The sequence below is a fragment of the Streptomyces sp. NPDC059897 genome (assembly GCF_042730865.1).
Classification (GTDB): Bacteria; Actinomycetota; Actinomycetes; order Streptomycetales; family Streptomycetaceae; genus Streptomyces.
On record NZ_JBHWKQ010000016.1, the window covers coordinates 55,154 to 111,268 of the forward strand.

The window sequence follows — 56,115 nt, forward strand, 5'->3', positions numbered from 1 at the left end:
GAGCTGGGCAAGGGCGGGCTCGCCGGCATCATGCCGGAGATGCGGGCCATCGTCGCGCTGTGCCGCCGCATGCGCACGGTCGCGGAGATCGCCGCGCTGCTCAAGATGCCGCTCGGCGTGGTGCGTGTGCTGCTCAGCGACCTCGCCGACCAGGGAAAGATCCGTGTATACGGAACAGGCCACGGCCCCGGACAGCCGGACCGGGCACTCCTCGAAAGGGTGTTGAGTGGACTCCGCCGCCTCTGAACTGCTCGGCGAACTGCCCATGGAAGACGAGCAGTTGCAGGCCTGGCAGACCGACAGAACCCGGGCCCCGGTCGCCACGAAGATCATCGTGGCGGGTGGTTTCGGTGTCGGCAAGACGACCCTGGTGTCCGCCGTGTCGGAGATCCAGCCCCTCGAGACCGAGGCGCTGATGACGCAGGCGAGCGAGGAGACCGACGACCTCACCGCGACGCCCGGCAAGTCGACGACCACGGTCGCCATGGACTTCGGCCGCATCACGCTCGACGACGACCTGGTCCTGTACCTGTTCGGCACGCCGGGTCAGCAGCGGTTCTGGTTCATGTGGGACGACCTGGTGCGCGGCGCGATCGGTGCGGTCGTGCTCGCCGACACCCGCCGCCTGAAGGACTGCTTCCCCGCGCTCGACTACTTCGAGAGCTGCGGACTTCCGTACGTCGTGGCCGTCAACCACTTCGACGACACGGAGGAGTTCGCGCCCGACGACGTACGGGAGGCGCTCACCGTGCCGCCGCACGTGCCGGTGCTGATCATGGACGCGCGGCGCCGCATCGCGGCGATCGAGACGCTCCTCGCGCTGGTCGGCCACGCCCTGGACGCGACCCCCGAGTAGTCGCGCAGGCCCCGTGCCCGCATAGTGGTCAAGTCCCGCCCCCCACACATTAGTTACGGCAGTTAAGGCAGTCTCATATGTCGCGGAAGATACTCGTCGTGGGAGCCGGTCAGTCCGGCCTCCAGCTCGCCCTCGGCCTGCAGACCCAGGGGTACGAGGTCACCCTGATGTCCAACCGCACCGCCGACGAGATCCGTTCCGGGCGGGTCATGTCGACGCAGTGCATGTTCCACACGGCGCTTCAGCACGAGCGTGACCTGCAGCTGAACTTCTGGGAGTCGCAGGCCCCGCGGATCGAGGGCCTCGGCGTCTCGGTCGCCGCGCCGGGCTCGCACGACCCGGGTCCGACGCAGCGCGCCATCGACTGGGTGGGCAGGCTCGACGGCTTCGCGCAGTCCGTCGACCAGCGCGTGAAGATGGCCGGCTGGATGGAGACGTTCGCGCAGCGCGGCGGGCAGCTCGTCATCCACGGTGCGGCGGTCTCCGACCTCGACTACTTCTCGCGTACGTACGACCTGGTGCTGGTCTCCGCCGGCAAGGGCGAGCTGGTCTCGATGTTCGGCCGGGACGCCGAGAAGTCCCCCTACACCGAGCCGCAGCGGGCGCTGGCTGTCGCCTACGTCCACGGCATGGGCGTGCGCCCCGAGCACCCGGACTTCGACGCGGTGCGCTGCAACCTGGTGCCGGGTGTCGGCGAGCTCTTCGTGATGCCCACGCTCACCACGTCCGGCCGCGCCGACATCCTCTTCTGGGAGGGCATCCCCGGCGGTCCGCTGGACGCGTTCAAGGGCATCAAGGACCCCTCCGAGCACCTGGCGCTCACGCTGGAGCTGATGGAGAAGTTCACGCCGTGGGAGTACGCGCGCGCCACGAAGGTCGAACTCACGGACGCGAACGGTACGTTGGCGGGCCGCTATGCCCCGACCGTGCGCAACCCCATCGGCCGGCTGCCCTCGGGCGGCGCGGTGCTCGGCGTCGCGGACGTCGTCGTCGCGAACGACCCGATCACCGGGCAGGGCTCCAACTCGGCGTCCAAGTGCGCGGCGTCGTACCTCGACTCGATCGTCTCGCACGGTGACAAGCCGTTCGACGAGGAGTGGATGCAGTCGGCGTTCGACCGGTACTGGGAGACGGCGCAGCACGTCACGAAGTGGACGAACACGATGCTGCAGGCTCCGCCGGAGCACGTCCTCAACCTGATCGGCGCGGGCGGCCAGCTCCAGCCGGTGGCCGACCGCTTCGCCAACGGCTTCAACGACCCGTCCGACTTCGAGAACTTCTTCTACGAGCCGGCCAAGACCCAGGCGTACCTGGACTCCTTGACGTCGTAGCTCCGCCGCGGGCCGCCGACTCGGCGGCTCGCCCCGGTCACCCGCGGCGCGCGCGGCGCTAGCGGCACGCCCTGCTTGCCCGTCCGCCGGGCCGCCCGCTTGTGGCGTGCCGGTTTCCCGGGGCGTCGGCCCGGCCGTTCGCTCCGGCCGCCCGTGGCGCGCTTTTCCCCGGTCGTCTCCCACCACCCGCCCCCTCCGGGGGCTTCGGCCCGGCGTGGTGGGGGTGCTGCGCGGCGCGGTCTGGTTGAGGCCCCTGACCTGCTGCGCCCACGCCCGCACCGAGGCGCCACGCCCGCACCGAGGTGCACCGCCCTCAGCGATACGCCCCTGCGTCGAGGTGCGCCGCCCCTAGCGGTAAGTCCTAGCGCCGAGGTGCGCCGCGCCGAGCGGTACGCCTCTGTGCCGAGGCGCGCCGGCCCCAGCGGTACGCCCTGCTCGCCCGTCCGCCCGCGTGCGGCGTGACGGTTACGCCGGGCGTCGGCCCCGCCGTTCGCTCCGGTTGCCCGCGTCGCGCGTTCCCCCGGTCGTCTCCCACCCCCCGCCCCCTCCGGGGGCTTCGGTCCGGCGTGGGCCGGCCGGCCGCGCCCTGCCCCGGCCGGCCGGTTGGTGACTGGTCGCGGTGTCAGGCGGGCGTGCCGAAGCCGTGCAGCAAGGTGTCGACGACGCGCGTGGCGAGGGCGTCGAGGGCCGCGTCCGTGTCCGGGGTCTGGCCGGCCGCCTCGTGGATGAGGGCGTAGTAGACGCGCCGGGTCCAGTCCAGGTCGGTGTCCGGTCGGAGGACCCCGGCGTCGCGGAGCCGTACGAACAGCCGCGCGCACTGGTCCAGCACATCGGCGTGGACCCGGGCGACCTCGGGCGCGTCCGTGGGCAGCGCCCCCATGGCGAAGCCCCAACCGATCTTCACGCGCAGCACGTTCGCGGTGACCTGGTAGAGCGCGACCGCGGGCGGCGAGGTTTGCGGCCGCGCCGCCTCCACCGCCTCGTGGAACTGCTGCGTCGCCCACGCGGCCAACGCCGCGATCAACGCCTCCCGGGACGCGAACCGCCGATGCACGGTGGTGCGCGCGACCCCGGCGGCCTCCGCGATCTGCTCCATCGTGGCCGCCGGGTTGGCGGAAAGCACCCGCTCGGCGGCTTCCAGGATGGCGCGCACCGTCCGTTCGGTGTCCGCGCGCAGCGGTTTCGGTGAGGCGGGCAGCGCCATGGCCGGTTCCTTACGACTGATCGACTGGTCGACGATCGATCCAGGGTACGGCAGTGCGGCAACTCGCCAACTAGTTGCGACATCTGTGTTGCATGTCGTACGTTCTGTGCGTCAAGAGTGATGCGTCCAGACGTGGAGGGGCACCATGGACCTGCAGTTGAACGGCAAGACCGCCCTGGTCACCGGGGCCAGCCGGGGAATCGGGCTGGCCGTCGTCCAGGCCCTGGCCGCGGAGGGCGTGCGCGTCGTCGCCGCCGCCCGCAATCCCACCCCGGAACTGGCCGCGGCCGGGGCGAAGTCGGTGGCCGTCGACCTGTCCGACCCCGCCTCGGCAGAGCGCCTGGTCACGGAGGCCGTAGCCGAGCTGGGTGGCCTCGACATCCTGGTCAACAACGTCGGAGGGGGCGACGGCGGCCTCGACGGCGGGTTCCTGGACCTGACCGACGCGCAGTGGGCGCAGGTGCTGGACCTGAACTTCCTCGCCACCGTCCGCGTCACGCGCGCCGCGCTGCCCGCGCTGACGGCGGCCCGGGGTTCGGTGGTCAACGTGTCCTCGATGGGTGCCCGTGTCCCGCACAGCGGCCCCGTCGCGTACACCACCGCCAAGGCGGCCCTGACCGCCCTCGGCAAGGCCCTGGCCGAGGAGTTCGGCCCACGAGGGGTTCGGGTGAACACGGTCTCGCCGGGGCCGGTCCGCACCGACATGTGGGAGAGCCCGAGCGGTTACGGTGCCGGGCTCGCCGCCGCCCTGGGGGTGCCCCGCGCGGATCTTCTCGCCGGGTTGCCCGGGGCGACCGGCATGCTCATCGAGCGGCTCGTCGAGCCCGACGAGGTCGCGACGCTCGTCGCCTACCTCGCATCACCGCGTGCCGCGGCGACCACCGGTACCGATCACCTCATCGACGGCGGCGCGGTCAAGACGGCCTAGCCATCGGCCCCGTGACCACTCCCGCTACCGCCCCGGCGCCCCCGCCGCCCCATACCCCGCATCGTCCCCCGCCCCCGCCCCCTCCGGCAGCACCGGAGCCCGGTACCCGGACATCGCCGGGGCGTCCCGGTCCGGGCGGACCGCGCCGAGGAGGGGGTTGGCGGCGATGGGGGAGACCTTGACCTTGGTGCCGGGGCGGGGGGCCTGGACCACCATGCCGTCGCCGAGGTACATCGCCACGTGCGTGGCCTTGGGGAAGTAGACGACCAGGTCGCCGGGGCGCAGCTCCGACATGGGGACGCGTGGCAGCGAGGCCCACTGTTCCTGGGAGGTCCGGGGGACGGCCCGCCCCGCATGCGCCCACGCCTGCGACGTGAGGCCCGAGCAGTCGAAGGAGTCCGGCCCTTCCGCCCCCCACACGTACGGTTTCCCGATCTGCCGGACGGCGTAGGAGAGCGCCTCGTCGCCCGCCGCCGACGGCGCCCGGCCCGTCGAGCTCAGCGCACCGGACGCCATGAACGCCTCCTGCGCCCGCGTCGTCCCTTGCGCCTCCAGGCGTGCCACGTCCGCGAGTTGGTCGGCGGTGAGGGAGGCGAGCAGCTGCTCGACCTCCTTCAACCGGTCCTGTACGGCGTCCCGTTCCTTCTTCTGCCGCTCCGCGAGCCGCAACTGCTTGTCCAGCGCGCCCCGCGCCTTCGTCGCCAGGGCGTCGGCCTTCTTCTCCCGGCCCGTGAGCCGCTCGACCGTGGCCTGCCGCTCACGCGCGGCCCGCCGCAGCACGTGGCCCTCTTCGAGCGCCCGCTGCGGATCGCGTGCGAGGAGCAGCCGCAGGTACGGGGAGAACGCGCTGCGTCCCTGGTACTGCTCGCGCGCGAGCCGCCCGGCGTCGGTCCGGCTGCCGTGCAGCGACGACCGCGCGGCAACCAGTTTCTTCGCGAGCCCGTCCGCGTCCTTGCGGCGCTTCTTCAGCTCCTCCTCCGTCGCGTTGTACGTCTCCGTGGCCGCCTCGGCGTCCTGGTACAGGCGTTGGAGGTCCGAGAGGAGGTCGGCGACGGAGCGCGTCCCGCCGGGGTCCGGCCGCGGCTCGGGGCGCGGTACCGCGCCCGCGGGCAGCGGCGCGAGCAGCGCGCCCGTGACGGCCGCGGTGCACACCCACCGCACCAGCCTGCCTGACACCTGATCACCTCCGGTGCGGGGACAACCTCTGTGCCCCGCACCGTGAACATCAACAGAAGCGCGGCCCGCCCACCCGCCGGGCTGCTCGCTTCGGCGCAACCCCACCACCCGTCCGGTGCCCGCCCGGCGAGCCGCCTTTACGCCTCCGGCGACCGGTTCCTCGACCACGGCCACCTGACCGTCCGCCCGGTGTTCCCGTCCGGCGCGAACACGTACCGCCACTTCGCCACGAGCCGTACCCGCTTCCCGCTGGGCGCGGCCTCCCGTACGTACACGAGCACGGCGTCCGGCACCGGAACCTTGTACACCTTGGGCGGATTCCCGGTGGCGGTCACGTACACGGGCAGCGTCCGCCCGTCGAGGGGCCCGCCGACAAAGGGGATCTCTTCGCTCTTCACGCCACCAGTGTCACGCAGAGCGCCGCACAGCCATCACCCACAGCGGCCATGCGGTGCACCGCTCACAACAGCCGCCCCGCCTCGGCCACCACCGGCAGCACCCGTCGTGCCAGTTCCCCCACCGGTCCCTCCGGCGATTCGAGCGCGAGGGCGTACCGCACCACGTCCGCGGTCTGCGGGTCCCGGCCCGCCGTCGCCGTCAGGACCGCCATGAACTGGTCGACGAGCCCGTCGCGCAGCTCGTCCAGCGGCGGCTGCTTGTCCTCGTCGAGCCAGATCAGGGAGGCCGCCTCCACCGCCGTGATCCACATGCGGACGGTCATCCGCAGCCGCGGCCCCGGCGCGTCCTGGCCGAGGTGGCTGAGGATGTGCTCGGCGGCGCCCCTGCGCACCCCGTCGACGATCGCCGTCGTACGGGAGGTCTCCACCACGCTGCCGCCCTGGAGCAGCGCCGCGAACCCCATGTCGTGCTGGTCGACGAAGGCGAGGTAGCGGTCGAGCGCGTGTGTGAGGCGGGTCGTGAGCGGGCCCTCGGCCGGCTCCGCGAAGCACTGGTCGAGCTCCTCGGCGGCGGAGCGCAGCGCGGCCTCGTACAGCTGCTGCTTGTTGCCGGGGAAGTAGCGGTAGACGAGCGGCCGGGAGACCCCGGCGACCTCCGCCACGTCGTCGAGCGACACGTCCTCCGGGGCCCGGTGCGCGAACAGCGACAGCGCCGATTCGAGCAGCTGCGCCCGCCGCGCCTCGACGCTGAGCCGCTTGTAGGCGGGCGTGCCGGTTGCCGAGGTCATGTTCCGAGCGTAACCGGCACGTCGAGAGCGCCCGCTAGGCCAGAAGTCCCGAGGAGCGCCACATCCGTCGGCCGACGCCGCGCAGCACCCCGATGTCGTCGAGGAAGTCGGTCAGCCGCTTCGCCCCGGACTGCATGACCTCGCGGCGGTGGCCGCTGGCCTTGACCTGGGCCATGGCCTCCCTCTTGTCGAGGCCCACGTTCTCGTACACCTGCGGGTTGATGAACGCCACGGAGAAGACCCGCGCGAACTCGCCGGACGTCAGCCGTGTGAACTCCTGCGACCAGCGCGGCGCCGTCACCATCTGGCGGCGCAACTCCTCGCGCGCGTACCGGACATGGCGTGCCTCCTCGACGACGTGGATGCGCGTCACGCCGCGGATCAGCGTCTGGACGCGCTCGTCGGGGAACGTGAGGCGCTGCATCCAGTCGAGGACCTCCTCGCCGAGCAGTGTCGCCGTGAACGAACCGGGTGTCGTGGAGATGGTCTTGAAGAGGCGGCCGAGGTTGTGGTGGACGGGCGCCACCGGGTACCAGGGCGTCTCGCCACGGGAGATCAGCCGGGCGAACATCTTCGAGTGCCGGCACTCGTCCTCGATCTCCGTGAGGGCGTACCGGACGTGCGCGCTCGTCGCCGCCTTGTCGTAGACGTGCCGCACGAGCAGCTGCATCAGGATCAGCTCGAACCAGATGCCGAGGGAGGCGAGGGCCGCCGCCTCGTGCTGCGACAGCTTGATCCGCTGTTCCTCGCTCATCCGCTTCCACAGCGGGGTGCCGTACAGGGACACCAGCTCGGGCGGCCAGAACCACTTGCCCTCCTCGAAGGGAGCGTCCCAGTCCAGCTCCTTGTCCGGGTCGAAGGAGTGCTTGGCGGAAGAGTCGAGCAGCCGCTCGGCCACCTGCTCGCGGTCCTTGAGCAGACCGAGCGCGTCGCGCAGCCCTGCCAGCGCGTCGGCTTCCGTCATGGTCGTCATGGCTGTCCCCACCTCGTCGTACGGGTGTGCATCGGGCGGTCGCCGGTTACCGGCGGTCACGCCGCCTCAGCTCTTATGAGACTGCGCGTCAGCAAGCCCGTCAATCCCTTGCGCACGACTCCTGCCGACTTGTTGACCCCGCGTCTACCACCGTGTGAGCCTGCCAGCATGGCGACGCATGAGCTGTACACCAAGGCCCCCAATGGGCCCAACTGGCAAGTACCGTCCGCCAGTTCGGCTCGCCTCAGCTGGGAATACGACGACGGGCGCGACCGCCTCCTCTCCCTCTACCAAAAGGGCAAGGACAAGCAGTGGGACGGCGCCAAGCGCATCGACTGGGACCTGGAGGTCGACCCGCACGACCCCCTCGGCACCCCCGACGACGCGCTGGCCCTCTACAACACGCCCTACTGGGCGAAGATGACCGACAAGGACAAGGCCGAGCTGCGCAAGCACTCCGCCTCCTGGCAGTTCAGCCAGTTCCTGCACGGCGAGCAGGGCGCGATGGTGTGCGCCGCGCGGATCGTGGAGTCGGTGCCCGACCTCGACGCCAAGTTCTACTCGGCGACCCAGACCATGGACGAGGCGCGGCACGCGGAGATCTACGGGCGCTTCCTGCACGAGAAGCTCGGGATGCTGTACCCGATCAACGACAACCTCCAGTCCCTGCTGGGCGACACGCTCCGCGACTCCCGGTGGGACATGCCCTACCTCGGCATGCAGGTGCTCATCGAAGGGCTCGCCCTCGCCGCCTTCGGGCTGCTGCGCGACACCACCGACAAGCCGCTGCCGAAGCAGATCCTCGCCTACGTGATGCAGGACGAGGCCCGGCACGTGGCCTTCGGGCGGATGGCGCTGCGCGACTACTACAAGCAGCTCACCGACGCCGAGCTCCGTGAGCGCGAGGAGTTCGTCATCGAGGGCTGCTACCTGATGCGCGACCGGCTGCGCGGCATCGAGGTCCTGGAGAACTTCGGCATCCCCAAGGCCGACGCCGAGAAGTACACGGAACAGTCCGAATTCCTGGCCATGTTCCGGCAGTTGCTGTTCTCGCGGATCGTCCCGTGCGTCAAGGACATCGGCCTGTGGGGCAAGCGCCTCCAGCAGGCCTACGTCGACATGGGCGTCTTTGACATGGGCAACTCCAACCTCGACCTGCTCATGGCCCAGGACGAGGAGATCGCCGAACAACTCGACGCGCAGCGCTTTGCAGTGGAGGAGCAGGCGCGGGTGGCGGAGGTGGAGGAGGCCGTGAAGGCGGGAGCGGGCGACTGAGCGTGCCCCGTATGCAGTAGCGTCTGCGACGTGTCCACGCCACCGTCACATCCTCCACAGCAGCCGGGCCCGTACGGGCAGCAGCCGGGTCCGTACGGGCCGCCGCCCTCCGGCCCCTACGGGCAGCAGCCACAGCAGCCGCCCCAGCCCCCGCAGTTCGGGCAGCCGCAGCCGCCGTACCCCGGCTTCCCGCAGCAGCAGGGGCAGCAGCCGTACCCCGCGCCCTGGGGTGCGCCGCCGCCTCCGCCGAAGAAGCGGACCGGGCTGATCATCGGGATCGTCGCGGGCGTCGTGGTCCTGGGCCTGGGCGGGCTCGGAGTGCTCGGCTACATCGGCAGGAGCGCGGGTGTCGGCTTCCCCGAGGCCGAGTACAAGCTGACGCTTCCGAAGACCGTGCTCGACGCGAAGTACGAGCTGGCCGAGGACATGTCCGCCTCGAAGGGCTCCCAGATCGAGGGCGAGGCGGAGGGGGCCTGGGACGCCAAGGACATCAAGGCGGTCGTCGGGCAGTACACGCTCGGCGGCGACCAGACCAAGGGCGTCCTCATCGTGTCCGGGATGTACGGCCGCCTCAAGAACACGGACGAGGCCCGCGACAACATGATGAAGGGCGCGGGTGAGTCCGCGAACGCCACCGTCGCGGTGCAGCCGGAGGACTTCCAGCCCGCGGGCAGCGACGTCACCATCACCTGTGAGGTCCTCACGCAGTCCAGTGCGGGTGCGGGCGGCAAGCTCACCATGCCGATGTGCGCCTGGGCCGACGACAACACCGGCGCCTCGGTGGGGGAGATCACCACGGCCACCGCCACGCAGGACCCGCAGGACGTCGACCTGGAGGCGGTCGCCGAGCGGGCCGCCAAGCTCCGTGAGGAACTGCGGCAGCCGATCGGCTAGCTCCTGTCGAGGGCCCTGGTCCTGTGGGCCCTAGTCGAGGACCGCCTCCATCACCGACCTGGCGATGGGGGCCGCACTCCCGCCGCCACTGATGTCGTCACGGTTCGCGGACGCGTCCTCGACGACCACCGCGACCGCGACCTTCGGCGTGGCGGCGTCCTTCTCCTTGGCGTAGGAGATGAACCAGGCGTACGGCGTGCCCTCGTTGTTCTCGCCGTGCTGCGCCGTCCCCGTCTTGCCTCCGACGGTGGCGCCGGGGATCCGCGCCCCGGTGCCCGTGCCCTTGGAGACGACGTCCTCCATCATCTCCTGCAACTGCGTCGCCGTGTACGGGGACATGGCCTGCTTGTAGGTGTCGTTGCCGGTCTCCGAGACCGTGTCGCCGTCGCTGTCCGTCGTCCTGTCGACGAGGTGCGGCCGCATCAGGACGCCGCCGTTGGCGACCGCCGAGGACACCATCGCCATCTGGAGCGGCGTCGCGGCGGTGTCGTACTGGCCGATCGAGGAGAGCGCCAGCTGCGCGTCGTTCATGTCGGTGTCGAAGTTCGACTTGGCGGCCGCCATCGGGACCTTGATCCCGCTGTCGTTGAAGCCGAAGTTCTCGGACATCTTCACCATGTCCGAGAGCCCGGTCTTCACTCCCAGGTTCGCGAACACGGTGTTGCAGGAGACCCGCAGCGCGTATTCGAGCGTCGCGTCCTCGCAGGCCGCCGACGAGGACTCGTTCGTCAGCTGCGTCGTCGTGCCCGGCAGGGTGTACGGGGACGGGGTGTCGGTCGACGTGTTGATGCCGCCCACCACGCTGTTCTCCAGGATCGCGGCGGCCGTGACGACCTTGAACGTGGAGCCGGGCGGATACGTCTGGCGCAGCGCCCGGTTGAGCATCGGCTGCTCCTCGGACTTGTTCAGCGCGCTCCAGGCGTCGGTCGTGGCGGTGTCGGTGCCGGCGATCCGCCCGGGGTCGTAACTGGGCGTGGAGACCAGCGCCAGGATCTTCCCGGTGGACGGGTCGATGGCCGCGACCGCGCCCTTCTTGCCGCCGAGCCCGGAGTACGCGGCCTGCTGCGCGCGGGCGTTGATGGTGGTGCGCACATTGCCGCCGGGCTCCTGGGTGCGCGAGATCTCGTTCCAGAACGGGACGGGGGACAGCATCGGGTCGGTGCCGGACAGGACGTCGTCCTCGGCGCTCTCCACGAACGTCGTGCCGTACGTCTGCGAGGCGTAGCCGGTCACGGGGGCGTAGAGCGGCCCGTTCTTGTACGTCCGTTCGTAGCGCAGGGACTCCCCGGTGTCCTTGGAGCCGGTGACCGACTTCCCCTGGACGAGGATGTCGCCGCGCGGCTGCCCGTAACGCTCGATCGTGGAACGGCGGTTGGCGGAGTTGTCGTCGAGCTCGTCGGCCTGGAAGAACTGGATGCGGGCCGCGTTGAGCAGCAGCGCGATCAGCAGGATCAGGCAGAAGACCGAGGCCCGGCGGATGTACTTGGTCACTTGACGCCCTCCACGGGCTCCGGGGCGTTCCCGGGGGACTCCGGCAGCAGTTGGCTCCGGGCCCGGTCGCTGACCCGGATGATGATCGCGACGATGATCCAGTTGGTGACGAGGGACGAACCGCCCTGCGCGAGGAACGGCATCGCCATGCCGGTGAGCGGGATCAGCCCCATCACGCCGCCCGCGATGACGAAGACCTGAAGCGCGACGATCGAGGCGAGCCCGATGGAGAGCAGCCGGCCGAACGGATCGCGCAGCGCGAGCCCCGCCCGGTAGCCGCGCTCCACGAGCAGCGCGTACAGCAGGAAGATCGCGGTGAGCCCGGCGAGCCCGAGCTCCTCGCCGGCCGTCGCCAGGATGAAGTCCGACTTGGCGGCGAAGCCGATCAGGTTCGAGTGCCCGAGGCCGAGGCCGGTGCCGAGCATGCCGCCCGCCGCGAACGCGAACAGCGACTGCGCGAGCTGGCTGGCGCCCTGACCGGCGTCGATGGAGGCGAAGGGGTGCAGCCAGTCCTGGACGCGGCTGTGCACGTGCGGCTCGAAGGAGGCGACGATGACCGCGCCCACGGCCGCGAGCACGAGCCCGATGGCGATCCAGCTGCCGCGCCCCGACGCCACGTACAGCATGATCACGAAGAGGCCGAAGAAGAGCAGCGAGGTCCCGAGGTCGGTCTCCAGGACCAGCACGCCGACCGTCATCAGCCAGATCACCAGGATCGGCGCGAACACCCGCATCGTCGGCAGCTGGAACCGCCAGATCCGTTTGCCGGTGTACGCCAGGGCGTGCCGGTTGGCCGCGAGATAGCTGGCGAAGAAGATCGCGAGCAGGATCTTGGCGAACTCGCCCGGCTGGATGGAGAAGCTGCCGATCTGGATCCAGATCCGGGCGCCGTTGATCGGCGGGAAGAAGATCGGCAGGATCATCAGGACCAGGGCCGTGACGACGCAGATGTACGCGTATCTCTGCAGCACCCGGTGGTCGCGCAGGAACAGCACGGTGAGGATGAACAGGGCCACGCCGAGCGTCGACCAGATCAGCTGGGTGGGCGCCGCCTCGTTGCCCGGGGTCTCCAGGTCGAGCCGCCAGATCAGCACCAGGCCGAGGCCGTTGAGCAGCACCGCGATCGGCAGCACCAGCGGATCGGCGTACGGGGCGCGGAACCGGACCACGAGGTGCGCGACGAGCGCGAGCGCGCCGAGCCCGGCGCCGTAGCTCAGGGCGCCGCCCGGCACCCTGCTGTCCTTGGCGAGCCCGACGTCGATGTACCCGTAGACGCTGAGCAGCACGGCCACGACGAGCAGGGCCAGTTCGGTCCCCCGGCGCCGGGGGACGCGCACAGCGGGCACCGCGGAGGAGGTGCTGGTTCCCGACGTACCCGATGATCCGGTCATACCGGGAACGTAGCAAGCAAGTACCCGATATCAGGTCATGTCAGCACCAGCGCGGCACGGCGCCGATGTTCGCGATGTACTTCGCGGAACCCCACGCCCAGGTGCCGTCGGTGAGCAGGTACCAGTACGAGTTCCCGCCGACGCTGTCGCCCGAGGTCTTGCAGAAGATCGGGACGATCGCGCCGTACGGCTCGGAGCGGACGACCTTGGCGCCGCGGGTCGGGGCGTCGCGCAGCAGCAGTCCTGACTTCGCGGTGACGCGGCCCTTGTAGACCGGCGGGTTGCCCTCGTCGGGCGCGCTGCTCTGGGCGGCGGCGGGGACGGCCGCGGTGGCGACGAGGACAGCGGCGGCGACGCCTGTGCCGAGGCGGATGGCGATCGACATACGAGTACTCCTGTGGTGGGGGAGAGGAGCGGGAGGGCGCCTTGAATGCCCGGTTTCACACTAAAAGCGGCACGCAGGGCGCGCAAAAGGTCACTCTCCGCTACGGGCTCCCGGGCCCGGTCCCCTCGTGCGGCAGCGTCAGCGTCGCCACCGCGCCGCCGTCCGCCGCGTTCCCGAACTCCAGGTGTGCGCCCAGAACTTCGGCCTGCCCGAGCGCGATGGTCAGGCCGAGCCCGTGCCCGCGGGCGCCGCCGTCGGTGCGGAAGCGCTGCGGCCCGTGCTCCACGAGATAGCCGGGATAGCCCGCGCCGTGGTCGCGCACCGTGATCACAGGGCCGTCCACGGTCAGGGTGACCGGCACCGCGCCGTGCCGGTGCGCGTTCGCCACGAGATTGCCGAGGACCCGCTCCAGCCGGCGACGGTCCGTCAGCACAAGGACGTCCCGCACGAGATCGACTTCCGTGGCCGTCCCGGACGCCCGCACCACCCGCTCGGCCACCGGGCCCAGCCGGTGCTCGTCCAGGTCGAGGCGCTCGCTGCGCGCGTCGAGCCGCGAGATCTCCAGCAGGTCCTCGGTGAGCGTGCGCAGCGCGGCTACCCGGTCCCGCACCAGCTCCGTGGGCCGCCCCGGCGGCAGCAGCTCGGCGGCGGCGTGCAGCCCGGTCAGCGGCGTGCGCAGCTCGTGCGCGACATCGGCGGTGAACCGCTGCTCGGTCAGGATCCGGGCCTGCAACGAACCGGCCATGCTGTCGAGCGCGCCCGCCACGTCGGCCACCTCGTCGTGGCGCCGCCCCGGGTCCTTCGTCCGGCGGTCGTCGACCCGCGCGTCCATGTCGCCCGCGCTGATCCTGCGCGCCACCCGCGCCGTCGCGTGCAGGCGCCGCGTCACACGGGTCACCGCGAACGCGCCGACCAGCAGCGTCGCCCCGATCGCGAGCACGGACGAGGTCAGGATCGCCCCGTCGAGCCCGTCGATGGTGCGCCGGCCCTGCGCGAAGTCCACCCGCACCGCGAGCGCCCGGCCGCCGCCCCGCCCGGTGGCCGCGGGGCCCGCCGCCCACATCGTCGGCCGCCCCCCGGACGTCGAGAGCATCGTGCCGCGCTCCCCGCGCGCGGCGAGGGCGCGCAGCTCGGCGGGCAGGCCCCGCGGATCGAGGCCCGCGCCCGGCGCGAGCCTGCCCCCGGCCTCGTACCGCTTGGTGGTGGACTTCAGGAGGGTGAGCGCGCGCTCGCGGGCCTGGCCCGTCGTCTGATCGGTGACCGAGACGTGCACCAGCACGCCGAGCAGCGCGGCGAGCGCACAGCACATCACGGTGATGAACACGGTCGCCTTCCACGTCAGCGACGCGGTCCAGGCGGGCAGCCGCGGCGCGCGCGGACTCATGAGCGGCTCGGTGACGGTGCGTCAGGGGTGCGTGTGGAGCCGGTGCGCAGGATCTCGTCGCGCGTCGGCAGCATCGCCTTCTGGTGGTCGTCGTACGACCAGGACGTGCGGTACTCGTACCCGGACAGGTCGGCGGCGGCGCGCACCACGATGTTCCGGCCCGCCAGATGCACGTTGATGACGGCGTCCTTGTCGTCCATGATCTGGGTCAGCTTCCCGCCCCGGTACGTGTACGCCTGCAGATACGCCTGCCGGTGCGGGGCGCGGACGGCGACGAGCAGATCGTCCGCGCCGTCGCCGGTCAGATCCCGGTAGTACCCGCCGAGCACGGGACAGTCCTCGGAGTCCGGGCAGCCGGCGACCACTTCGGCGATGTCCTCGTAGTCCTCGGGCGCGGCGGTGACACGGGCCCGCACGATCGTCACCGGGTCGACCTCGCGCAGCTTCCCGCCGGGCACCTCCACGCCCTTGACCACGGCCGTCTCCCCGGCGCCGTAGTCGTCGGCGGCGCGGGTCGCGGGCGGCAGCGTGGGCCACAGCCGCTCCGGGCCGACGGCCGTCGGGGTCGGACCCGCGCTCTGAAGGCCGCCCCGGTCCCCGCAGCCGGCGCACGCGCAGAGCAGCGCGGCGGCGGGCACGACGAGAGCCGGTCGGCGCAGCCGCCGGGGCCCTTTCTTCACTGCACTCCTGCCTGCCGGGTGGAACGGGTCGCGATGGTCATCATGCCGGGCCTGCGGGCTTCTTGCCCTGCGGCACGGCTTGCTGCTCCCATGGTCGTGGGGTGATGGGGCATGAGCGGACTGCGCGTCATACCGACCTGGCGGCACGGCCGGGAATGGCTCTACGTGTGCGGGGACGACGGCACGAACGTCGCCTGGTACGACCGGGACGCGGGCCGGGTGAACCTGCTCAGCGAGACCCGCAGGGCGGACGTCCTCGCCGTCCTCCGCCCGTTCATCGTCGGCCAGGTCGCCATCGGACCGCCCCCGGTGCCGACCCCCGCCGAACTGGCCGGGCTCACCCTCCACCCCGACGACGACCTCGCGCCGAACCGGCCGGGCGAGGCCCTCGTCGTCTCCCTGGACCGCGACCCGGCCCCGCAGCGCCGGCTGCGCACCGACCCGCGCCACAAGGCGCTCGCCGCGCAGGCCCGGGTGGGCGAGATCCTCGACGAGCTCGAGGCGATGGGCTGGCGGGTGCTGCACTCGGTGCCGCTGCCCGGCGGGTCCCGCATCCACCATCTGCTGATCGGCCCCGGCGGCCTGTTCGCCCTGCACACCCTGCCCGTGCGCAGGCAGCGGGTGCGGGTCGACGACCCCTGGGTGACGGCGGGCCGCGGCGAACCGCAGCCCCTGCTGCGCCGGGTCCGCGCCGACGCCTCACGCTGCTCCTTCGCCCTCACCGCGGAGGTCCGGGCGGCCCTGGTCCTGGTGGAACCGTCGGCGGTGCACTCCCCGACCCCGCCCCGCGACGTCCGCCTCTTCACCGACCAGAACCTCCCGACCCTCACCCGAACGGGCGGCCTCCTCAAACCGGCGGACGTGGAGGCGCTGCACATGATGGCGCGGGACAGGGGGACGTGGAGGAGGGTGTGACCCGGCAAATCCAGCCCCGCCGGCGTTTGAGGCGCGGGGCCCGGGGCAGAGCCCCGCGACCGCAACGCCATCCGCGTCACGGCAACTCCCCGGCCCGCTCGGCGTCGAACAACCCCGCGAGCAGATCCCCGTCCCGCTCAAGCCGCGCAACAACGTCGTCCGCAACAAAACTCAGGTCCCCCGCAGCACCGCACCCTTCGACCTCCGCCCACGTCACGGGCGCCGAAACCGTCGGAGACACCCGCGCGCGCACCGTATAGGCCGCCGCCGTCGTCTTCGCCGCGGAATTCTGACTGTGGTCGACGAACACCTTCCCGGGCCGCAGATTCCGCGCCATCCGATGCACCACGAGCCCCGGCAGCGCCGCCTCCGCCTCCCGCGCCAGCCCCTTCGCGTACGCACTGACCCGCTCCGACGCCGTGGGCACCACCGGCACGAGCAGATGCAGCCCCTTGGACCCCGACGTCTTCGCGTACGCGTCGAGCCCGTCCCGCGCCAGCCGCTCCCGCAGCCACCCCGCCACCTCGCAGCACTGCACGATGTCGGCCGGTGCGCCGGGGTCCAGGTCGAACACGAGCCGGTCGGCCCGCCCCGGCGCCCGCTCCCGCCACTGCGGCGTATGGAACTCGGTCACCAGGTTCGCCGCCCACATCAACGTAGGCAGGTCCTGTACGAGGATCTGCCGCGAGACCCCGTCCGAGCGCGTCACCTCGGCCGTCCGCACCCAGGACGGCGTACCCGGCGGCACGTTCTTGGCGAAGAACCGCTGCCCGTCGGGCCCGTCGGGAAAGCGCAGGAAGGAGACCGGGCGGTCGCGCAGCTGGGGGAGCAGGGCCTCCGCGACCGTCGCGTAGTAGTGCAGCAGCTCGCCCTTGGTGAATCCGGAGGTCGGGTACAGCACCTTGTCCAGATTGCTGAGCGTGAGCCGCCGCCCCTCCACTTCTGTGATCGGCGCCATACGGTAATACTCTGGCAATCCAGCACCTTATGTCTGTTATGTCGTGCGTCGGCGACGCGAACCGGGAGGCCCACCGTGCGCTCCATATGGAACGGCGCCATCTCCTTCGGCCTGGTCAGCATCCCGATCAAGCTGGTCAACGCCACCGAGAACCACTCGATCTCCTTCCGCCAGATCCATCTGGAGGACGGCGGCCGCATCCGCTACCACAAGGTGTGCGAGCTGGAGGACAAGGAGATCCCGAACGACGAGATCGGCAAGGGGTACGAGGACGCCGACGGCTCGATCATCCCGATCACCGAGGACGACCTCGCCCAGCTCCCGATCCCCACGGCCAAGACCATCGAGATCGTCGCCTTCGTGCCGGCCGAGCGGATCGACCCGCTCCAGATGGGCACGGCGTACTACCTCCAGGTCAACGGCGTCCCGGCCGCCAAGCCGTACACACTCCTGCGGGAGGCGCTCAAGCGCAGCAACAAGGTGGCCATCGCCAAGTTCGCGCTGCGCGGCCGCGAGCGGCTCGGGATGCTGCGGGTCGTCGACGACGTCATCGCGATGCACGGCCTGCTCTGGCCGGACGAGATCCGGGCTCCCGAGGACGCCGCCCCCGACTCCAACGTCACGGTCCGCGACGCCGAACTCGATCTGGCGGACGCCCTGATGGACACGCTCGGCGAGGTCGACATGGACTCGCTGCACGACGACTACCGGGACGCCGTGGAGGAGATGATCGAGGCGAAGTCCTCCGGCACCGAACCGGCCGAGCCCCCCAAGAAGTCGGACGGCGGAGGCGGCAAGGTCATCGACCTCATGTCCGCACTCGAGAGCAGCGTCCGCGCGGCCAAGAAGGCGCGCGACGAGGGCGAGGAGGGCGAGGACGTCGCGGAGGTGACGGAGCTGTCCTCCCGGTCCCGTACGAAGAAGTCCACAGCCAAGAAGGCACCCGCGAAGAAGTCCACTGCCAAGAAGGCACCCGCGAAGAAGTCGGCTCCCGCGAAGAAGAAGGCCACGGCCAAGAAGACGACGGCGGCGAAGAAGAGCACCTCGGCAAAGAAGAAGCCGACGCCCAAGAAGAAGGCGTCGGCTTGAGCTTGTAAGCCCCGCTTTGGGACGAGAGCCCGCGGGGCCCGGGGCAGAGCCCCGAGACCGCACCCCCGTCGCCGGGCGAACAGAAAACGGCTAACGCCCCCTGGCAAGCTTCGCGGCGTCCCGCTTGAACGCCCACTCCATCTTCGGCTCCATCACGAACCGGAACATCCGCTGCACAGGCGTCGTGCACAACACGGTGATCAGGCTCGCCGCGAGCACCGTCACCACGACCTGGCCCCACGGGGTGTGCACCCAGCTGACCTCGTACCAGTCCCAGAAGCGGGAGCCCTTGGCGACGAAGCCGTGCAGCAGGTAGCCGTACAGGGTGCCCGCGCCGAGCGCCGTGAACCACAGCTTGCGGCCCGGCACCCACGCGAAGAAGCACGCGGTGAGGATGACCGAACAGCCGAACATGGCCAGGGTCATGACGATTCCGGTCCAGCCGGGCGCGCCCAACTCCTGTGCGCTGTCCCGGTGGTACGTCCACGCCGCGGTCATCCGCGGCGCCGCCCAGTACGCGAAGACCAGTGCCGCCGCGAAGACCGGCAGCGCGATGATCCGCGCCTCCTTGCGCCGCACCAGCTGGAAGTGCTCCGGCTTCAGGCACAGGCCGAGGACGAAGAAGGGGAGGAACTGCAGCAGGCGCTGCATGTCCAGGTCGTCGCCGATGCTGGGGGAGACGGACGCGAGCGCCGCGATGGCGAGCGCCACCGGCAGCGGCCAGCGGATCGTCTTCCAGATCGGCGTGGACAGCCGCCACACGAACAGCGACACCAGGAACCAGGTCAGGTACCAGGGGTCGAGCAGGCTGAAGTCGTATCCCGGATCGTCACCGGCGTACCGCTTGAAGAGTGTGTAGACGACCTCGAACACCACATACGGCACCGCCACACCCGTGATCAGCCGCTTCAGCCGAGCCGGGCTCGCGTCGAAGGACCGCGAGAAGTAGCCGGAGATCACGATGAACGCCGGCATGTGGAACGTGTACACGATGATGTAGAGGGCGGAGGCCGCCCGGCTCCCGTCGCGCAGCGGCTCCCAGGAGTGCCCCATCGCGACCAGGACGATCGCCAGGTACTTGGCGTTGTCGTAGAACGCATCCCGGGCCTTGCCGGGCTTCTGTGTCGCGGCCGCGGCCGGTGTGGCCGCGTGTCTCCGGGATGGAGTGCTCGCGGGCTGTGCGACGGCGTCCTGCTGATCGGGCAGCGGGGCCCGATGAGCCGCGAGCTGTACCGGTTCGCTCACGATCCCTCCCGTTGGGAACCCCGGCTACCGGATACGCATCTTCCTGGATTCGTGAGGTTCAAGTGGCTGCGAGACATCGACCGAACCGTAGTCATGCGGTGGGGCACGAGTAAACCTGGATCGGGTCCGCGTGGCGGCTCTCACAGTCCTGATCAGGAATGACAATCACTCAAACGGGTTCCCGGGCGGTCTCCGTAGCGAGAAGTCGACAACGGCCGAAAGTGCGCGTCACCCGAGCCCGGCCTCCGCGACCCGCCGCAGCAGCCCGTGCAGCGTCTCGCGCTCGTCCGCGTCCAGCGGCGCGAGCAGCTCGCTCGTCACGCGAAGGCCCGCCTCGTCCGTGCCGCGCAGGAAGTCCCGCCCGTCGTCCGTGAGCACCACGATCCGGCTGCGCCGGTCACCGGGGGACGGCCGCCGCTCCACGAATGAGGCCTTCTCCAGGTCGTCGACCAGGCCCACGATCGCGCTCGGGTCGTAGCCGAGCCGCGCGCTCAACTCCCTTTGCAGCGCGCCCTCGCCGGTCGCCAGGAAGCGCAGCACCGCGTAGTGGCGCAGGCGGAGGCCCGACTCCTGGAGCGAGGCGTTGAACAGCTGCCCCGAGCGCAGACCGAGCCGGTACAGCAGATAGCCCGTGTCGGCGTGCAGCCCGCGCATCCATGGCTCGTGCGCGTCGATCGGGGCGGGGGTCATGGGGTCTCCCTGGGGTGGTCCTGGCCGGTGTCGCGACAGTCTCTCGCAATGCGTGGGTCGGCGACAACTATTGACGTCATCAATTATTGCTCTTAGCTTCCTTCTTGCCTCACGTATCGCCGTCAGGAAGGGATCCACACGTGTCCATCGATCTCACCGGGAAGGCGGCCGTCGTCACCGGCGGCGGCCGTGGCCTCGGCCTCTCCTACGCCCACGCCCTCGCCGCCCACGGCGCCTCGGTCGTCGTCAACGACGTCGACGAGGCCGTCGCCGAAGCGGCCGTGAAGTCCATCCGGGAGGCGGGCGGCACGGCGGTCGCCGAGGTGGTCCCGGTCGGCACAGCGGAGGCCGCAGACCGCCTCGTGGCACGGGCGGTGAGCGAGTTCGGCCGCCTCGACGTCCTGGTCACCAACGCCGGAATCCTGCGCGACAAGGTCCTGTGGAAGATGACCGACGACGACTTCGACGCCGTCGTCACCACCCACCTCAAGGGCACCTTCACCTGTGCCCGCGCCGCCGCCGTCCGGATGCGCGAACAGGGCGAGGGGGGCTCGCTGATCCTGGTCGGCTCGCCCGCCGGGCAACGGGGCAATTTCGGCCAGACGAACTACGCGGCCGCGAAGGCCGGAATCGTCGCCATGGCCCGTACCTGGTCGATGGAGCTTTCCCGGGCGAACATCACGGTCAACGCGATCGTCCCGGTCGCCGCGACGGCCATGACGGAGACGATCCCGGCCTTCGCCCCGTACATCGAGGCGATGCGCGACGGCGAACCGCTCCCGCCCTTCCTGCGCAAGGGCGAGGGCTTCGGCACACCGGAGGACTGCGCGGCCCTCGTCCCCTTCCTCGCCTCCGAAGCGGCCCGCCCGATCACCGGCCAGGCCATCGGCATCGGCGGCGACCGCCTCACGCTCTGGTCGCACCCGCAGGAGATCAAGTCGGCCTACGCGGACGGGGGGTGGACCCCGGACACGCTGGCCGAGGCGTGGCCGACCTCGGTCGGCGCCGAGCTCCAGACGGTCGGGATTCCGGCACCGAAGTTCCCGGAGGCGTGATGAACACCGACGAGCTGGCGGCGATCGACGTCCACACCCACGCGGAGGTCTCGTCCAAGGGGAAGGCATCTCTCGACGATGACCTCCACGAGGCGTCCTCCGCGTACTTCAAGATCGAGGGCAACCGGAAGCCGACCCTCGAAGAGACGGCCGCGTACTACCGCGAGCGGAACATGGCCGCCGTGATCTTCACGGTCGACGCCGAGTCCGCGACAGGTACGGAACCCGTCCCGAACGAGGAGGTGGCGGAGGCGGCGGCCGCCCACTCGGACGTCCTGATCCCCTTCGCCTCGATCGACCCGTTCCGCGGCAAGGCGGGCGTGAAGCAGGCCCGCCGCCTGGTCGAGGAGTACGGAGTCAAGGGCTTCAAGTTCCACCCTTCCATCCAGGCCTTCTTCCCCAACGACCGCTCCGTCGCCTACGACCTCTACGAACTGATCGAGGAAACCGGCACCATCGCCCTCTTCCACACCGGCCAGACGGGCATCGGCGCGGGCGTCCCGGGCGGCGGCGGCATCCGCCTGAAGTACTCGAACCCCCTGCACGTGGACGACGTGGCAGCCGACTTCCCGCACCTCAAGATCATCCTGGCGCACCCGTCGTTCCCCTGGCAGGACGAGGCCCTCGCCGTCGCGACCCACAAACCCGGCGTGCACATCGACCTCTCCGGCTGGTCCCCGAAGTACTTCCCGCCCCAACTGATCCAGTACGCGAACACGCTCCTCAAGGACAAGGTCCTCTTCGGCTCGGACTACCCGGTCCTGACCCCCGACCGCTGGCTCGCGGACTTCGCGAACCTCCAGATCAAGGACGAGGTCCGCCCGAAGATCCTCAAGGAGAACGCCGCCCGGCTGCTCGGACTCACCAAGCCCTGAAGGGGGCCGGTATGCGCAACGAGGGACTGGGGTCGTGGCCCGCACGCCGGGCCCGCAAGACCCCGCACCGCACGGCCCTGATCCACGACGGCACGACGTACACGTACGCGGACCTGCACGCCCGCACGACCCGCCTGGCACACGCCCTACGAGCCCAGGGCGTACGCCGCGGCGACCGCGTCGCGTACCTCGGCGCGAACCACCCCTCGTACCTGGAGACGCTGTTCGCGGCGGGCACCCTGGGCGCGGTCTTCGTCCCGCTCAACACCCGCCTGTCGACGCCCGAACTCGCGTACCAGCTACAGGACTCGGGAGCGAAGGCCCTCCTGTACACGGGACACAGGGAACCCGCAGAGTCCCTGCCCACGCCCCTGACGATCGAGGCCGCCGGAGAGAGCTACGAGAACCTGCTCGCCTCCGCCCCATCGGACCCGATCGACGAGGCGGTCGCCGGAGACGACCTCTGCCTCATCATGTACACCTCGGGCACGACGGGCCGCCCCAAGGGCGCCATGCTCACGCACGGCAACATCATCTGGAACGCGATCAACGTCCTGGTGGACCACGACCTGATCGCGGACGAGGTCGCCCTGGTCTCGGCGCCCTTGTTCCACACGGCGGGCCTGAACATGCTGACGCTGCCGGTGCTGCTGAAGGGCGGCACGTGCGTCCTGGTGCCCACCTTTGACCCGGCGGCGACATTCGACCTCGTGAGTCGTTATGGGGTCACCTTCATGTTCGGCGTGCCGACGATGTTCGACCTGCTGACCCGCCGGCCCGAGTGGCCGACGGCTGACCTCTCCTCGCTACGCCTCCTGACCTGCGGCGGCGCCCCGGTCCCACCCCCGCTGATCGCGGCGTACCAGGAACGCGGCCTCACCTTCCTCCAGGGCTACGGCATGACGGAGGCGGCTCCCGGCACCCTCTTCCTCGACGCCGAACACGCGGTGAGCAAGGCGGGTTCGGCGGGCGTCCCGCACTTCTTCAGCGACGTCCAGGTGGTGGGCCCGGACCTCGCGCCGGTGGGCGTGGGGGAGACGGGCGAGGTGGTGGTCCGCGGCCCGCACGTGATGCCGGGCTACTGGGGCCTGCCGACGGAGACCGAAGCGGCCTTCACCGAGGGCTGGTTCCGCACGGGGGACGCGGCCCGCGTCGACACGGACGGCTACGTCACGATCGTCGACCGCTTCAAAGACATGATCATCTCGGGCGGCGAGAACATCTACCCCGCCGAGATCGAAGCCGCCCTCCTGGCCCACCCCGACGTGGCGGAGTGCGCGGTGATCGGCGTCCCGGACGAGAAATGGGGCGAGGCCCCACGCGCGATCGTGGTCCCGGCCTCCGGAACAACCCCGGACGCGTCGGCCCTCCTGGCCTCCCTCGCCGGGCGGTTGGCGAAGTACAAGATCCCCAAATCCCTGACCTTCACGCACGAACTGCCACGCACGGCCTCAGGAAAACTCCTCAAATCCCGCCTGCGGGAAACCTACGCACAGAACGGCTGACGAGCATGCCCCTCACGGTGAACGGCCTGACCGAACTCACGAAACTGCCGGCCGGCACGGACCTCGGCACCAGCGACTGGCTGGAGATCACCCAGGACCGCATCAACACGTTCGCCGACGCCACGGGCGACCACCAGTGGATCCACGTGGACCCCACCCGCGCCGCCACCGGCCCCTTCGGCGCCCCGATCGCCCACGGCTACCTGACCCTCTCCCTCTTCATCCCCCTCTTCACCGACCTCCTGGACGTCCAGGGCGTCACCACCAAGGTCAACTACGGCCTCAACAAGGTCCGCTTCCCGTCCCCGGTCAAGGCGGGCTCCCGCATCCGCCTGACGGCGCGAGTGGAATCAGTGGAAGAGGTCCCGGGCAACGGCGCCCAAATCACAATCGACGCCACAATAGAAATCGAAAACTCCCCAAAGCCGGCGGCGGCCCTCCAGAGCATCTCCCGCTTCTACGCCTGAGACATCATCCGGAGCAATGAGGCGAACCGCCGTCCGCGGGGCAGGCGTCGCAGCCGCTGAGTGACAACTGTGACGGCTCAGTACGGCATTTCCGTCATCAGCCGTCACAGTCTCCGGTATCACCCGGGCCGTTCAGAGCATGTCGACTCAGGGTTTAGTTTCCAAGGAGTCGTTGCTTCTGCTGGTCAAACTCGTCCTGCGTGAGAACTCCCTGGTCGACGAGTGCCTTGAGCTTTCCGAGTTCGTCGGCCACCGACAGAGTCTGGGGTCGGGCTTCCTGGTCCGGCGGGGCAGAGCCATCCTCGTTGGCCAGCTGGGCAGCAAGCGCGTTGAATGCGTTTACGTACTGGTTGGCTGCTCGCAGGTTCGCTGAGTCGGGTGTCACGTTGTAGGTCTGCGCGGAGCCGTCACCGAAGGTCACGTTGATCAGCGCCGCACCCTTGTTCTTGCGTCCCGCCAAGGCGGACATGCCGCCCGTCGCGACTCCGCCTGCGAGCCTTGTCGCCGTCCACGCCTTGTGTGCGCCAGCATCAATGAACTCGGCCTGGCCGCCAAGTACCGGTCCTTGCGAGGTGATACCGAACTTGGACGACGGCCACAGATGCATCATGGCCGCACTGTTCATCGTCTTCTCTGCAGGGTGCTGCTTACGCCAGGCCTTCAGCGCTTCTTTGTCTGCCAGCCGCTTGTCAGCGGCTTCCGAACGCACCAGCTTCTTCTTCTCGCGCTCAGCGGCCTTCTGCGCAGATTTATCCGGATCGCGTTTGAACATGATCCTCATCAGCCTCCTTCGAAGGAGAGGGAGGAGCGGTTCCCGCGTCGCCGTCCAGTGTCCCGCAGGGAGGTGCGCAGAAGTAGGGGGTGGGCGCGACTAGTACCCCGTCTTCGTCAGTGGCCTCTTCCCAACCTCGCGACCATGGCCGCGATCTCCGCAACAGCGGAGACCACGGTGTGAACGCTCAGGCGCTGGCCGATCGGTTTGGGCGGCCGCTGGGCTTCGCCCGTGCCGGCTGATGGTCGCGCTCGTCGTCTCGGCACGGCTGGGAGGGTGGCTATCAGTTGGGTGCGACCGAGCTGGGCCCCTGCTTCGTCACTCCGGACCCCGGTACGCCCTGGAGCTGCACAACGCCGTGAAATCCCGTCCACGAATAGTCCGCAGACCTCGACATGCGGCTGGACACGCAAGAAGACCCCGCACTCAGCATCGCTGCTGGTTACGGGGTCTTTAGGCACCTCATACAGGGTGCCCCCGGCAGGATTCGAACCTGCGCACACGGCTCCGGAGGCCGTTGCTCTATCCCCTGAGCTACGGGGGCGTGCGCCGCGCTGTGCGTGGCGACGGGTAGAACACTACCAGCTCCTTTGAGGTCCTCAGGAACGGGTTATCGCGCGGGAGGCGGCGGGGTTCGGGTCGCCTGTAGGGGGCGGAAGTGGGGAAAACCCGGACGCGGTGGCCGGTGTCGACCTACTCTCGAGTTGTGCCAGGCGCGTCCGGCCGAGTCCTTGTCGTGGATGACAACAAGGTCATTCGGCAGCTGATCAGGGTCAATCTCGAGCTGGAGGGCTTCGAGGTCGTGACCGCGGCCGATGGTGCCGAGTGCTTGGACGTGATCGACGAGGTGCGGCCCGATGTCGTCACGCTGGACGTCGTCATGCCCCGGCTCGACGGGCTGCGGACCGCCGCCCGGCTGCGGGCGGACGCGCGGACGCGTTCGCTGCCCATCGTCGTCGTCAGCGCCTGCACCCAGTACGAGGTCGAGAGCGGGCTCGACGTCGGCGTCGACGCGTTCCTCGCCAAGCCCTTCGAGCCCGGTGAACTGGTCCGTGTCGTACGGCAGTTGAGCGAGCAGGGGCGCGCGGGGGCAGGCCCCGCAGGCGCCTCCCGGGCGAGCGTCGCGCGGGCCGCCGACGAGGCCGAGCAGGCCACCCGTACCGCCGACGCCTGAGACCCGCCAGCCGCGCGGTCGCGTCCGCATCCCGGACCATCCGGGAAACCGAGTCGCCTACCCACCCCCCTCCTCCCATACGCTTGTCCCGTGACCCCCGCCGAGCTCTCCCGCACCGTCCTGCGCGCCGTCCGCCGCGCGGTCGACGACGGTGAGCTCGACGCGGCCGTGTGCGCGGCCGAGCAGCGGGTCGTCGTCGAGCGGCCGCGGCCCGGCGGCCAGGGCGACTACGCCACCAACGTCGCGTTGCAGCTCGCCCGCCACGCAGGCCGGCCACCGCGCGAGGTCGCCGAGATCCTGTCCCGTCGGCTGGGGGACTGCCCCGGTGTAGCCGGTGTCGTCGTCACCGGGCCCGGGTTCCTCAATTTCAGGATGGCGGAGCCCGGGTCCGCGACCGGGGCGCTCGTCGCGGAGATCCTGGGCGGGGGGCGTCGGTACGGGTTCGCCGAAGAAACAACCGGACAGGCCGTGCGGCTCCGCGCCCCCCACGAAGTGCGTGCTCTTGTCGTCATGGACTCCTTTGCCCGGCTGCTCCGCTCCCAGGGGACCCCCGTACGGACCAGTTGCGTCGAGCGGCCCCGGCCCGAGTGGGGCGACGTCCTCGGTGTGCGCGTGGACGACGTGGCCGCCGCCGAGCCCGGTGACGTCGACATCCGCCCCGTGCCCGCCCCCGCCGACCCCACCCCGCTCGGCCGCGACGCCGCCCGCTGGTCCCTGCTCCACCCCGCGGGCCACGACCACCCCCGCGGCGGCGCCGAGCACCTCGCCCAGCGCGAGTCCAACCCGCTCTTCCGCGTCCGGTACGCCCACGCCCGCACCCGCGCCCTGACCCGCGGCGCCGCTGAGCTGGGATTCGACGGCGCCCCCGGCGGCGTACCCGGTCAGGAGGACCTCGTCGCCACCCTCGGCGACCACCCCCGCGTCCTCCGCGCCGCCGCCGGGCAGCACGCCCCCGACCGGCTCGCCCGGCACCTCGTCGGCGTCGCCGACACCTTCATGGCCTCGCTCCACCCGGCCGTACTGCCTCAAGGTGAGGAGAAACCCTCGGCCGCCCACCGCTCCCGGCTCGCGCTCGCCGAAGCCGTCGGGACGGTGCTCGCAGGCGGCCTGACCCTGCTCGGCATCGACGCCCCCGAACATCTGTGACACAGAAGTAGACGAAGAGAGCCACCGCAGCCATGAGCCGTTCCGCACACCCCGCCGGTCCCCGTCACGCCGACGTGCTCCCCGAGGGGCACTGGAGTGCCCCGCCCGCCGACCTCAACGCCCTCGACCCGAAGGTGTGGGCGCAGACCGTGGCCCGTACCGGTGACGGCGCCGTCAGCGTCGGTGGCATCGAAGTCGCCCGGCTCGCCGAGGAGTTCGGCACCCCGGCGTACTTCCTCGACGAGGCCGACTTCCGCGCCCGGTGCGCCGCCTGGCGCGACGCCTTCGGGCCCGACGCCGATGTCTTCTACGCCGGCAAGGCCTTCCTTTCGCGTGCCGTCGTGCGGTGGCTGGACGAGGAGGGGCTGAACCTGGATGTCTGCTCCGGGGGTGAGCTCGCCACCGCGCTCTCCGCCGGGATGCCCGCCGAGCGCATCGCCTTCCACGGCAACAACAAGACCGAGGAAGAGATCAGCCGCGCCGTCCAGGTCGGCGTCGGCCGCATCGTGCTCGACTCCTTCCAGGAGATCGCCCGCGTCGCCCACATCGCCGACGGCCTCGGCAAGCGGCAGCGCGTGCAGATCCGCGTGACCGTGGGCGTCGAGGCGCACACCCACGAGTTCATCGCCACCGCTCATGAGGATCAGAAGTTCGGGATCGCGCTGGCCGATGGGCAGGCGGCGGAGGCCGTGCGGCGCGCCCTCAAGCTCGATGGGATCGAGCTGATCGGGATTCACTCCCACATCGGGTCGCAGATCTTCGACATGGCGGGCTTTGAAGTCGCCGCGCGCCGTGTCGTCGGGCTGCTCGCCGAGATCCGTGACGAGCACGGCGTCGAGCTTCCCGAGATCGACCTCGGCGGCGGCCTCGGCATCGCGTACACCAGCGACGACGACCCGCGCGAGCCGCACGAGATCGCCAAGGCGCTCAACGAGATCGTCACCCGTGAGTGCGAGGCCGCGGATCTGCGGACGCCCCGCATCTCCGTCGAGCCGGGGCGCGCGATCGTCGGCCCGACCGCCTTCACGCTCTACACCGTCGGCACCGTCAAGCCGCTCGAAGGACTGCGTACCTACGTCTCCGTCGACGGCGGCATGTCCGACAACATTCGCACCGCCCTCTACGACGCCGAGTACACCGTCGCCCTCGTCTCCCGTAGCTCCGACGCCGAGCCGATGCTCGTCCGCGTCGTCGGCAAGCACTGTGAGAGTGGCGACATCGTCGTGAAGGACGCGTTCCTCCCGTCGGACGTCGCGGCCGGTGATTTGATCGCCGTACCGGCCACCGGCGCGTACTGCCGCTCCATGGCCAGCAACTACAACCACGCGCTCCGCCCGCCCGTCGTCGCCGTCCGCGACGGCGAGGCCCGGGTGATCGTCCGGCGCGAGACGGAGGAAGATCTCCTGCGTCTCGACGTCGGATAAATGAAATCTACGTCTCACGATCCGGACCCTGGGCTGAAACCCCGGTTCGGTGGGTGAGACTGGTCCCACCGCAGAAACACGTAGTAGTAGAGGAAACGAGGTCGCATGATGCGTACGCGTCCGCTGAAGGTGGCGCTGCTGGGCTGTGGGGTTGTCGGCTCAGAGGTGGCGCGCATCATGACGACGCACGCCGACGACCTCGCCGCCCGGATCGGTGCCCCCGTCGAACTCGCGGGTGTGGCCGTACGGCGGCCCTCCCGGGTGCGCGAGGGAATCGATCCTGCCCTGGTGACCACCGACGCCACCGCGCTCGTGAAACGCGGTGACATTGATGTCGTGGTCGAGGTCATCGGCGGCATCGAGCCCGCGCGCACCCTCATCACCACCGCCTTCGAGCACGGCGCCTCCGTCGTCTCCGCCAACAAGGCGCTCGTCGCCCAGGACGGCGAGGCGCTGCACGCCGCGGCCGTCGAGCACGGCGAGGACCTCTACTACGAAGCCGCAGTCGCCGGAGCGATTCCGCTGGTCAGGCCGCTGCGGGAGTCGCTGGCCGGCGACAAGGTCAACCGTGTTCTCGGCATCGTGAACGGGACGACCAACTTCATCCTCGACGCCATGGACTCCACCGGCGCCGGCTACCAGGAAGCGCTCGACGAGGCCACCGCCCTCGGGTACGCCGAGGCCGACCCGACCGCCGACGTCGAGGGCTTCGACGCCGCCGCCAAGGCCGCCATCCTCGCCGGTATCGCCTTCCACACCCGGGTCCGCCTCGACGACGTGTACCGCGAGGGCATGACCGAGGTGACCGCCGCCGACTTCGCTTCCGCGAAGCAGATGGGCTGCACCATCAAGCTGCTCGCCATCTGCGAGCGGGCCGCCGACGGCCAGTCCGTCACCGCCCGCGTGCACCCGGCGATGATTCCGCTTTCGCACCCGCTCGCCTCCGTCCGCGGCGCGTACAACGCCGTGTTCGTCGAGGCCGAGGCCGCGGGCCAGTTGATGTTCTACGGGCCCGGGGCCGGCGGCTCGCCGACCGCGTCCGCCGTACTCGGCGACCTGGTCGCCGTCTGCCGCAACCGCCTGGGCGGCGCGACGGGACCCGGCGACTCCGCGTACACGCAGCTGCCCGTCTCGCCGATGGGCGATGTCGTGACGCGGTACCACATCAGCCTCGACGTGGCCGACAAGCCCGGCGTTCTCGCGCAGGTGGCGACGGTCTTCGCCGAGCACGGTGTCTCCATCGACACCGTGCGCCAGTCGGGGAAGGACGGCGAGGCCTCCCTCGTCGTCGTCACCCATCGCGCGTCCGACGCGGCCCTCAACGGGACCGTGGAGGCGCTGCGTCAGCTCGACACCGTGCGCGGTGTCGCCAGCATCATGCGTGTTGAAGGGGAGTAGCAGGGATGACCGGAATGACCCACCAGTGGCGCGGCATCATCGAGGAGTACCGGGACCGGCTCCCGGTGACCGACACCACGCCGGTCGTGACACTGCGCGAGGGCGGCACGCCGCTCGTACCCGCGCAGATGCTCTCCGAGCGCACGGGCTGTGAGGTGCACCTGAAGGTCGAGGGCGCCAACCCGACGGGTTCCTTCAAGGACCGCGGGATGACCATGGCCATCACGAAGGCCAAGGAGGAGGGCGCGAAGGCCGTCATCTGCGCCTCCACCGGCAACACCTCGGCCTCCGCCGCCGCGTACGCCGTGCGCGCCGGAATGGTCTGCGCCGTCCTCGTGCCGCAGGGCAAGATCGCGCTCGGCAAGATGGGCCAGGCGCTCGTCTACGGCTCGAAGATCCTCCAGGTCGACGGCAACTTCGACGACTGCCTCAACCTGGCCCGCGCCCTTTCCGAGAACTACCCGGTGGCGCTGGTCAACTCCGTGAACCCGTACCGCATCGAGGGCCAGAAGACCGGCTCGTTCGAGATCGTGGACGCCCTCGGCGACGCGCCCGACATCCACGTCCTCCCGGTCGGCAACGCCGGCAACATCACGGCCTACTGGAAGGGCTACAAGGAGTACGCCGCCGACGGCGTCTCCTCCCGTACGCCGCGCATGTGGGGCTTCCAGGCCTCCGGTTCCGCGCCGATCGTGCGCGGCGAGGTCGTCAAGGACCCGTCGACGATCGCCACCGCGATTCGCATCGGCAACCCCGCTTCGTGGCAGCACGCGCTCGCCGCGCGCGAGGAGTCGGGCGGCTTCATCGACGAGGTGACGGACCGTGAAATCCTGCGCGCCTACAAGCTGTTGGCGTCCCAGGAGGGGGTCTTCGTCGAGCCCGCGTCGGCCGCGTCCGTCGCCGGTCTGCTGAAGGCCGCCGAGGAGGGCAAGGTCGACAAGGGCCAGAAGATCGTCTGCACCGTCACGGGCAACGGTCTGAAGGACCCGGACTGGGCCGTCGCCGGCGCTCCGCAGCCGGTCACCGTCCCGGTCGACTCCGCCGCGGCCGCAGAGCGGCTCGGTCTCGCCTGAGCCACGCCGCACTCCGGGCGACTTGCGCGACACTGACACCTCGTCAACTGGGCGTTTCAGTACAGGGGGTGCACAGGGGGGCTTACGACACGCATCGTGCGCCTCCTGTGCGCCCTATGTCGCCACTGAACCTTCCTTCGATAGGCTGTATCGAACCCGCCCACCGCATATGCCGTGGTGCCGCCGCTGTTCCGTTGATCGCGGCCCGGGTGTCGACGTATGCATCACAAGACATCGGAAGTTCTCGAAACATCCCGCAGCTCAAGGAGAGTCATCGACCGATGGCCGGTCCCGCTTTCCGCGCCGCCGCCGTCAGGGTGCGCGTCCCCGCCACCAGCGCCAATCTCGGCCCGGGCTTCGACAGCCTCGGCCTGTCGCTGGGGCTCTACGACGACGTGGTCGTCAGGGTCGCCGACTCCGGGCTGAACATCGACATCGCGGGTGAGGGCTCCGAGACCCTGCCCCGCGACGAGTCGCACCTCCTCGTACGGTCCCTGCGCACGGCCTTCGACGCCCTCGGCGGACAGCCGCGCGGCCTCGAGATCGTCTGCGCCAACCGCATCCCGCACGGCCGTGGCCTCGGCTCCTCGTCCGCCGCGATCGTGTCCGCCGTGGTCGCCGCGCGCGCCGTGACGATAGGCGGCGGCGCCCTGCTCGACGACGCCGCGCTGCTCGAACTCGCCACCGAGATCGAGGGCCACCCCGACAACGTGGCCCCGTGCCTGCTCGGCGGCTTCACCATCGCGTGGACCGAGACCGGCGCGGGCCGGGCGGTCCGTCTCGACGCGGCCCGTTCCATCGTTCCGGTGGTCTTCGTCCCCGGAAAGCCCGTCCTCACCGAAATGGCGCGAGGACTCCTGCCGCGCACCGTCCCGCACGTGGACGCCGCGGCCAACGCGGGCCGGGCGGCCCTGCTCGTCGAGGCCCTGACCAGGCGCCCCGAGCTGCTGCTGCCGGCCACGGAAGACCGTCTTCACCAGGAGTACCGGGCGCCGGCGATGCCGGAGAGCGCCGCCCTGGTGGAGCGGCTGCGGGCCGACGGGGTGCCCGCGATGATCTCCGGGGCGGGGCCGACGGTCCTCGCTCTGGTGGACGAGGAAACGGCCGACAAGGTCGCCCGGCTGGCCGGGGAGGGCTGGGCGGCGAACCGCCTCGACCTCGATGTCGACGGAGCGAGCGTGCTGCCGCTTGGCTCCTGACACCCGGTTGCCGGAATACGAGAGGGGGAATGTTTGTTGGATCCGGTAGTGTTAACCTCAAGTCTGCACCCGGCCCTACCATGGCGAGGTGCTGTGTGTCCCCGTCAGGGACAACCATTCTTCCGGGAGCCTCCCCAGCGATTCCTTGCATCGTCCTCGCATGTCGAGACGTGGCACTGAAGAGTGGCGAGCACGCTCCGGAACCGGCGTAACCGAGCCGCGTGACACAGAAATCCAGTGCACCCGCGGAATCGGGCTACGCCGTCACCACCGAATTCTTCCGCCTCTTCGGCGGACAACCGCCCCGGCACGGTCCGTACAGGCAGGACCTCCGCCGGACAGCACAACCGGTCGCCGAGCCAGACAGGCCGACGTCCGCTCCAGGGAAGGACCCTTCGTGAGCGACACCACCGATCTGATGGGCGTGACTGCCGACAGCTCTGCTGCCGCGCCCGCCGCGTCCTCTGCGGACGCCTCTGCCGCGCCCGCCGGCTCCCGGCGGCGCCGCGGTACCGGCCTTGACGGCATGGTGCTGGCCGAGCTGCAGCAGGTCGCATCGGGCCTCGGAATCAAGGGCACCGCGCGGATGCGCAAGAGCCAGCTGATCGAGGTCATCAAGGAGGCGCAGTCCGGGGGAGGCAACTCACAGTCCGCCCCCGCGAAGAGCGCCGACGCCGCCGAGACGAAGCCGAAGCGGCGGGCCACCTCGAAGGCCCGCACCGGCGATGAGTCCGCGGCCGACGCCGCGCCCGCGAAGTCGGGCGGCAAGGCCGACAAGGCCGATAAGGCGGAGCAGGCCGAGGCGGGAGACGCCAAGGCGAAGAAGTCCGCCGCCCAGCAGCAGATCGACATCCCCGGCCAGGGCGCCGGCGACGAGCAGCCGGCCGGCGAGCGTCGTCGCCGCCGTGCCACGTCCGAGGCGGGCAGCCCCGAGACGGTCACCGCCGAGGCCAAGTCCGACACGCGGCAGGACCGCCAGGACAAGCAGGACGGCGGCGACGGCGGCAAGGGCGACGGCGGCCAGGACGGCAACCACGAGGGCCGTCGCGACCGCAGGGACCGCCAGGGCGGCCGTGGCGGGCGCGACCGCGACGGTGGCCGTGAGGGCGGCCGGGACCGCGACCGACGCGGCGGCAAGGGCGACGACCAGGGCGGGAACAGCCAGGGCGGCGGCCGGAACAACCAGCAGGGCGGCGGCGGCCGGAACAACAACCAGCAGGACGACGGCTACGACGACGACGGCGGCGGCCGCCGCGGGCGCCGGGGCCGTTACCGCGACCGCCGTGGGCGTCGCGGGCGCGACGAGCAGGGCTTCGGCAACGAGCCGCAGATCTCCGAGGACGACGTCCTGATCCCCGTCGCGGGCATCCTCGACATCCTCGACAACTACGCCTTCATCCGTACGTCGGGCTACCTGCCGGGTCCCAATGACGTCTACGTCTCCCTGGCCCAGGTCCGCAAGAACGGCCTGCGCAAGGGTGACCACGTCACCGGTGCCGTGCGGCAGCCGAAGGAGGGGGAGCGCCGCGAGAAGTTCAACGCGCTCGTCCGCCTCGACTCGGCGAACGGCATGGCGGCCGAATCCGGCCGCGGGCGCCCGGAGTTCAACAAGCTGACGCCGCTCTACCCGCAGGACCGCCTCCGCCTGGAGACGGACCCGGGCGTGCTGACGACGCGGATCATCGACCTCGTCGCGCCGATCGGCAAGGGCCAGCGTGGCCTGATCGTGGCCCCGCCGAAGACCGGCAAGACCATGATCCTGCAGTCGATCGCGAACGCGATCACGGTGAACAACCCCGAGTGCCACCTGATGGTCGTCCTCGTCGACGAGCGTCCGGAAGAGGTCACCGACATGCAGCGGTCGGTGAAGGGCGAGGTCATCTCCTCGACCTTCGACCGTCCGGCCGAGGACCACACCACGGTCGCCGAGCTCGCCATCGAGCGCGCCAAGCGCCTCGTGGAGCTGGGTCACGACGTCGTCGTGCTGCTCGACTCGATCACCCGCCTGGGCCGCGCGTACAACCTCGCGGCGCCGGCCTCGGGCCGCATCCTGTCCGGTGGTGTCGACTCGACCGCCCTGTACCCGCCGAAGCGCTTCTTCGGTGCGGCCCGCAACATCGAGGACGGCGGCTCGCTGACCATCCTCGCCACCGCCCTGGTGGACACCGGGTCCCGCATGGACGAGGTCATCTTCGAGGAGTTCAAGGGCACCGGCAACGCCGAGCTCAAGCTCGACCGCAAGCTCGCGGACAAGCGCATCTTCCCGGCGGTGGACGTCGACGCGTCCGGTACCCGTAAGGAAGAGATCCTGCTCGGCAGCGACGAGCTGGCGATCACCTGGAAGCTGCGCCGCGTGCTGCACGCGCTCGACCAGCAGCAGGCGATCGAGCTGCTGCTCGACAAGATGAAGCAGACGAAGTCCAACGCGGAGTTCCTGCTGCAGATCCAGAAGACGACGCCGACGCCGGGCAACGGCAACGACTGACGCTTCACCGGGTTTCCAGGGGCTGGGCCCCGCCGCTTCGTGCGGCGGGGCCCAGCCCTTTTCCGCGGCCCGGACGGCCTGGTCCGGACGTTTCGGGGCACTCGGGGACCGGAGACCTTCACCACACGTATAAGGATCTGTGCCCTCTGTGAAGCATGCGGCACATGGGCGTGAAAGTGCAGGTGAGAGGGTTGCGGGCCGTTGCTCCCGCTACGTACCGTCGCTCCTCCGTCCCAGAATGCGCACACGTGTTTGTGCAACCCTTCTTGGCGGTCCGCCGTCACACCGAGTGAACGAAGAAGCGGACCGAAGGATCAGAAGCAGACGAACCTGCGAGGAGTTATGCCGGAACGTGACAGCAAGCCCGGGCGCCACCGCGGCGCCAAGGGCAGCCGCCGCAAACCGCGCAGTGGGCGCAGCAAGGCGCTGCGTATCGCGGCGTGGAGTGCCGCGGGCGTCGTCGTCCTCGGTGGAACCGGCTTGGGGTACGTCTACTTCCAGCTCAACGGCAACATCAAGAGCGTCGACATCAACTCGCAGCTGGGCACCGACCGTCCGCAGGACGTGGACAACGGCTCGCAGGACATCCTCGTCCTCGGCTCCGACACCCGGGCCGGCGACAACGAGAAGGTCGGCGGCGGCGCCGACGAGGGCTCGGCGCGCTCCGACACCGCGATGGTCGTGCACATCTACAAGGGCCACAAGAAGGCGAGCATCGTCTCCATCCCCAGGGACACGCTCATCGACCGGCCCTCGTGCACCGACAAGGACGGCAACGAGTACCCGGCGCAGAACGAGGTCATGTTCAACTCCGCGTACTCGACGGGCGGCGCGGCCTGCGCCGTGAAGACCGTCGAGTCCCAGAGCGGAATCCGCATGGACCACTACGTGGAGGTCGACTTCAGCGGCTTCCAGCGGCTGATCGACGACCTCGGGGGCGTCAAGGTCACCACCACGAAGGCGATCAACGACCCCGACAGCCATCTGAACCTCGACGCCGGCACGCACAAGCTCAGCGGCGAGCAGTCCCTCGGCCTCGTCCGCACCCGGCACGGCGTCGGCGACGGCAGCGACCTGGGGCGCATCCAGCTCCAGCAGTCGTTCATGAAGGCCCTGATGGACCAGATCAAGAGCGTCGGCGTCTTCACCAGCCCGAGCAAGCTGTACGCACTCGCGAACACCGCCACGAAGACGGTGACCACGGACTCGCAGCTGGCCTCGGTCAAGGACCTGACCTCGTTCGCGAACGGGCTCAAGGGCATCGGCTCCGGCGACATGAACATGGTGACGCTGCCGGTGAAGTACGACCCGTACGACGCCAACCGCGTGCTGCTCGACGAGACCAACGCGGACAAGGTCTGGAAGGCCCTCAAGAGCGACAAGCCGGTCCCGAAGTCGGCCACGAAGGACTCCGCGAAGGGCTCCGCCGACAGCGTCGTGAAGTAGCCGCGACCCCCTCGGGGAGGGCCGGGAATACTTCCGGGCCCTCCTCCGTTTTGGGGGATACGGCCAGTCCTGGCAGACTGGTACGTCGGCCCCGGTTCACGCTCCCGCATCCCGCGTCAGCGACCCGGCGCCCTCCCGAACCTAGGAGACACCTTGAAGCGCGACATCCACCCCGAGTACGTCGAGACGCAGGTCTCCTGCACCTGCGGCGCGTCGTTCACCACCCGTAGCACGATCCCGTCCGGCACCGTCCGTGCCGAGGTCTGCTCCGAGTGCCACCCGTTCTACACGGGCAAGCAGAAGATCCTCGACACCGGTGGCCGTGTGGCCCGCTTCGAGGCCCGCTTCGGCAAGGCTGCCGCTGCCAACAAGTAGCGAAGCTCAAGCGCCGGTCCACGGTGCCCCTGTTTCTGCGGGGGCACCGGGACCGGCGCTTTGCGGTGCAGCCCCCTTTTCGAACCCGTAACTGCAGGAGCCGGAGATGTTCGAGGCCGTCGAGGAACTGATCGGTGAGCACGCCGATCTGGAGCAGAAGCTCGCGGACCCCTCGGTCCACGCCGACCAGGCCAACGCGCGCAAGCTCAACAAGCGCTACGCCGAGCTGACCCCGATCGTCGCCACGTACCGCTCCTGGAAGCAGACCGGGGACGACATCGAGACGGCGAAGGAGTTCGCCGCCGACGACCCGGACTTCGCGGCCGAGGTCAAGGAACTGGAGCAGCAGCGCGAGGAGATCACCGAGAAGCTGCGGCTCCTCCTGGTCCCGCGCGACCCGTCCGACGACAAGGACGTGATCCTCGAGATCAAGGCCGGCGCCGGCGGTGACGAGTCCGCGCTGTTCGCGGGCGACCTGCTGCGCATGTACCTGCGCTACGCGGAGCGCATCGGCTGGAAGACCGAGATCATCGACTCCACCGAGTCCGAGCTGGGCGGCTACAAGGACGTCCAGGTCGCCGTGAAGACCAAGGGCGGGAACGGCGCGACCGAGCCCGGCCAGGGTGTCTGGGCCCGCCTCAAGTACGAGGGCGGCGTGCACCGCGTGCAGCGGGTGCCGTCGACCGAGTCGCAGGGCCGCATCCACACCTCCGCCGCCGGCGTGCTCGTCACGCCCGAGGCCGAGGAGGTCGACGTCGAGATCCACGCGAACGATCTGCGCATCGACGTGTACCGCTCCTCGGGCCCCGGCGGGCAGTCCGTCAACACGACCGACTCCGCCGTCCGGATCACGCACATCCCCACCGGCGTCGTGGCTTCCTGCCAGAACGAGAAGTCCCAGCTGCAGAACAAGGAGCAGGCGATGCGTATCCTGCGCTCCAGGCTCCTTGCCGCGGCGCAGGAGAAGGCCGAGGCCGAGGCGGCCGACGCCCGTCGCAGCCAGGTCCGCACCGTCGACCGCTCCGAGAAGATCCGTACGTACAACTTCCCGGAGAACCGCATCTCGGACCATCGTGTGGGCTTCAAGGCCTACAACCTGGACCAGGTGCTCGACGGCGATCTCGACTCCGTGATCCAGGCGTGCGTCGACGCGGACTCGGCCGCCAAGCTCGCCGCCGCGTAACACCGCACAGCCCGCCCGTACGACAGCTCAGCCCGGAGGACCAGCGTGCAGCAACATTTTGGGGGGCGACCCCCAAACCCCCGCAGCGTGCTGCTCGCGGAAGTGGCCCAGGCCACTCAGCGGCTCGCCGACGCCGGCGTGCCCTCGCCGCGCAATGACGCGGAGGAGCTCGCCGCCTACGTGCACGGGGTCAAGCGGGGCGAGCTGCACTCGGTCAAGGACGTGGACTTCGACGCCCGGTACTGGGAGGCGATCGCGCGCCGCGAGGCCCGCGAACCGCTCCAGCACATCACCGGGCACGCCTACTTCCGCTATCTGGAGCTCCAGGTCGGTCCCGGCGTCTTCGTGCCGCGCCCGGAGACCGAGTCGGTCGTCGGCTGGGCCATAGACGCCGTGCGCGCGATGGACGTCGTCGAGCCGCTGATCGTCGATCTGTGCTCGGGATCCGGCGCCATCGCGCTCGCGCTCGCCCAGGAGGTGCCGCGCTCGCGCGTGCACGCCGTGGAGCTGTCCGAGGACGCGCTCAAGTGGACGCGCAAGAACGTCGAGGGGTCCAGGGTCGACCTGCGCCAGGGCGACGCCCTGACGGCCTTTCCCGACCTCGACGGCCAGGTCGATCTGGTGATCTCGAACCCGCCGTACATCCCGCTCACCGAGTGGGAGTACGTCGCCCCCGAGGCCCGTGACTACGACCCGGACCTCGCCCTGTTCTCCGGCGAGGACGGACTCGACCTGATCCGTGGCATCGAGCGCACCGCCCACCGGCTGCTGCGCCCCGGCGGCATCGTCGTCATCGAGCACGCGGACACGCAGGGCGGCCAGGTGCCGTGGATCTTCACCGAGGAGCGGGGCTGGGCGGACGCCGCCGACCACCCCGACCTCAACAACCGCCCGAGGTTCGCGACGGCCCGCAAGGCGTTGCCGTGACCGACGCGTTGTCCGTTGAGTTTGACGAATTCGAGCAGTTCGCAGAGCAGGAGGCCCGCTAGATGGCACGGCGTTACGACACGAACGACGCAGTCGACCGCGCTACCGGTCTGCGTGAAGCCGCCTCCGCAGTCCGCCGCGGCGAGCTGGTCGTGCTGCCCACCGACACCGTGTACGGCATCGGTGCCGACGCCTTCACGCCCGAGGCGGTCGGTGACCTCCTGGAGGCGAAGGGCCGCGGGCGCAACATGCCGACGCCGGTCGTCATCCCCTCGCCGAACACGCTGCACGGGCTCGTCACGGACTTCTCCGAGATGGCCTGGGAACTGGTCGACGCGTTCTGGCCGGGCGGCCTGACCCTCGTCGCCAAGCAGCAGCCGTCGCTCCAGTGGGACCTCGGCAACACCCGCGGCACCGTCGCGATCCGGATGCCGCTGCACCCCGTCGCCATCGAACTGCTCACCGAGGTCGGCCCGATGGCGCTGTCCTCGGCCAACCTGACCGGGCACCCGGCCCCCGAGGACTGCGACGCCGCGCAGGAGATGCTCGGCGACTCCGTCTCCGTCTACCTCGACGGCGGGCCGACCCCCGGCAACATCCCGTCCTCCATCGTCGACGTCACCGGCAAGGTCCCGGTCCTGCTGCGCGAGGGCGCGCTGACCGCGGACGAGCTGCGCAAGGTCGTACCCGACCTCGAGGTGGCGAATTGACAGCCCCTGAGACGGGGCGTGGCATAGGCAACGGGTACGTACGCACGCCGGCACTCCCCGGCGACACCTTCCGCATCCTCCACGTCAGCACCGGCAATGTGTGCCGCTCGCCGATCACCGAGCGGCTGACCAGGCATGCCCTCGCGGACCGGCTCGGCGCGCCGCTCGCCGGCGGTCTCGTCGTGGAGAGCGCGGGCACCTGGGGCCACGAGGGCGCGCCCATGGAGGCCAATGCGGAAACGGTCCTGGCCGACTTCGGCGCGGACGCCTCCGGCTTCGTCGGCCGTGAGCTCCTCGACGACCACGTCATAAGGGCCGACCTGGTCCTGACCGCGACCCGCGACCACCGCGCGCAGGTCATCTCCATGGGCCACAGCGCGGGCCTGCGCACGTTCACGCTGAAGGAGTTCACGCGGCTCGTGCAGGCCATAGACCCCGCCACGCTCCCGGACCCCGTGGAGTCCGGCGTGGTGGAGCGCGCCCGCTCCCTGGTCCGCGCGGCGGCCGCGCTGCGCGGCTGGCTGCTCGCCCCGTCGATGGAGGCGGACGAGGTCTACGACCCGTACGGCGCACCCCTCCCGTTCTTCCAGTCGGTGGGCGGCGAGATCAACGAGGCCCTGGACCCGGTGGTGACGGCCCTGACGGGCGTCCGTAAATAAGCCCCTGCGGCGATTGAGCAGCGGGGTCCGGGGCGGAGCCCCGTGACGTGAGCACGGGCGGCCGCAACCGCGCGGATCTACATTGGAAGGCACCAACCTCCCCGACGCGAGGCCCGGAGCCGACCATGCCGGTGATGACAGAACCCGCAGCCACAGCATCGCTTGCGCGGCAAGACCCCGAACTGGCCGAGATCCTCCTCGGGGAGGCCGCCCGCCAGGCGGACTCCCTCCAGCTCATCGCCGCGGAGAACTTCACGTCGCCCGCGGTCCTCGCCGCCCTCGGCTCCCCGCTCGCCAACAAGTACGCGGAGGGCTACCCCGGCGCCCGCCACCACGGCGGCTGCGAACTCGTCGACGTCGCCGAACGCCTCGCCATCGACCGGGCGAAGGCCCTCTTCGGCGCCGAACACGTCAACGTACAGGCGCACAGCGGCTCTTCGGCCGTCCTCGCCGCGTACGCCGTCCTGCTGAAGCCCGGCGACACCGTCCTCGCGATGGGCCTGCCGTCCGGCGGCCACCTCACGCACGGTTCCCCGGCCAACTTCTCGGGCCGCTGGTTCGACTTCGTCCCCTACGGAGTCGACGCGGAGAGCGGGCTCATCGACTACGAGCAGGTCCGCGCGGCGGCCCGCGCCCACCGCCCCAAGGCGATCGTCTGTGGCTCGATCTCGTACCCCCGGCACATCGACTACGCCGCCTTCCGGGAGATCGCCGACGACGTGGGCGCCCACCTCATCGCCGACGCCGCGCACCCCATCGGCCTGGTCGCCGGGGGAGCGGCTCCGAACCCGGTCCCGTACGCCGACATCGTCTGCGCCACCACGCACAAGGTGCTGCGCGGGCCGCGCGGCGGGATGCTGCTGTGCTCCGCCGAGCTGGCCGACCGCGTCGACCGGGCCGTCTTCCCCTTCACCCAGGGCGGCGCCCAGATGCACACGATCGCCGCGAAGGCCGTCGCGTTCGGAGAGGCGGCCGGGCCGGCCTTCACCGCGTACGCCCACCAGGTCGTGGCCAACGCGCGACTCCTCGCGGGGGCCGTCGAGGCGGAGGGCCTCGGCGTCACCACCGGCGGCACCGACACCCATCTGCTCACCCTCGACCCGGCCCCGCTCGGCGTCGCGGGCACGGTGGCGCGCGGCCGGCTCGCCTCCGCGGGCATGATCCTCGACACATGTGCCCTGCCCCATGAGGGCGGCCGCGGCCTGCGCCTGGGCACCGCCGCCGTCACCACGCAGGGCATGGGTGAACGAGAGATGGCCCGCATCGCGGTGCTCCTGTCGGGTGTCGTACGCGACGTTCTCGACGTCCGCACGGTCCGGGAAGAGGTGCGCGAACTGGCCGGAAGATTCCCCCCGTACCCCGCCCAGAACGGGGTAGGCGCCTCGTAGGACACCCCTCGCGACGCACCAGGTACGTCTCTGGAACCGTCAGCCGTGCAACCATCGTCGCTACCCGGAAGTCCCCAACCCTAAGCACGCGAGACTAGGGTGTGGGGCTGAGATGGCCAGCGATACCTGTGGGGAAGCCCGTGCGTGAATACCTGCTGACGCTCTGCATCACGGCCGCGGTGACCTATCTGCTCACAGGCCCGGTGCGGAAGTTCGCGATCGTGGCCGGCGCCATGCCGGAGATCCGTGCACGTGACGTGCACCGGGAGCCCACGCCGCGGCTCGGCGGTATCGCCATGTTCTTCGGCCTGTGCGCGGGCCTGCTCGTCGCCGATCACCTGACCAACCTGGACAAGGTCTTCGAGTCCTCGAACGAACCGCGGGCGCTGCTCTCCGGAGCGGCCCTCATCTGGCTGATCGGCGTCCTGGACGACAAGTTCGAGATCGACGCCCTGATCAAGCTCGGCGGCCAGATGATCGCCGCGGGCGTCATGGTCATGCAGGGCCTGACGATCCTGTGGCTGCCGATCCCGGGCGTGGGGACCGTGTCCCTCACCCAGTGGCAGGGCACGCTGCTCACCGTCGCGCTCGTCGTGATCACCATCAACGCCGTGAACTTCGTCGACGGCCTCGACGGCCTCGCGGCGGGCATGGTGTGCATCGCCGCCGCGGCGTTCTTCCTGTACGCGTACCGGATCTGGTACGGCTACGGCATCGAGTCCGCGGCCCCGGCCACGCTGTTCGCGGCGATCCTGATGGGCATGTGTCTGGGCTTCCTGCCGCACAACATCCATCCGGCGAGAATCTTCATGGGCGACTCGGGCTCCATGCTCATCGGCCTGGTCCTCGCGGCCGGGGCGATCTCCATCACCGGTCAGGTCGACCCGGACGCGCTCCGGCTGAACCTCGGCGGCTCGACCCGTGACACCACGCACGCGATGCTCCCGGTCTTCATTCCGCTGCTGATGCCGCTGACGATCATCGCGATCCCGTTCGCCGACCTCGTCCTCGCGATCGTGCGCCGCACCTGGAACGGGCAGTCGCCGTTCGCCGCGGACCGCGGGCATCTGCACCACCGGCTCCTGGAGATCGGCCACTCGCACTCCCGCGCGGTGCTGATCATGTACTTCTGGTCGGGCCTCATCGCCTTCGGCGCGGTCGCCTACTCCGTGCACTCCGCGTCCGGGATGTGGGTCATGCTCACGATCGTGGCGCTGAGCTTCGTCGGGCTCGTCATGCTGCTGCTGCCGCGCTTCACGCCGCACGCGCCGCGCTGGGCGCAGCACTTGGTCCCGCCGCGCTACCGGCGGCCTGCGCAGGCCGCAGTGGGGGACGGGGCGGCAGAGGGCTCTGGGGGCTCCGGGAGTCCTGAGGGTTCCGAGGGCTCCGAGGGCGAACCGGACCGCGGCAGGATCCCCGCGGGGGTCAACGGGGCGACGGCGATCGGCGGCCGTTCGCGCTTCACGGATCGGCGTAAGGCCGGAACGTCACGTTGACGCGACGAGCCCGGTGCCCGAAATGAGTCCAATACCAGACTTGTTGGCCTTCTGCATGCACAGACGCGCAGGATCCCCCTCACGTGTGACGGTTGGCACACCATCTAGGTAAAGACCGCATCAAATAGTTTGTGATACCGTTCACGAAGCCGGGGGAAGGACCGAAAGGCCGTAGTGCGACGGCCATTTGGCCCGAATCGGACTGCTGAATCCCCGGACTACGCTCGTCCATGACGACACCTGCCCCACACCAGTAAGCGGAGTTGCCGCCATGCCGTCCAATGACGCACGGACCCTTCTTCACACCGTCGTACCCACCGCCGCCGCAGGCGTGATTGCCGCGGTGATCAGTGGTGTGGTTGCGGGGGGCAAGGGGGCCATCGGTGCGCTGGTCGGTGCTCTTGTGGTGATCGTGTTCATGGGCCTCGGGCAGGTCGTGCTGATTCGCACGGCAAAATCGCTTCCGCAGCTGTTCCAGGCGATGGGGCTGATGCTCTACGTCGCCCAGCTGCTGCTGCTCATGATCTTCGTGGCCATTTTCAAGGACACGACTCTCTTCAATCCCAAGACCTTTGCCGTCTCTCTGGTCGTCTCGACCGTCGTGTGGATGGCAGCCCAGGCCCGCGCGCACATGAAGGCCAAGGTTTTCTATATCGATCCCGAGGCGGCGCCCGGTTCCAAGGGGACCGGGACCACTGAGAAAGCCGAGAAGACCGGGTCGTCATCGTGAGAGGTAGGGCCGGGATAAACGCCCGTTCGTCGGGCTGCTATCGTCCGGTGCCAACTGCGGCATCGCCGGCGCGGGCACGAGAGCTGACGCCTGCACGATCGCGAGGCTCACTGCCTGCCCGCCGCCCCCACGCCCGAAACACCAGACCGGTGCCGATCCGCGGCTGCACGCCGCACCGACACAACGAGGTTGCCGTACTTATGCGTCACGCCGAAGGAGCCCGCGGTGAGTGCTGACACGACCCAGCTCGCCTTTGACTGGAGCTGTCGGATCATGTCCGACAACGGATGCGGCTTCCCGGCGCCGGGCCTGCACTCCTTCCTGTTCGAACCGATTGCCGACTTCGGCTGGTTCTACTTCAACAAGGTGATGCTGCTCGCCCTGCTCACCACGATCGTCATCTGCGTCTTCTTCTTCTTCGCGTTCGGCCGCTCCAAGGTCGTCCCCGGGAAGATCCAGATGATCGGTGAGGCCGGCTACGACTTCGTCCGCCGCAACGTCGTCTACGAGACGCTCGGCAAGAAGGAGGGCGAGAAGTACGTACCGGTCATGGTCTCGCTGTTCTTCTTCATCTGGATCATGAACGTCTGGTCGGTCATTCCGCTCGCCCAGTTCCCGGTCTCGTCGGTCATCGCCTACCCGGCAATCCTGGCGGCGATCGTCTACCTGATCTGGGTGCCGCTGACCTTCAAGCGCCACGGTTTCGTGGGTGGTTGGAAGAACATCACCGGCTACGACCCGTCGCTCGGGCCGATCAAGTGGCTGGTCTCGTTCATCGAGTTCTTCTCGAACCTGCTGGTCCGCCCGTTCACGCACGCGGTCCGACTCTTCGCGAACATGTTCGCGGGTCACCTGATGCTGGTGATGTTCACCGTCGCCTCCTGGTACCTGCTGAACAGCTGGATGATCCCGGCCGCGGGCGTCTCCTTCGTCATGACGATCGCGATGATCCTCTTCGAGCTTTTCGTTCAGGCCGTTCAGGCGTACGTCTTCGTCCTCCTGGCCTGCACGTACATTCAGGGCGCTCTCGCCGAGCACCACTGAGCCCCACCCCGCCCAACCACCCCAGGTCGTCCGGTGGACAACCCCCACCGGTTCGTAAAGAAAAGGAAGTAACGGCATGTCCGCGTCCATCGAACTCGCCGCTGGCGTCTCCGGCTCCCTCGGTTCCATCGGTTACGGTCTCGCCGCGATCGGCCCCGGCATCGGCGTCGGCATCGTCTTCGGCAACGGCACCCAGGCGCTGGCCCGCCAGCCCGAGGCCGCCGGCCTGATCCGCGCCAACCAGATCCTCGGCTTCGCCTTCTGTGAGGCGCTCGCCCTGATCGGCATCGTTATGCCGTTCGTGTTCGGTCAGTAATCACCGCGTACTGACTGACACTTTCGACGAAAGGCACTGATGTGATCGCCAACCTGGTACAGCTGGCGGCCGAGGAGGAGATGAACCCTCTCCTCCCGCCCGGTCCCGAGCTGCTCATTGGCACCCTTGCCTTCGCCATCGTCTTCTTCGTCTTCGCCAAGAAGCTCCTTCCGCGCATCAACAAGACGCTGGAAGAGCGCCACGCGCAGATCGAAGGTGGCATCGAGAAGGCTGAGGCCCTGCAGACCGAGGCCCAGAGCGTGCTCGAGCAGTACAAGGCTCAGCTCGCCGAGGCCCGGCACGAGGCCGCGCGGCTGCGCCAGGAGGCGCAGGAGCAGGGTGCCTCGCTCATCGCCGAGATGCGTGCGGAAGGCCAGCGGCAGCGTGAGGAAATCATCGCCGCCGGTCACTCGCAGATCGAGGCCGACCGCAAGGCCGCCGCTCAGGCGCTGCGTCAGGACGTGGGCCTGCTGGCCACCGACCTGGCCGGCAAGCTGGTCGGCGAGTCCCTCGAGGACTCCGCCCGGCAGTCGCGCACGATCGACCGCTTCCTCGACGAGCTCGAAGAGAAGGCAGAGGCTGCACGATGACCGCCCACGGAGCGAGCCGCGAGGCACTGGCCGCCGCGCGTGAGCGTCTGGACGCGCTGACCGACAACACCTCGGTCGACGCCAAGGCGCTCGCCGGCGACCTGGCCTCGGTGACCGCGCTGCTCGACCGCGAGGTCAGCCTGCGGCGGGTCCTGACCGACCCGGCGCAGGCCGGTGAGGCCAAGGCCGAGCTCGCGAGCCGCCTGCTCGGCGGCCAGATCAGCGGCGAGGCCGCCGACCTGGTCTCGGGCCTGGTCCGCTCCCGGTGGTCGGCCTCCCGCGACCTGGTCGACTCCCTCGAGGAGCTGGCCAACACCGCGGACCTGACCGCGGCGCAGGAGAACGGTGACCTCGACGACGTCGAGGACGAGCTGTTCCGGTTCGACCGGATCGTCTCCTCCAACACCGAGCTGCGCGCCGCGCTCACCGACAAGTCGGCATCGGGCCAGGCCAAGGCCGAGCTCGTGAAGCGGCTGCTCGACGGTCGGGCCAAGCCCACCACCGAGCGGATCGTCGGCCGTCTTGTGACCGCGCCGCGTGGACGTAGCCTGGAAGCGGGACTCGAGTCCCTCTCCAAGCTCGCCGCGGAGCGTCGCGAGCGCATGGTGGCGGTCGTCACCACGGCGGTCCCGCTGAGCGACGCGCAGAAGCGGCGCCTGGGTGCGTCCCTCGCGAAGCTCTACGGCCGCGACATGCACCTGAACCTGGACGTGGACCCCGAGGTCCTCGGCGGGATCAAGGTGCAGGTGGGCGACGAGGTCATCAACGGCTCCATCGCGGACCGCATCGAGGAGGCCGGCCGCCGCATGGCCGGCTGACCGCAACACCTCAACACGTACGACTACGGCCCTAGTTGGGCCGTGCAGAGGATTCCTGGGGGCTGACCCCAGACCCCCCAAGAACACTTCGGGCCCAACAAGGAGAGCAGGGAACCCAGATGGCGGAGCTCACGATCCGGCCGGAGGAGATCCGGGACGCGCTGGAGAACTTTGTCCAGGCGTACAAGCCGGACGCGGCCTCGCGCGAGGAGGTCGGTACGGTCACCCTTGCCGGCGACGGCATCGCGAAGGTCGAGGGTCTCCCCTCGGCCATGGCCAACGAACTGCTGAAGTTCGAGGACGGCACGCTCGGCCTCGCGCTCAACCTGGAAGAGCGCGAGATCGGCGCCATCGTCCTCGGTGAGTTCAGCGGCGTCGAGGAGGGCCAGCCGGTCACGCGTACCGGTGAGGTCCTGTCCGTCGGTGTCGGCGAGGGCTACCTCGGCCGCGTTGTCGACCCGCTCGGCAACCCGATCGACGGTCTCGGCGAGATCGAGACCAGCGGTCGTCGCGCCCTTGAGCTGCAGGCCCCCACGGTCATGCAGCGCAAGTCGGTGCACGAGCCGATGGAGACCGGCTACAAGGCCGTCGACGCGATGACCCCCGTCGGCCGTGGTCAGCGTCAGCTGATCATTGGTGACCGCCAGACCGGCAAGACCGCCCTGGCTGTCGACACGATCATCAACCAGCGTGACAACTGGCGCACCGGCGACCCGAACAAGCAGGTCCGCTGCGTCTACGTCGCCATCGGTCAGAAGGGTTCGACCATCGCCTCCGTGCGTGGCGCCCTCGAAGAGGCCGGCGCGCTGGAGTACACGACCATCGTCGCCGCCCCGGCGTCCGACCCGGCCGGCTTCAAGTACCTGGCGCCGTACACCGGCTCGGCCATCGGCCAGCAGTGGATGTACGAGGGCAAGCACGTCCTCATCATCTTCGACGACCTCTCGAAGCAGGCCGACGCCTACCGCGCCGTGTCCCTGCTGCTCCGCCGCCCGCCGGGGCGCGAGGCCTACCCGGGTGACGTCTTCTACGTGCACTCCCGTCTGCTCGAGCGCTGCGCGAAGCTCTCGGACGAGATGGGCGCCGGCTCGATGACGGGTCTCCCGATCGTCGAGACGAAGGCGAACGACGTGTCGGCGTTCATTCCGACCAACGTCATCTCCATCACCGACGGCCAGTGCTTCCTGGAGTCCGACCTGTTCAACGCCGGCCAGCGTCCGGCCCTGAACGTCGGTATCTCGGTCTCCCGTGTGGGTGGTTCCGCCCAGCACAAGGCCATGAAGCAGGTCTCCGGCCGGCTCCGTCTCGACCTGGCCCAGTACCGCGAGCTGGAGGCGTTCGCCGCCTTCGGTTCCGACCTGGACGCCGCGTCGAAGTCGCAGCTGGAGCGCGGTCAGCGTCTGGTCGAGCTGCTGAAGCAGGCTCAGTACCAGCCGATGGCCACCGAGGACCAGGTCGTCTCCGTCTGGGCCGGTACCAACGGCAAGATGGACGAGGTGCCGGTCTCCGACATCCGCCGCTTCGAGAAGGAGCTCCTTGAGCACCTGCACCGCAAGGAGCAGGGCCTCATGACCTCCATCAAGGAGGGCGGGAAGATGTCGAACGACACCATCCAGGCCATCGACGACGCCGTCGCCGAGTTCAAGAAGCAGTTCGAGACCTCGGACGGGAAGCTTCTCGGCGAGGACGCTCCGGCCGCCGCCGGTAAGTGACGACGGAAGGGACCTGACTCATGGGAGCCCAGCTCCGGGTCTACAAGCGTCGCATCCGATCCGTCACCGCGACCAAGAAGATCACCAAGGCGATGGAGATGATCGCCGCCTCGCGTGTCGTCAAGGCACAGCGCAAGGTGGCGGCCTCCACGCCCTACGCGACCGAGCTCACGCGCGCGGTCACGGCGGTGGGGACGGGGTCGACCACAAAGCACCCGCTGACGACCGAGCCCGAGACGGCGACCCGCTCCGCGGTGCTGCTGCTCACGAGCGACCGCGGTCTGGCCGGTGCCTTCAACTCGAACGCGATCAAGGCCGCGGAGCAGCTCACCGAGCGGCTCCGGGCCGAGGGCAAGGAGGTCGACACGTACATCGTCGGCCGCCGTGGTCTCGCGCACTACAACTTCCGCGAGCGCAAGGTCGTGGAGTCGTGGGCGGGCTTCACGGACGAGCCCTCGTATGCGGACGCCAAGAAGGTCGCGGCTCCGCTGATCGAGGCCATCGAGAAGGAGACGGCGGAGGGCGGCGTGGACGAGCTCCACATCGTCTACACCGAGTTCGTCTCGATGATGACGCAGACGGCCGTCGACGGCCGGCTGCTGCCGCTCAGCCTCGAGGAGGTGGCGGAGGAGTCGAAGGCGTCCGGCAAGGGCGACGAGATCCTTCCGCTGTACGACTTCGAGCCGTCGGCGGAGGACGTCCTCGACGCCCTCCTGCCGCGCTACGTCGAGAGCCGGATCTACAACGCGCTGCTCCAGTCGGCTGCTTCCAAGCACGCCGCCACGCGCCGCGCGATGAAGTCGGCGACCGACAACGCGGGAGACCTGATCAATAACCTCTCGCGACTTGCCAACGCGGCCCGCCAGGCCGAAATCACCCAGGAAATCAGCGAGATCGTCGGTGGCGCCAGCGCCCTGGCCGACGCGAACGCGGGGAGTGACAAGTAATGACGACCACTGTTGAGACCGCGACGGCCACGGGCCGCGTCGCCCGGGTCATCGGCCCGGTCGTCGACGTGGAGTTCCCCGTCGACGCGATGCCGGACATCTACAACGCCCTGCACGTCGAGGTCAACGACCCGGCCAAGGACGGCGAGAAGAAGACCCTGACGCTCGAGGTCGCCCAGCACCTCGGTGACGGCCTGGTCCGCGCCATCTCCATGCAGCCCACCGACGGCCTGGTCCGCCAGGCCCCGGTCGTGAACACCGGCGCCTCCATCACGGTGCCCGTCGGCGACTTCACCAAGGGCAAGGTGTTCAACACCCTCGGCGAGGTCCTGAACACCGACGAGCAGTACACGGGCGAGCGCTGGGGCATCCACCGCAAGGCCCCGAACTTCGACGAGCTCGAGTCGAAGACCGAGATGTTCGAGACCGGCATCAAGGTCGTCGACCTTCTCACCCCGTACGTCAAGGGTGGAAAGATCGGCCTGTTCGGTGGTGCCGGCGTCGGCAAGACGGTGCTCATCCAGGAGATGATCTACCGCGTCGCCAACAACCACGACGGTGTCTCCGTGTTCGCCGGTGTCGGCGAGCGCACCCGTGAGGGCAACGACCTCATCGAGGAGATGGCCGAGTCCGGCGTCATCGACAAGACCGCGCTGGTCTTCGGTCAGATGGACGAGCCGCCGGGCACCCGTCTGCGCGTGGCCCTCGCGGGTCTGACCATGGCGGAGTACTTCCGCGATGTGCAGAAGCAGGACGTGCTGTTCTTCATCGACAACATCTTCCGCTTCACGCAGGCCGGTTCCGAGGTCTCGACCCTGCTGGGTCGCATGCCCTCGGCCGTGGGTTACCAGCCGAACCTCGCCGACGAGATGGGCCTCCTCCAGGAGCGCATCACCTCGACGCGTGGTCACTCGATCACGTCCATGCAGGCCATTTACGTGCCCGCGGACGACCTGACCGACCCGGCCCCGGCGACCACGTTCGCCCACCTCGACGCGACGACGGTGCTTTCCCGTCCGATCTCCGAGAAGGGCATCTACCCGGCCGTGGACCCGCTGGACTCCACGTCCCGCATCCTGGACCCCCGCTACATCGCGGCGGACCACTACAACACCGCCATGCGCGTCAAGACGGTGCTGCAGAAGTACAAGGACCTCCAGGACATCATCGCGATCCTCGGTATCGACGAGCTGGGCGAGGAGGACAAGCTCACCGTCCACCGTGCCCGTCGCGTGGAGCGCTTCCTGTCCCAGAACACCCACGTCGCCAAGCAGTTCACCGGCGTCGACGGGTCGGACGTCCCGCTGGACGAGTCGATCACCGCGTTCAACGCGATCATCGACGGCGAGTACGACCACTTCCCGGAGCAGGCGTTCTTCCTGTGCGGTGGCATTGAGGACCTCAAGGCCAACGCCAAGGAGCTCGGCGTCTCCTGAGCCCTGTAGCTCAAGGGAGGGTCGGGGGTATGTCCCGGCCCTCCCGTCACGCCCACTAGACTTTGAACCGACACCCGGCAGCGAGTGCCGCCGGGTGGTGACCCGAGGAGCCCACCTTGGCTGCTGAGCTGCACGTCGAGCTCGTCGCCGCGGACCGCAGTGTCTGGTCCGGCGAGGCCACCCTGGTCGTCGCGCGTACCACGTCCGGCGACATCGGCGTCATGCCCGGTCACCAGCCGCTGCTCGGTGTGCTGGAGTCGGGCCCCGTGACGATCCGTACGACGGACGGGGGAACGATCGTGGCGGCTGTCCACGGCGGTTTCATCTCGTTCGCCGACAACAAGCTGTCCCTGCTGGCCGAGATCGCCGAGCTTTCGGACGAGATCGACGCCCAGCGGGCGGAGCGGGCGCTGGAGCGCGCGAAGTCGGACGCCGACGCGTCCGCCGAGCGTCGCGCAGACGTGCGACTCCGTACGGTGGCGGCGCGCTGAATCCAGCGAGCCACATGATGTACCTCAGCCGCGGCCCAGGCCGGAGATAATCTCCGGACCGGGTCGCGGCTGAGGCGATCTACAACTGTTTTGCTGTTCCGTTATCGGTCGAGAAGCGAGGAGGTCGGTGTAGATGGTCCTCGTTCTTGTGCTGTGCGTAGTCGCGGTCGTCGTGCTCGTGGTGGTGGGACTCGTCGCCTTCGGAGTGCGGCGGCGGCTCATCCAGCGCTCCGGCGGTACGTTCGACTGTTCGCTGCGGTGGGACGCGCCGGCGCCCGAAGCGGCGGATGCCTCCGGCAAAGGGTGGGGCTACGGGATCGCCCGTTACAACGGTGACCGGGTCGAGTGGTTCCGCGTCTTCTCGTACGCGCCGCGGCCGAAGCGGATTCTCGAGCGGGCCGCCATCGAGGTCACCGGGCGGCGTGCCCCCGAGGGCGAGGAAGAGCTCGCGCTCCTCTCGGACGCCATCGTCCTCGCGTGTACGCACCGCGGGACCCGCCTCGAGCTGGCCATGAGCGAGGACGCGCTGACCGGTTTCCTGGCGTGGCTGGAGGCGGCGCCTCCCGGCCAGCGGGTCAATGTGGCGTAGGCCCCTGGCGCAGGCATGGAAGAAGCCGGGCCGACGGGGGGCGTTCCCGTGGGCCCGGCTTCGGTATTGAGGGGTTACTTCAGGCCGGAGTTGATGGCCGTGACCAGTTCGCCGTTCGAGGTGTCGCCGGAGAACTCCCAGAAGAAGGCGCCGCCCAGGCCCTGGGACTTGGCCCAGCTCATCTTCGAGCCGATCGTCGCCGGGGTGTCGTAGGACCACCAGTCGGAGCCGCAGTGCGCGTACGCCGTCCCGGCCACCGTGCCGTTCGACGGGCACTTGGTCTTGAGGACCTTGTAGTCCTCGATGCCCTGCTCGTACGTGCCGGCCGCGGGCCCGGTCGCGGTGCCGCCGGGCTCCTTCTGCGTGACGCCCGTCCAGCCGCGGCCGTAGAAGCCGATGCCGAGGAGGAGCTTGGAGGCCGGTACGCCCTGTGCCTTCAGCTTGGCGATGGCGTCGGCGGAGTTGAAGCCCTGCTGCGGGATGCCGGAGTACGAGGTGAGCGGGGAGTGCGGGGCGGTCGGGCCCTTGGCCTCCCAGGCGCCGAAGAAGTCGTAGGTCATGACGTTGTACCAGTCCATGGACTGTGCGGCACCGGCGTAGTCCTGCTTGTCGATCTTGCCGCCGGACGAGGCGTCGGCGGTGATCGCGGCCGTCACCAGATTCTGCGAACCGAATTTCGAACGCAGCGCCGTGGACAGCTTCTTGAGCGCGTCCTGGCCGGACGTGTCACAGGTCAGACCGCATGCGTTCGGGTACTCCCAGTCGATGTCGATGCCGTCGAAGACATCGGCCCAGCGCGGGTCCTCGACCAGCTTGTAGCAGGAGTCGGCGAACGCGGCCGGGTTCTTCGCGGCCTCACCGAAGCCGCCGGACCAGGTCCAGCCGCCGAAGGACCAGAGGATCTTGAGGTTCGGGTTCTTGGCCTTCAGCTGGCGCAGCTGGTTGAAGGCGCCGCGCAGCGGCTGGTCCCAGGTGTCGGCCTGTCCGGAGACGGAGTTGGCGGCCGTGTACGCCATGTCCGTGTCGGCGTAGGCGTCGCCCATGGTGCACTTGCCGCCCTGGACGTTGCCGAAGGCGTAGTTGATGTGGGTGACCTTGGCGGCCGAGCCGGAGGTCTCCAGGTTCTTCGGGTAGTACTGGCGGCCGTAGACGCCCCAGTTGGTGAAGTAGCCCAGGTTGACCTTGTCGCCGGGGCCGGGGCCCGGGTCGGTGCCGCCGCCGGTGGTGCGCACCTTCACGGAGCCGGAGACCGGTCCCGTCTGGTCGGCGGTGTCGCGGGCCTGCACCGTGTACGAGTAGTCGGTGCCGGCCTTCAGCCCCGTGTCGGTGTACGAAGTGCCGGTCACCGTCGCGACCTTGGCGCCGTCGCGCAGCACGTCGTAGTTCTTGACGCCCTTGTCGTCGGTGGCGGCCGACCAGGACAGCTTGGCGGAGGTGTCGGTGATGCCGGAGGCGGTCGGGGTGCCGGGCGCGGAGGGTGCCGCGTCGCCGGGGACGTCGCCGCCGTCGCAGGAGGCGCCGTTGAGCTTGCAGCCGGTGGGGGCGCCGGAGCCGGTGCCGTTGAACCCGAAGGAGACCGAGGCGCCGGGGGCGAGCGTCCCGTTCCAGGAGAGGTTCTTGGCGGTCCAGTGGTCGGCGGAGTTGGTGACGGTCGCGTCCCAGGCCGAGGTGACCTTCGTACCGGACGGGAAGTCCCACTGGACGTTCCACGAACTCACGGTCGTGGTGCCGGAGTTCTTGATGGTCCACTTGCCCTCGAAGCCGCTGCCCCAGTCCTGGGTCTTGGCGTACGTGGCGGTGACGGTGGTGGCCTCGGCGGCGGCGTGGGAGGGGGTGGCGAGGCCGACGAGGGCGGCGGCGGGCAGGGCGAGGGCCGCGAGTGCCGCGGTCGTTCTGCGCCGAAGTCTCTGTCTCGGTACGTCAGTCGGGTGCATCAGGTGCTCCTCGGGAGGTCCGGGGTTCGTCTTGGGGGTGGAACCCTGCGACGCCCATGAGCACCGGAGTGGGGGGTGTGCTCACCGCAGTGCGGCGAGAATAGAAAGGTCTGGACCAGCGGTCAAGGTCTAAACCAATCACGGCTTTCGGCCAAGTTCGCGCGCCAGCACGGCCGCCTGCACCCGGCTGCGCAGGTTCAACTTGCCGAGCAGGCGGCTGACATGGGTCTTTACCGTGGCCTCCGCCATGTCGAGCCGGTCCGCGATCTCCGCGTTGGACAGCCCTTCGCCCAGCCGGTCGAGCACTTCCCGCTCCCGGCGTGTGAGCGACTCCAGCTCCGGTGGCGGGTCGGCCGGTTCGCCGCCGGAGGGCCGCGCGAACTCGGCGATCAGGCGACGCGTGACCGCCGGCGCGATCAGGCCCTCGCCCCGGGCGACCGTGCGGACGGCCTCCAGCAGGTCCCTCGCGTCCGTGTTCTTGAGCAGGAACCCGGCCGCCCCCGCGCGCAGCGCCCCGAACACGTACGCGTCGAGGTCGAAGGTGGTCAGCACGAGGACGTCGGCGAGCCCCTCGGCGACCACCGCGCGCGTGGCCGAAACGCCGTCGAGGCGCGGCATCTGTACGTCCATCAACACCAGGTCGGGCCGCAGCTCCCGGGCCAGCTCCAGGGCCCGCTCGCCGTCCTCCGCCTCGCCGGCGACCTCGATGTCGGGCGCGCTGTTCAGGATGAGCACGAGCCCGGCCCGTACGGCGGACTGGTCCTCGGCGACGAGTACGCGGATCACTCGGTGACTCCTTCCAGGGGGAGGCGGGCGCACACCCGCCAGAACTCGCCGCCCGGGGCGTCGGGCCCCGCCTCGAACGTGCCGCCCAGGAGCGCCGCCCGCTCCCGCATCCCGACGAGCCCGGCGCCGGAGCCCGGCGCGCGCGGCCCGCCCCGGTCGCCGTACGGGCTGTCGACCCGGATCCCGACACACGCGTCCGTGCGGTCGACGGCGACCGTGACACGGCCGGGCCCCGCGTGCTTGAGCGCGTTCGTGAGGGACTCCTGGACGATGCGGTAGGCGGCGAGCTCGACCGGCGCGGGCAGCCCGGCGAGGTCGCCGGAGGTGGTCAGCCCGACGTCGAGGCCGTTCGTGCGGGACTGCTCGACGAGGTCGCCGAGCCCCGCAAGCGTGGGCGCGGCGGCGGGCTCCTGGTCCTCGCCAGCGTCCCGCAGGATGCCGATGAGGCGGCGCATCTCCGCGAGGCCCTCGACGCTGTTCTCGCGGATCGTCTTCAGCGCCGTACGGGTGGTGTCCTGGTCGTCGAGGGACAGCGCGGCCGTCGAGTGGATCGCGATCGCCGACAGATGGTTCGCCACCATGTCGTGCAGCTCGCGGGCCATCCGGGCGCGCTCCGCCGTCACCGCCTGCGCCCGGTCCATCTCGGCGAGCAGCGCCGTCTGCTCCGCCCGCAGCCGCTCCGCCTGCGCCGCCTCGCGGTGGCCGCGCACCAGCAGTCCTGTGGCGGCGGGGCCGAAGGAGACGAGGCCGGTCGCGACGCCGATCAGGATCGCCTCCGGCTGCCGCAGCCAGGCGACGAAGCCGAGCGTGACGGCGACCGTCACCAGGCCGGTGCTGACGGGGAGGCGGCGGGCGGCGGCCGGGGTCCCGTACAGCGCGGCCGCGTACATCAGGTCGGTGTACATGAGCACCGTCGCGAGGCTGCCCTGGGTGAACTGGTCGGCCACCAGCACGAGCGTGCCGGTGACGACGGCGAACCGGGGGCGGGTGCGGCGCAGCAGTTCGAGCGCCGCCATCGCGACGAGCGGCACGAGCAGCCACGAACCGTCGAGGAGCCGTCCCGAGTTCATGCCGAGCCCGAAGCCCCACAGCGCGAGCCCGCCGAGCAGCCCGCCGACGGCGATGCGCACGTCGTCGCGGTGCGGGCGGGGGAGAGCGGGGGCCTGCATGACTCCATCCAACACGGCCGGGGCGGTCCTGCCATGGTGCGGCGGGACGAGCCGGGCCGGCCCGGCACTACATCGAAGGATGCAGTCCCACTTCGTCATGTACGACGACGATCACGCGCCGCGCGGCAGGGAGCCTGGTAGCAGGGGAAACGAAGGAAACGAGAGGAGCGCACCGTGATCGTCACGCTGATCGTCGCCTGCGAGGTCGCCTTCTGGGTGCTCCTCGCCGCGGGACTCGCCCTGCGCTACTGGGCGAAGATGCCGCGCGCGAGCGTGGCCGTACTGCTGTGCGAGCCGCTCTTGGAGGTCGTGCTGCTGGTCGTCACGGCCATCGACCTCAAGAACGGCGCCGAACCCGACTGGAAGCACGGCCTGGCCGCCGTCTACATCGGCTACTCGATCGCCCTCGGCCACTACACGATCACGTGGGTCGACGTCCGCGTCGCCCACCGCTTCGCGGGCGGCCCACCGCCGTCGACCCCCAAGTACGGGGTGCCGCGCGCGATCCACGAGTGGAAGCTGGCCGCCCGCTGGATCCTCGCCGCCGTCATCGCGATGGGCCTGTTGCAGGGCGCGATCTGGTACGTGGACGAGGCCGGGGCGACCGAATCCCTCGCGCAGTGGCAGCAGCGCATGCTCTTCCTGATCGCGATCAACGTGATCATCGCGCTGAGCTACACGGTGTTCCCGAAGAAGGCGCCGGCGGTACCGGTCGGCAAGGGGTGACTAACGCTCGCCGCCCGGC

Annotated in this window: 56 protein-coding genes and 1 tRNA gene (2 of these 57 only partly in view); 38 read left to right on the forward strand and 19 right to left on the reverse strand. The window is 69.9% G+C overall.

Features of this window, described 5'->3' with window-relative positions; translation table 11 throughout:
• The 3 genes from ACFV9W_RS19540 to ACFV9W_RS19550 all read left to right on the forward strand — a co-directional run.
• Positions 1 to 246: the 3' portion of a DUF742 domain-containing protein gene (locus ACFV9W_RS19540; protein WP_385762444.1), read on the forward strand. 228 nt of this gene lie to the left of the window's left edge; only the last 246 of its 474 coding nucleotides appear in the window; its start codon lies off the left edge, out of view; the stop codon is at positions 244 to 246.
• Positions 247 to 265: 19 nt separating this feature from the next.
• The gene (locus ACFV9W_RS19545; RefSeq protein ID WP_385762663.1) at positions 266 to 856 is read left to right on the forward strand and encodes an ATP/GTP-binding protein; all 591 of its coding nucleotides are present in this window, start codon (positions 266 to 268) and stop codon (positions 854 to 856) included.
• Between the two features lie 77 nt (positions 857 to 933).
• Positions 934 to 2,187, forward strand: a complete 1,254-nt coding sequence (locus tag ACFV9W_RS19550) for a styrene monooxygenase/indole monooxygenase family protein (RefSeq protein WP_385762446.1) — start codon at positions 934 to 936, stop codon at positions 2,185 to 2,187.
• Between the two features lie 622 nt (positions 2,188 to 2,809).
• Here ACFV9W_RS19550 and ACFV9W_RS19555 read toward each other — a convergent pair.
• Positions 2,810 to 3,391: a TetR/AcrR family transcriptional regulator gene (locus ACFV9W_RS19555; protein WP_385762448.1), complete on the reverse strand. Its 582-nt coding sequence runs from the start codon at positions 3,389 to 3,391 to the stop codon at positions 2,810 to 2,812.
• 145 nt (positions 3,392 to 3,536) lie between these two features.
• Here ACFV9W_RS19555 and ACFV9W_RS19560 point away from each other — a divergent pair, with 145 nt between their 5' ends.
• Complete coding sequence (locus ACFV9W_RS19560; protein ID WP_385762450.1) at positions 3,537 to 4,319, forward strand: SDR family NAD(P)-dependent oxidoreductase; 783 nt, start codon at positions 3,537 to 3,539, stop codon at positions 4,317 to 4,319.
• A 24-nt stretch (positions 4,320 to 4,343) separates the two neighbouring features.
• Here the strand turns inward: ACFV9W_RS19560 and ACFV9W_RS19565 are convergent, their stop codons facing one another.
• The 4 genes from ACFV9W_RS19565 to ACFV9W_RS19580 form a co-directional block, all read right to left on the reverse strand.
• A complete protein-coding gene (locus tag ACFV9W_RS19565; protein ID WP_385762452.1) occupies positions 4,344 to 5,495 on the reverse strand; it encodes an NlpC/P60 family protein in 1,152 nt (383 codons plus the stop codon).
• Positions 5,496 to 5,632: 137 nt separating this feature from the next.
• On the reverse strand, positions 5,633 to 5,893 hold the full coding sequence (locus ACFV9W_RS19570; protein ID WP_385762454.1) for a hypothetical protein: 261 nt from the start codon (positions 5,891 to 5,893) through the stop codon (positions 5,633 to 5,635).
• 62 nt (positions 5,894 to 5,955) lie between these two features.
• Positions 5,956 to 6,681: a TetR/AcrR family transcriptional regulator gene (locus ACFV9W_RS19575; RefSeq protein ID WP_385762456.1), complete on the reverse strand. Its 726-nt coding sequence runs from the start codon at positions 6,679 to 6,681 to the stop codon at positions 5,956 to 5,958.
• A 34-nt stretch (positions 6,682 to 6,715) separates the two neighbouring features.
• Complete coding sequence (locus ACFV9W_RS19580) at positions 6,716 to 7,654, reverse strand: diiron oxygenase (RefSeq protein WP_385762458.1); 939 nt, start codon at positions 7,652 to 7,654, stop codon at positions 6,716 to 6,718.
• Positions 7,655 to 7,822: 168 nt separating this feature from the next.
• Between ACFV9W_RS19580 and ACFV9W_RS19585 the strand changes: the two genes are divergently transcribed.
• Together ACFV9W_RS19585 and ACFV9W_RS19590 are read left to right on the forward strand one after the other, a co-directional pair.
• Entirely contained in the window at positions 7,823 to 8,929 is a 1,107-nt protein-coding gene (locus ACFV9W_RS19585; RefSeq protein WP_385762460.1) for a ferritin-like domain-containing protein, read from the forward strand.
• Positions 8,930 to 8,959: 30 nt separating this feature from the next.
• Positions 8,960 to 9,823 (forward strand): hypothetical protein, encoded by an 864-nt coding sequence (locus ACFV9W_RS19590; protein WP_385762462.1) that lies wholly within the window; start codon positions 8,960 to 8,962, stop codon positions 9,821 to 9,823.
• 30 nt (positions 9,824 to 9,853) lie between these two features.
• Here ACFV9W_RS19590 and ACFV9W_RS19595 read toward each other — a convergent pair whose 3' ends face one another.
• The 5 genes from ACFV9W_RS19595 to ACFV9W_RS19615 form a co-directional block, all read right to left on the reverse strand.
• Positions 9,854 to 11,314, reverse strand: coding sequence for a peptidoglycan D,D-transpeptidase FtsI family protein (locus ACFV9W_RS19595; RefSeq protein ID WP_385762464.1), 1,461 nt, complete (start codon positions 11,312 to 11,314; stop codon positions 9,854 to 9,856).
• Entirely contained in the window at positions 11,311 to 12,705 is a 1,395-nt protein-coding gene (locus tag ACFV9W_RS19600) for an FtsW/RodA/SpoVE family cell cycle protein (RefSeq protein WP_385762466.1), read from the reverse strand. The genes ACFV9W_RS19595 and ACFV9W_RS19600 overlap by 4 nt, the downstream gene beginning before the upstream one ends.
• A gap of 40 nt (positions 12,706 to 12,745) precedes the next feature.
• Positions 12,746 to 13,090: an SH3 domain-containing protein gene (locus ACFV9W_RS19605; protein WP_385762468.1), complete on the reverse strand. Its 345-nt coding sequence runs from the start codon at positions 13,088 to 13,090 to the stop codon at positions 12,746 to 12,748.
• Between the two features lie 100 nt (positions 13,091 to 13,190).
• A complete protein-coding gene (locus tag ACFV9W_RS19610) occupies positions 13,191 to 14,474 on the reverse strand; it encodes an ATP-binding protein (protein WP_385762470.1) in 1,284 nt (427 codons plus the stop codon).
• Complete coding sequence (locus tag ACFV9W_RS19615; RefSeq protein WP_385762472.1) at positions 14,471 to 15,154, reverse strand: hypothetical protein; 684 nt, start codon at positions 15,152 to 15,154, stop codon at positions 14,471 to 14,473. The genes ACFV9W_RS19610 and ACFV9W_RS19615 overlap by 4 nt, the downstream gene beginning before the upstream one ends.
• Before the next feature lie 111 nt (positions 15,155 to 15,265).
• On the opposite strand from ACFV9W_RS19615, the gene ACFV9W_RS19620 reads away from it, so the two are divergent.
• Positions 15,266 to 16,069 (forward strand): nuclease-related domain-containing protein, encoded by an 804-nt coding sequence (locus ACFV9W_RS19620; protein ID WP_385762474.1) that lies wholly within the window; start codon positions 15,266 to 15,268, stop codon positions 16,067 to 16,069.
• A 76-nt stretch (positions 16,070 to 16,145) separates the two neighbouring features.
• Here the strand turns inward: ACFV9W_RS19620 and ligD are convergent, their stop codons facing one another.
• Positions 16,146 to 17,027, reverse strand: a complete 882-nt coding sequence (gene ligD / locus ACFV9W_RS19625; RefSeq protein ID WP_385762476.1) for a non-homologous end-joining DNA ligase — start codon at positions 17,025 to 17,027, stop codon at positions 16,146 to 16,148.
• A gap of 75 nt (positions 17,028 to 17,102) precedes the next feature.
• On the opposite strand from ligD, the gene ACFV9W_RS19630 reads away from it, so the two are divergent.
• Entirely contained in the window at positions 17,103 to 18,116 is a 1,014-nt protein-coding gene (locus tag ACFV9W_RS19630) for a Ku protein (RefSeq protein ID WP_385762478.1), read from the forward strand.
• A gap of 90 nt (positions 18,117 to 18,206) precedes the next feature.
• Here the strand turns inward: ACFV9W_RS19630 and ACFV9W_RS19635 are convergent, their stop codons facing one another.
• The gene (locus ACFV9W_RS19635) at positions 18,207 to 19,361 is read right to left on the reverse strand and encodes an acyltransferase family protein (RefSeq protein ID WP_385762480.1); all 1,155 of its coding nucleotides are present in this window, start codon (positions 19,359 to 19,361) and stop codon (positions 18,207 to 18,209) included.
• A gap of 228 nt (positions 19,362 to 19,589) precedes the next feature.
• Positions 19,590 to 20,051 carry a MarR family winged helix-turn-helix transcriptional regulator gene (locus tag ACFV9W_RS19640; protein ID WP_385762482.1) on the reverse strand — a complete coding sequence of 154 codons (462 nt, stop codon included), beginning with the start codon at positions 20,049 to 20,051 and terminating at the stop codon, positions 19,590 to 19,592.
• A 140-nt stretch (positions 20,052 to 20,191) separates the two neighbouring features.
• Here ACFV9W_RS19640 and ACFV9W_RS19645 point away from each other — a divergent pair, with 140 nt between their 5' ends.
• From ACFV9W_RS19645 to ACFV9W_RS19660, 4 genes are read left to right on the forward strand one after another with little or no spacing between them, the layout of a single operon-like run.
• Positions 20,192 to 21,106, forward strand: a complete 915-nt coding sequence (locus tag ACFV9W_RS19645; protein ID WP_385762484.1) for an SDR family NAD(P)-dependent oxidoreductase — start codon at positions 20,192 to 20,194, stop codon at positions 21,104 to 21,106.
• Positions 21,106 to 21,981 carry an amidohydrolase family protein gene (locus ACFV9W_RS19650; protein WP_385762486.1) on the forward strand — a complete coding sequence of 292 codons (876 nt, stop codon included), beginning with the start codon at positions 21,106 to 21,108 and terminating at the stop codon, positions 21,979 to 21,981. The genes ACFV9W_RS19645 and ACFV9W_RS19650 overlap by 1 nt, the downstream gene beginning before the upstream one ends.
• A gap of 11 nt (positions 21,982 to 21,992) precedes the next feature.
• Positions 21,993 to 23,486 (forward strand): long-chain fatty acid--CoA ligase, encoded by a 1,494-nt coding sequence (locus tag ACFV9W_RS19655; protein ID WP_385762488.1) that lies wholly within the window; start codon positions 21,993 to 21,995, stop codon positions 23,484 to 23,486.
• 5 nt (positions 23,487 to 23,491) lie between these two features.
• A complete protein-coding gene (locus tag ACFV9W_RS19660) occupies positions 23,492 to 23,953 on the forward strand; it encodes a MaoC family dehydratase (RefSeq protein ID WP_385762490.1) in 462 nt (153 codons plus the stop codon).
• A gap of 154 nt (positions 23,954 to 24,107) precedes the next feature.
• Here the strand turns inward: ACFV9W_RS19660 and ACFV9W_RS19665 are convergent, their stop codons facing one another.
• Together ACFV9W_RS19665 and ACFV9W_RS19670 are read right to left on the reverse strand one after the other, a co-directional pair.
• Positions 24,108 to 24,734 carry an SHOCT domain-containing protein gene (locus tag ACFV9W_RS19665; RefSeq protein WP_385762492.1) on the reverse strand — a complete coding sequence of 209 codons (627 nt, stop codon included), beginning with the start codon at positions 24,732 to 24,734 and terminating at the stop codon, positions 24,108 to 24,110.
• Positions 24,735 to 25,197: 463 nt separating this feature from the next.
• Positions 25,198 to 25,269 (reverse strand) — tRNA-Arg (locus ACFV9W_RS19670).
• A 114-nt stretch (positions 25,270 to 25,383) separates the two neighbouring features.
• Here ACFV9W_RS19670 and ACFV9W_RS19675 point away from each other — a divergent pair.
• The 25 genes from ACFV9W_RS19675 to ACFV9W_RS19795 all read left to right on the forward strand — a co-directional run bounded on the left by ACFV9W_RS19675 (position 25,384) and on the right by ACFV9W_RS19795 (position 51,481).
• The gene (locus ACFV9W_RS19675; protein WP_385762494.1) at positions 25,384 to 25,899 is read left to right on the forward strand and encodes a response regulator; all 516 of its coding nucleotides are present in this window, start codon (positions 25,384 to 25,386) and stop codon (positions 25,897 to 25,899) included.
• A gap of 90 nt (positions 25,900 to 25,989) precedes the next feature.
• Positions 25,990 to 27,045, forward strand: coding sequence for an ArgS-related anticodon-binding protein NrtL (gene nrtL, locus ACFV9W_RS19680; protein ID WP_385762496.1), 1,056 nt, complete (start codon positions 25,990 to 25,992; stop codon positions 27,043 to 27,045).
• Between the two features lie 32 nt (positions 27,046 to 27,077).
• Positions 27,078 to 28,469, forward strand: coding sequence for a diaminopimelate decarboxylase (lysA, locus tag ACFV9W_RS19685; RefSeq protein WP_385762498.1), 1,392 nt, complete (start codon positions 27,078 to 27,080; stop codon positions 28,467 to 28,469).
• 105 nt (positions 28,470 to 28,574) lie between these two features.
• Positions 28,575 to 29,867: a homoserine dehydrogenase gene (locus ACFV9W_RS19690; RefSeq protein ID WP_385762500.1), complete on the forward strand. Its 1,293-nt coding sequence runs from the start codon at positions 28,575 to 28,577 to the stop codon at positions 29,865 to 29,867.
• A gap of 14 nt (positions 29,868 to 29,881) precedes the next feature.
• Entirely contained in the window at positions 29,882 to 30,940 is a 1,059-nt protein-coding gene (gene thrC / locus ACFV9W_RS19695; RefSeq protein ID WP_385762665.1) for a threonine synthase, read from the forward strand.
• A gap of 281 nt (positions 30,941 to 31,221) precedes the next feature.
• Positions 31,222 to 32,139 carry a homoserine kinase gene (thrB, locus tag ACFV9W_RS19700; protein WP_385762502.1) on the forward strand — a complete coding sequence of 306 codons (918 nt, stop codon included), beginning with the start codon at positions 31,222 to 31,224 and terminating at the stop codon, positions 32,137 to 32,139.
• A gap of 397 nt (positions 32,140 to 32,536) precedes the next feature.
• A complete protein-coding gene (gene rho, locus ACFV9W_RS19705; protein WP_385762504.1) occupies positions 32,537 to 34,624 on the forward strand; it encodes a transcription termination factor Rho in 2,088 nt (695 codons plus the stop codon).
• Positions 34,625 to 34,966: 342 nt separating this feature from the next.
• Positions 34,967 to 36,070 carry an LCP family protein gene (locus ACFV9W_RS19710; protein ID WP_385762506.1) on the forward strand — a complete coding sequence of 368 codons (1,104 nt, stop codon included), beginning with the start codon at positions 34,967 to 34,969 and terminating at the stop codon, positions 36,068 to 36,070.
• 153 nt (positions 36,071 to 36,223) lie between these two features.
• Positions 36,224 to 36,445, forward strand: a complete 222-nt coding sequence (gene rpmE, locus ACFV9W_RS19715) for a 50S ribosomal protein L31 (RefSeq protein WP_385762508.1) — start codon at positions 36,224 to 36,226, stop codon at positions 36,443 to 36,445.
• Positions 36,446 to 36,551: 106 nt separating this feature from the next.
• Entirely contained in the window at positions 36,552 to 37,628 is a 1,077-nt protein-coding gene (gene prfA / locus ACFV9W_RS19720; protein ID WP_385762510.1) for a peptide chain release factor 1, read from the forward strand.
• 87 nt (positions 37,629 to 37,715) lie between these two features.
• On the forward strand, positions 37,716 to 38,555 hold the full coding sequence (gene prmC / locus ACFV9W_RS19725; protein WP_385762513.1) for a peptide chain release factor N(5)-glutamine methyltransferase: 840 nt from the start codon (positions 37,716 to 37,718) through the stop codon (positions 38,553 to 38,555).
• Positions 38,556 to 38,617: 62 nt separating this feature from the next.
• A complete protein-coding gene (locus ACFV9W_RS19730; RefSeq protein WP_385762515.1) occupies positions 38,618 to 39,265 on the forward strand; it encodes an L-threonylcarbamoyladenylate synthase in 648 nt (215 codons plus the stop codon).
• Entirely contained in the window at positions 39,262 to 39,924 is a 663-nt protein-coding gene (locus ACFV9W_RS19735) for a protein-tyrosine-phosphatase (protein WP_385762517.1), read from the forward strand. Before ACFV9W_RS19730 ends, ACFV9W_RS19735 begins: the two co-directional genes overlap by 4 nt.
• Positions 39,925 to 40,049: 125 nt before the next feature.
• A complete protein-coding gene (gene glyA / locus ACFV9W_RS19740; protein WP_385762519.1) occupies positions 40,050 to 41,312 on the forward strand; it encodes a serine hydroxymethyltransferase in 1,263 nt (420 codons plus the stop codon).
• Between the two features lie 140 nt (positions 41,313 to 41,452).
• Positions 41,453 to 42,808 (forward strand): MraY family glycosyltransferase, encoded by a 1,356-nt coding sequence (locus ACFV9W_RS19745; protein ID WP_385762522.1) that lies wholly within the window; start codon positions 41,453 to 41,455, stop codon positions 42,806 to 42,808.
• 271 nt (positions 42,809 to 43,079) lie between these two features.
• Positions 43,080 to 43,538: a hypothetical protein gene (locus tag ACFV9W_RS19750; protein WP_385762524.1), complete on the forward strand. Its 459-nt coding sequence runs from the start codon at positions 43,080 to 43,082 to the stop codon at positions 43,536 to 43,538.
• A 273-nt stretch (positions 43,539 to 43,811) separates the two neighbouring features.
• Positions 43,812 to 44,582: a F0F1 ATP synthase subunit A gene (gene atpB / locus ACFV9W_RS19755; protein ID WP_385762667.1), complete on the forward strand. Its 771-nt coding sequence runs from the start codon at positions 43,812 to 43,814 to the stop codon at positions 44,580 to 44,582.
• A gap of 76 nt (positions 44,583 to 44,658) precedes the next feature.
• Entirely contained in the window at positions 44,659 to 44,898 is a 240-nt protein-coding gene (atpE, locus tag ACFV9W_RS19760) for an ATP synthase F0 subunit C (RefSeq protein ID WP_385762526.1), read from the forward strand.
• 41 nt (positions 44,899 to 44,939) lie between these two features.
• Positions 44,940 to 45,488 (forward strand): F0F1 ATP synthase subunit B, encoded by a 549-nt coding sequence (locus ACFV9W_RS19765; RefSeq protein WP_385762528.1) that lies wholly within the window; start codon positions 44,940 to 44,942, stop codon positions 45,486 to 45,488.
• Positions 45,485 to 46,306 carry a F0F1 ATP synthase subunit delta gene (locus ACFV9W_RS19770; RefSeq protein ID WP_385762530.1) on the forward strand — a complete coding sequence of 274 codons (822 nt, stop codon included), beginning with the start codon at positions 45,485 to 45,487 and terminating at the stop codon, positions 46,304 to 46,306. Before ACFV9W_RS19765 ends, ACFV9W_RS19770 begins: the two co-directional genes overlap by 4 nt.
• A 119-nt stretch (positions 46,307 to 46,425) precedes the next feature.
• Positions 46,426 to 48,018, forward strand: coding sequence for a F0F1 ATP synthase subunit alpha (atpA, locus tag ACFV9W_RS19775; RefSeq protein WP_385762532.1), 1,593 nt, complete (start codon positions 46,426 to 46,428; stop codon positions 48,016 to 48,018).
• Between the two features lie 20 nt (positions 48,019 to 48,038).
• A complete protein-coding gene (locus tag ACFV9W_RS19780) occupies positions 48,039 to 48,965 on the forward strand; it encodes a F0F1 ATP synthase subunit gamma (protein ID WP_385762534.1) in 927 nt (308 codons plus the stop codon).
• Positions 48,965 to 50,401, forward strand: coding sequence for a F0F1 ATP synthase subunit beta (atpD, locus tag ACFV9W_RS19785; protein WP_385762536.1), 1,437 nt, complete (start codon positions 48,965 to 48,967; stop codon positions 50,399 to 50,401). The genes ACFV9W_RS19780 and atpD overlap by 1 nt, the downstream gene beginning before the upstream one ends.
• A 116-nt stretch (positions 50,402 to 50,517) precedes the next feature.
• A complete protein-coding gene (locus ACFV9W_RS19790) occupies positions 50,518 to 50,892 on the forward strand; it encodes a F0F1 ATP synthase subunit epsilon (RefSeq protein ID WP_385762538.1) in 375 nt (124 codons plus the stop codon).
• A gap of 133 nt (positions 50,893 to 51,025) precedes the next feature.
• Entirely contained in the window at positions 51,026 to 51,481 is a 456-nt protein-coding gene (locus ACFV9W_RS19795) for a DUF2550 domain-containing protein (RefSeq protein ID WP_385762540.1), read from the forward strand.
• Between the two features lie 74 nt (positions 51,482 to 51,555).
• Here ACFV9W_RS19795 and ACFV9W_RS19800 read toward each other — a convergent pair whose 3' ends face one another.
• The 3 genes from ACFV9W_RS19800 to ACFV9W_RS19810 all read right to left on the reverse strand — a co-directional run bounded on the left by ACFV9W_RS19800 (position 51,556) and on the right by ACFV9W_RS19810 (position 55,370).
• Positions 51,556 to 53,415, reverse strand: coding sequence for a glycosyl hydrolase family 18 protein (locus tag ACFV9W_RS19800; protein ID WP_385762542.1), 1,860 nt, complete (start codon positions 53,413 to 53,415; stop codon positions 51,556 to 51,558).
• 138 nt (positions 53,416 to 53,553) lie between these two features.
• Positions 53,554 to 54,201 (reverse strand): response regulator, encoded by a 648-nt coding sequence (locus ACFV9W_RS19805; RefSeq protein ID WP_385762544.1) that lies wholly within the window; start codon positions 54,199 to 54,201, stop codon positions 53,554 to 53,556.
• Positions 54,198 to 55,370 (reverse strand): sensor histidine kinase, encoded by a 1,173-nt coding sequence (locus ACFV9W_RS19810; protein ID WP_385762546.1) that lies wholly within the window; start codon positions 55,368 to 55,370, stop codon positions 54,198 to 54,200. The genes ACFV9W_RS19805 and ACFV9W_RS19810 overlap by 4 nt, the downstream gene beginning before the upstream one ends.
• A 174-nt stretch (positions 55,371 to 55,544) precedes the next feature.
• Between ACFV9W_RS19810 and ACFV9W_RS19815 the strand changes: the two genes are divergently transcribed.
• Positions 55,545 to 56,096 (forward strand): hypothetical protein, encoded by a 552-nt coding sequence (locus tag ACFV9W_RS19815; protein ID WP_385762548.1) that lies wholly within the window; start codon positions 55,545 to 55,547, stop codon positions 56,094 to 56,096.
• Here ACFV9W_RS19815 and ACFV9W_RS19820 read toward each other — a convergent pair whose 3' ends face one another.
• Positions 56,097 to 56,115, reverse strand: the final stretch of a protein-coding gene (locus ACFV9W_RS19820) for a cob(I)yrinic acid a,c-diamide adenosyltransferase (RefSeq protein ID WP_385762550.1). Its footprint extends 554 nt past the window's final position; only the last 19 of its 573 coding nucleotides appear in the window; the start codon falls outside the window, past its right edge — the gene reads right to left on this strand; it ends in the stop codon at positions 56,097 to 56,099.

Bases quoted from the DNA above. Each gene is read 5' to 3' on its own strand.
- ACFV9W_RS19810 (WP_385762546.1), bottom strand. From the start codon at position 55,370: ATGCAGGCCCCCGCTCTCCCCCGCCCGCACCGCGACGACGTGCGCATC.
- ACFV9W_RS19550 (WP_385762446.1), top strand. From the start codon at position 934: ATGTCGCGGAAGATACTCGTCGTGGGAGCCGGTCAGTCCGGCCTCCAG.
- ACFV9W_RS19750 (WP_385762524.1), top strand. From the start codon at position 43,080: ATGCCGTCCAATGACGCACGGACCCTTCTTCACACCGTCGTACCCACC.
- ACFV9W_RS19545 (WP_385762663.1), top strand. From the start codon at position 266: ATGGAAGACGAGCAGTTGCAGGCCTGGCAGACCGACAGAACCCGGGCC.
- ACFV9W_RS19575 (WP_385762456.1), bottom strand. From the start codon at position 6,681: ATGACCTCGGCAACCGGCACGCCCGCCTACAAGCGGCTCAGCGTCGAG.
- ACFV9W_RS19690 (WP_385762500.1), top strand. From the start codon at position 28,575: ATGATGCGTACGCGTCCGCTGAAGGTGGCGCTGCTGGGCTGTGGGGTT.
- ACFV9W_RS19580 (WP_385762458.1), bottom strand. From the start codon at position 7,654: ATGACGACCATGACGGAAGCCGACGCGCTGGCAGGGCTGCGCGACGCG.
- ACFV9W_RS19650 (WP_385762486.1), top strand. From the start codon at position 21,106: ATGAACACCGACGAGCTGGCGGCGATCGACGTCCACACCCACGCGGAG.
- ACFV9W_RS19660 (WP_385762490.1), top strand. From the start codon at position 23,492: ATGCCCCTCACGGTGAACGGCCTGACCGAACTCACGAAACTGCCGGCC.
- ligD (WP_385762476.1), bottom strand. From the start codon at position 17,027: ATGGCGCCGATCACAGAAGTGGAGGGGCGGCGGCTCACGCTCAGCAAT.
- ACFV9W_RS19620 (WP_385762474.1), top strand. From the start codon at position 15,266: ATGAGCGGACTGCGCGTCATACCGACCTGGCGGCACGGCCGGGAATGG.
- ACFV9W_RS19610 (WP_385762470.1), bottom strand. From the start codon at position 14,474: ATGAGTCCGCGCGCGCCGCGGCTGCCCGCCTGGACCGCGTCGCTGACG.
- ACFV9W_RS19800 (WP_385762542.1), bottom strand. From the start codon at position 53,415: ATGCACCCGACTGACGTACCGAGACAGAGACTTCGGCGCAGAACGACC.
- thrB (WP_385762502.1), top strand. From the start codon at position 31,222: ATGGCCGGTCCCGCTTTCCGCGCCGCCGCCGTCAGGGTGCGCGTCCCC.
- ACFV9W_RS19665 (WP_385762492.1), bottom strand. From the start codon at position 24,734: ATGAGGATCATGTTCAAACGCGATCCGGATAAATCTGCGCAGAAGGCC.
- ACFV9W_RS19555 (WP_385762448.1), bottom strand. From the start codon at position 3,391: ATGGCGCTGCCCGCCTCACCGAAACCGCTGCGCGCGGACACCGAACGG.
- ACFV9W_RS19605 (WP_385762468.1), bottom strand. From the start codon at position 13,090: ATGTCGATCGCCATCCGCCTCGGCACAGGCGTCGCCGCCGCTGTCCTC.
- ACFV9W_RS19730 (WP_385762515.1), top strand. From the start codon at position 38,618: ATGGCACGGCGTTACGACACGAACGACGCAGTCGACCGCGCTACCGGT.
- thrC (WP_385762665.1), top strand. From the start codon at position 29,882: ATGACCCACCAGTGGCGCGGCATCATCGAGGAGTACCGGGACCGGCTC.
- ACFV9W_RS19560 (WP_385762450.1), top strand. From the start codon at position 3,537: ATGGACCTGCAGTTGAACGGCAAGACCGCCCTGGTCACCGGGGCCAGC.
- atpE (WP_385762526.1), top strand. From the start codon at position 44,659: ATGTCCGCGTCCATCGAACTCGCCGCTGGCGTCTCCGGCTCCCTCGGT.
- atpD (WP_385762536.1), top strand. From the start codon at position 48,965: ATGACGACCACTGTTGAGACCGCGACGGCCACGGGCCGCGTCGCCCGG.
- ACFV9W_RS19780 (WP_385762534.1), top strand. From the start codon at position 48,039: ATGGGAGCCCAGCTCCGGGTCTACAAGCGTCGCATCCGATCCGTCACC.
- glyA (WP_385762519.1), top strand. From the start codon at position 40,050: ATGCCGGTGATGACAGAACCCGCAGCCACAGCATCGCTTGCGCGGCAA.
- ACFV9W_RS19640 (WP_385762482.1), bottom strand. From the start codon at position 20,051: ATGACCCCCGCCCCGATCGACGCGCACGAGCCATGGATGCGCGGGCTG.
- ACFV9W_RS19585 (WP_385762460.1), top strand. From the start codon at position 7,823: ATGGCGACGCATGAGCTGTACACCAAGGCCCCCAATGGGCCCAACTGG.
- ACFV9W_RS19710 (WP_385762506.1), top strand. From the start codon at position 34,967: ATGCCGGAACGTGACAGCAAGCCCGGGCGCCACCGCGGCGCCAAGGGC.
- lysA (WP_385762498.1), top strand. From the start codon at position 27,078: ATGAGCCGTTCCGCACACCCCGCCGGTCCCCGTCACGCCGACGTGCTC.
- atpB (WP_385762667.1), top strand. From the start codon at position 43,812: ATGTCCGACAACGGATGCGGCTTCCCGGCGCCGGGCCTGCACTCCTTC.
- ACFV9W_RS19770 (WP_385762530.1), top strand. From the start codon at position 45,485: ATGACCGCCCACGGAGCGAGCCGCGAGGCACTGGCCGCCGCGCGTGAG.
- ACFV9W_RS19795 (WP_385762540.1), top strand. From the start codon at position 51,026: ATGGTCCTCGTTCTTGTGCTGTGCGTAGTCGCGGTCGTCGTGCTCGTG.
- atpA (WP_385762532.1), top strand. From the start codon at position 46,426: ATGGCGGAGCTCACGATCCGGCCGGAGGAGATCCGGGACGCGCTGGAG.
- ACFV9W_RS19655 (WP_385762488.1), top strand. From the start codon at position 21,993: ATGCGCAACGAGGGACTGGGGTCGTGGCCCGCACGCCGGGCCCGCAAG.
- prfA (WP_385762510.1), top strand. From the start codon at position 36,552: ATGTTCGAGGCCGTCGAGGAACTGATCGGTGAGCACGCCGATCTGGAG.
- ACFV9W_RS19600 (WP_385762466.1), bottom strand. From the start codon at position 12,705: ATGACCGGATCATCGGGTACGTCGGGAACCAGCACCTCCTCCGCGGTG.